Source organism: Georgenia sp. 311 (genome assembly GCF_006151955.1).
Lineage (GTDB): Bacteria > Actinomycetota > Actinomycetes > Actinomycetales > Actinomycetaceae > Oceanitalea > Oceanitalea wutianyii.
In genome coordinates this window covers 2,592-49,872 of the sequence record NZ_VDFS01000058.1, presented here as the reverse complement: position 1 = coordinate 49,872, position 47,281 = coordinate 2,592, and the positions used below count along the sequence as shown (strand labels likewise).

The following is a 47,281-nucleotide window of genomic DNA, read 5'->3' as shown; positions in this document are numbered from 1 at the left end:
CGTGCTGCGGGCGGGGGAGGCCCGCAGCACCGGGGTGGGCAGGGGCTGGGGCCGGGTGACGGGCGGGGAGGTCACCGTCCACGGCCGCTCCCGCAGCGGGGCGGCCGGCCGGGTCAGGGTGTCCCTCGGCCCCGCCGGGCTCGGTCCCGTGGCCGACCAGGAGCTCACGGTGGCCGCGCCGCAGCCCGTCGCGGGTGCTCGTCCCTCCCTGCAGGCGGTGTCCTGATGAGCGCCCCCGCCACCGTCCCGGCACCGGCCGGGCTCCCGGGGCTGCGGCGCGCGGTGCTGTGGGTGCCGGACTGGCCGGTGGCCGCGGCCGTCGCCGAGGGTGCGGTCGGCAGCCACGAGCCCGTCGCGGTGCACGACTCCCGCGGGGTCCTCGTGTGCTCCGCGGCCGCCCGCGCGGCGGGGGTGCGCCGGGGCATGCGCCGGCGCACCGCCCAGGGGCTGTGCCCCGAGCTCGTCCTGCTCGCCGCGGACGAGAACCGCGACGCCCGGGCCTTCGAACCGCTGGTCCAGGCGGTGGAGGACGTCGTCGTCGGGGTCGAGGTCGCCCGGCCGGGTGTCCTGCTCATGCCCGCCCGCGGGCCCAGCCGGCACGCTGGCGGTGAGGAGGAGCTCGCCGCGCTGCTCGTCGGGACGGTCGCCGAGGAGACCGGCGCCGAGTGCCAGGTGGGGGTGGCCGACGGACTGCTCGCCGCGCTGCTCGCGGCGCGGGCCGGGGTGCTCGTGCCGCCGGGCGAGGCTGCGGACTTCCTCGCCCCGCAGGATGTGCGGCTGCTCGACCTCGCCGCCACCACCCGGGAGCGGCGGGCCGAGCTCGGGGAGCTCACCGACCTCCTGCGGCGGCTCGGGCTGCGGACCCTCGGCGCGCTCGCGGCCCTGGAGCCGGGGGACGTCGCGGCACGGTTCGGCACCCTCGGTCTGCTCGCCCACCGGCTGGCCCGCGGCGGGGACGTCGCCGTCCCCGCGCCGCGGCGGCCCGAGCAGGACGTCACCGTCCGCACCGACCTCGACCCGCCCGCCGCCCGGTCCGACGTCGCGGCCTTCGCCGCGCGCGCCCTGGCCGAGGAGCTCGCCGAGCGGCTGCAGCGCCGCGGCGTCGTCTGCGGCCGGGTCGAGGTGCTCGCGCGCACGGAGGACGGCACCGAGCTCGCCCGCACCTGGCGGCTGGACGTCGCCCCGAGCGCCGCCGAGCTCACAGACCGGGTGCGCTGGCAGCTCGACGGCTGGCTGGCCGGGCGCAGCGCCCGCCCGCCGAGCGCCCCGCTCGTGCACCTGGAGCTGCTCGCCCAGGAGGTCAGCCCCGCAGCGGCGGTGAGCGAGGGCCTGTGGGGGCGGCGCGGGCGCGGGGAGGTCCAGGCGGAGCGGGCGGCGCTGCGCGTCCAGGGGCTGCTCGGCGCCGAGGGGGTGCTCGTCCCCGTCCTGCAGGGCGGCCGCGACCCGCGCACCCGGGTGCGCCTGGTCGCGTGGGGGGACGAGCCCGTCCCGGTCCTGCGGCCCGACGCGCCCTGGCCAGGGCAGCTGCCCTCCCCGGCCCCGGGCACCCTGCTCGAGGAGCGCCGCGCCGTCGACGTCCTCGACGTCGCCCGCCGCCCCGTCACGGTCGACGCCCGGGCCCGGCTGAGCGGGGAGCCCGCACGCGTCGTCGACGAGGGCGAGAGCCGGGAGGTGGTCGGCTGGGCGGGACCGTGGTCGATGTGGGAGCGCTGGTGGGCGCGCGGGCGGCGCCGGGCCTGGCTGCAGGTCGTCCTGTCCGACGGCGTGGCCCGGCTGCTCGCCCTCGAGTCCGGCACGTGGTGGCTCGAGGGGGTCTACGACTGAGCCGGGCGGCCGGCGGTGGGCGCTGGGTGGGCGGTGCCGGGGCGCGGCAGGACGGGGAGGTCAGGCCGGGACCGAGACGAGAGCCAGGGCGGCGGCCCCCAGCGGGCCGGCGTCCCCGCCCAGCTCCCACGTCGACGTCGGCGTTGAGGGGGAGCGCGGTGCGCGCCACCGCCTCGCGCACCGGCGCCGCGACCAGCTCACCGGCGCCGGCGAGCGGCCCGAGCACGGCGGGCACGCCCGCGTACACCTCCAGGCACCTCCGCCCGCCGCACCGGCACAGCGGCCCGTGCGGGACGACTGGCACGTGCCCGAGCTCCCCGGCACCGCCGCGGCGCCCCGGGTGCACCGCGCGGCCGATGACGACGGCCCCGCCGACGCCGGCGTGCAGCTTGAGCAGGACGAGGTCGCTGAGGCTGGGGCTCCGGCCTCCGCCGCGGTGGCCTCGCGAGCGACTCCGTCCTGGTCGGTGACGGGGACGGGCGCGACACCCTCACGGTGCGGCGCGGCGCGCAGTACCTGGTGGAGAACACCATCGCCCGCGGCAACGCCGACGTCGTCCTCACCTACGGCAAGCCCGTGACGTCGCCCTCGCCGGTGACTGGGACGGCGACGGCGCCGACACCCTCGGGGTGCGCCGCACCCCTGACGCCGCCGTGTCACGGCGGGCGGAGGGGGACGAAGCGGTAGCTGCCGTAGGAGTCGGTGCGCAGGCGCCCGCCGTCCAGGCGGGCGAGGACGAGCCGGCCGCGGACCGGCAGGACCATCCGGCCGCCGTCGCCCAGCTGGTCGACGAGCGCCTCGGGCAGGTGCCCGGCCTCGGCCGAGACGAGGATCCGGTCGTAGGGGGCGTGGGCGGGCAGGCCGAGCGCGCCGGGGACGGCCGGCTCGATCCGGGCAGGGGCGCCGCCGCCGCGCGTCGTGGTGAAGGCCGCGAGGTTCGCCCGGCCGACGTCGACGAGCGCCGGCTCGAGCTCGACCCCGACGACCTCGCCGGCCGGGGCGACGAGCCGGGCGAGGATCGCGGTGGTCCAGCCGGAGCCGGAGCCGACGTCGAGCACCCGGTGCCCCGGTGCGGCGCCGAGCAGGACGAGCATCTGGGCGACGGTGCTCGGCTGGGAGCAGGTGGCATGGTGCCCGATGGGCAGCGCCTGGTCGGCGTCGGCGAACCGGTGCTGGTCGGGCGGCAGGAACGTGCGCCGGTCGACCTCGGCCATCGCCTCGCCGACCCGGTCCCCGGCACCGGGACGCTCCATGCCCCCATCCTCACGCGGCCCGGGCACCGCCGCCAGGGAGCGTGGTCCGGCTCGGGTGAGTCCCGAGCCGGTCAGAACGGCGGGTCGCCGGGGTGGACGTGGGCGGTGAGGTGGGTGATCCGGCCGGTGTGGTCGCGGCGGTAGCGGTGCCCGGTGGCCGTGGTCCACACGAAGGTGCCGTCACCGAGGTGCTCGAGGCCGAACGCGCCGGTGCTCTTCACGCGGTGGTCGCGGGCGCACACCGTGGCGAGGTTGTCGGAGCTGGTGGCACCGCCCGCGTGCCAGGGCTCGACGTGGTCGAGCTCGCAGCCGCGCGCGGGGGAGGTACACGTCGGGCTGACGCACGTGCGGTCACGCAGCCGGACGAGCTCGGCCAGTGCGGCAGGCGGTCGGTAGCGGGTGCGCCCCACGTCGAGCAGCCGGCCGCTCAGCGGGTCGGTGACGAGCCGGCGCCACGTGCCACCCCTGAGCGCGAGCGCCCGCGCGACGTCCGGAGTGATCGGCCCGTACCCCTCGAGCACTGCGACCTCGGCCGGGGTCGGCCCGGGGTACCAGTCGGGTGGGAGGTCGTCGGGCGGGGGAGCGTCGGGTAGCTCCTGGGGCGAGCGGACGCCGGGTGGCGGGCTGGGGTCAGCGACGCCGGATGGTGGGCTGGGGTCAGCGAGACCGCGTGGCGGGCGCGAATCGGTGACCACGGGTGGCGCGCTCGGCGGCTGCACGGAGCCGCAGTGGGCACAGTTGTCCCCTCGGCTCTGGCATGCGGGTGTCCGCGGGACCTGGAGGACCTCCGGCGGGAGGAGCACGGACAGCGGCACGGTGACGTTGACCTGGGCGCGGCGCCCTCCGATCGTCCCGATCGGCAGGTGCGGCGTGCGCAGGAAGGTGTTGCCCACGTCGAAGGCAGGGACATTCGGGCCGTGCTCGCCGGGCGGACTGTCCGGAGCCGCGGACAACGACGGCTCCGGCGCCGGGGATGGCCGGCCATCCGTGGATCGGTCACGGCGGCTCCGGTCCTGGTCCGGCTCACCGGCCGGGCCCGAACCCGGCACCCCGACGAACCCCTGCTCCAGGGCGGCGTGGCCGAGGAGGGCGAGGGCGTCGGCCCGGAGCTGGTCGATCGTGCGGGAGTCGCCGGCGGCCCGGGCGGTGCGCGCCGCGGCCTCCAGGGCGAGGTCGAGGCCGACGGCGTCGGTGGCGGGCAGGACGGCGTAGAGCGAGGCCATGCCGTCGGGCAGCGCGCGCGGGTGGTCCACGCGCCGCCCGCGGCGGGCCGCGCGGGCCCGGGCGGTCGCGCGGTGCGGGTCGACGGCGATGACCGCCAGGCTCACCGCCCGCTCGAGCTGGGTGACGGTCTGGTGCGGGGCGTGCGGCAGCACGAGCTGCTGCACCTCCCAGGCGACGTCGTCGGGCTGGTCGGCGAGCAGCCGCAGGAGGACGCACGCCTTGGGGTAGTCGATCCGCCCTTCGTGGAGCGCGGCCGCGGTGTCCTCGAGCCGCAGGCGGAACGCCCGGCCGGCGTCGACCAGCCGCCGGGCCGCGAACCGAGAGACGCCCAGGCGTGGCGCGAGCTCCTCGGCGGTGACGTCGAGCGTCGTGTCGTCCCCCGGGAGCGGCGAGCGCGGGTTGAGCGCGGGCCGCCGGGACAGCCGCGCCGCGAGGTGCGCCATGCTCGACTGCGCCCACGCCGCGACCCGCTGGTAGCCGGCGATCATCTCGACGAGGTCGTACTCGTCGAGCGAGGCGGGGTCGATGCCCTCGAGCACCCGTGCCAGGTGCGGCCCCGGCGCCATCCCGGGCAGGCGTTCCGGCGCGAACGCCGCACCGTCCAGCGGATCCGGCGGCAGCGGCCCGGGCTCGGGAGCCTCGTCGTCCCAGGGCCAGGCGGCGTCGTCGTCGGTCCAGGCGGCCACGGGCAGGTCGGTGGACCAGCCCTGCTCTGCCTGTGCGACCGCCACGGTGACCACCTCCCTCGGTGCTGGTGCCACGCTATCGCCGGGCACCGACATCGGGCCGGGGGCCTCAGTCGCCCGGGACCTCCAGCAGCCGGTCGAGCGCGTACCGCTCCCCGACCGACAGGTCGTACTGCACGAGCCGGTAGTCCTCCAGCAGCTCCTGGGCCCGGGGGGAGAGGTCCTCCGGGTCGACCTGCCGCCCCTGCCCGTCGAGGACGATGCCCGCCTCCTCCGCCGCGACCTCGCCCGCCAGCTCGGTGAGCAGGGCGTCGAAGGGCGTGAGCGGGGCGCCGGTGGCGGTGAGCAGCTGGGTGACGAGGTGGTTGGGCCCGAGGACCGGCGGCACGTCGAGGCCGGTGAGCCCGGTGTTGGCCCACAGCAGCCACGGCGTCTCGCGCAGCGTCTGGTCGTCGTTCGCCGAGCGCACCTCGTCGGGGTACATCGCCGGGAGGTGGTCGCCGTAGAGCAGGACGACGGTCTCCTCCTCGCGCGAGGCGAGCTCGGCGAGGAAGTCGGCGAGGGCGTCGTCGGAGTGCCGCAGGCCGCGCAGGTACTGCCCGACCTCCTCGGCGGCGTCGTCGCCGAACGCCCCGCTCACCTCGACCGGGTCGAGGTGGTTGCCGAGGTAGGGGCTGTGGTTCTGCATCGTCACGACGTTGACGAGCAGCGGCGCCTGCGAGGCGTCGAGCTGGTCGAGCACCTCCGCGTACGTCGCGGCGTCGGAGATGTGCATGTCGGCGTCCACGCGGTCCTGGTGCGTCATCCCGTCCCGGAAGATCGACCGCTCGAACCCGAGCCGCGGGTAGACGGTCTCGCGGCGGTAGAACCCCGCGGCGTAGGGGTGGACGGTCAGCGTCCCGTGGTTGCCGCCCAGGCGGTGGACGACCGAGGGGAAGGACTCCTGGTGCGGGATGAGCATGGGGTAGGGGGCGTGCATCTGCGGCTCGAAGCCGGCGACCGCCATCCCGGTGAGCACCTCGAACTCCACGTTCGCCGTGCCGCCCCCGAAGCCGGAGCTGAGCATCGTGCCCGAGGGGGTGCGCTCCATGAGGGAGCGGGTGAAGGGGATCGGGTCCTCCGCCACCTCCAGGCCCGCGAGGCGGGTCGGGTCGGTGAAGCTCTCGGCGAGGACGAGGACGACGTTGACGTCGTCGAGCGCGCCCGGGTCGCGGTCGGCGTTGGCGGCGGCGGCCACCTGCTCGTAGGTGGCGACGACCTCGGCCATCCGCTCGGCGTCGTACCCCTCCGGCCGGGCCATCGCCTCGCCCGGCAGGTTGTACAGCGCGCCGGCCACGAAGCCGTTCTCCGCGTAGTTCTGCACCTGGTTCCACGACGCCCAGGTGATGGGGATGTCCTCGTAGGCCTCGCGCAGGGGGTTGTCGGACTCGTTGAAGCCGGAGACGACGACGATGCCGACGACGGCGGCCAGTCCGAGCGCGGTGCGGGTGGCCCAGCGCCACCGTCGCTCGGTGGGGGACCGGCGGTCCCGGCGGCGCCAGGAGAGCAGGGCGACGGCGGCCAGCGCACCGAGGAGGAGGACGACGGCGCCCACGGCGAGCGGGGTGCTGATCCCCGCGGAGTCGAGGAGCAGCCCCGGGTTGGCGAGGTAGGCGATGTCGCTCGGGAAGAGCGGCTCGCCGCGCATCGTCATCTTCTCGTGGTCGGCGACCGCGATGACGGCCCCGGCGGCGAGGGAGAGGAGCGCCGTGGCCCACAACGAGCCGGTGAGGGCGAGGAGGAGCGCGACGAACGGCCACACGGTGAGCGCGCCGAGCAGGTGCAGCCGGCCCGGCAGCGAGGCCCACCGCTCCGCGGGCTCCTGCCACGGCTCGGTCTGGACGTGGACGAGCTCGATGCCGCGCGCGAGGGCGACGGCGAGCAGCACGGTGAGCGCGAGCGGGAGCAGCACGGTGCGCGCGACGAGTAGCAGCCTGCGCGAGCCAGGGCTGGGCGGGTGGTCCTCGTCCGTCGTCGTCACCTCCTCGGCGGTGGGTGGGCAGGGGCTACGGTAACCCGGCCCGCCGACCGTCACTGTTCCCGGCGGATCGCTGAGATCCGGTCCATCCGGGACTCCCCTCTCCCCGAGGGGGAGTAGACCACCTGGGGCGGCACGACGTCGCCATGCTCGGTCTACTTCGCCGCGATGGCCTCCTTCCTCCACGCCGCCGCGATGACGACCGCCCAGGGTGTGTCCGCCCGGCGGTTCCTGCCCTACGCGGAGCAGATCGCCTCGCTCCTGCCGCAGACGTTCGCCGGTCTCGCCGCCGAGGTCGACGCCCGCAGCTACCCGGGTACGGAGGACCGGCTGGCGATGGAGCTCGCGGCGCTCGAGCACATCGTCGCGACGAGCGCGGAGCTCGGCCTCGACGGCGGCCTGCCGCAGGTGCTGCGCGACCTCGCAGCGCGGGGGTCCGTGCCGGGCACGGGGCGGACAGCTTCGCGAGCGTGGCGGAGGTGCTCCGTCAGCCGTCGGTGTCCGGCGCGTCGAACCACACCGGAGGGGGAGGGGGGTCGGTGACCTCCTCGTAGGTGTGCGTCGCCGGCTCGACCGGCCACCCGTCGCTACCTCCTCCGCCCGCGAGGCGGAGGTCGGGGCGGGGCGCCGGGGCCGGGTCGGCGGGTACTGGCTGGGTGACGTCGTCGTCCATGACGCGAGAGTAGACCTGCCGCACCGGGCGTACACTCGAACACATGTACGACGAGCGAGGTGGAGTGCGGACCCCGCGCTACGCCGAGCTGCACGCCCACTCCGCGTTCAGCTTCCTCGACGGCGCGAGCCAGCCGGAGGAGCTGGCCGTCGAGGCGCACCGTCTCGGCCTGGAGGCCCTGGCGCTCACCGATCACGACGGCCTGTACGGGGTGGTCCGCTTCGCCGAGGCAGCCCGCCGGCTCGGGCTGCCGGCCGTCGTCGGCGCCGAGCTCACCCTCGGGGCGACCGAGCGGGCCACCGGGCAGATGGACCCGCCCGGCACGCACCTGCTCGCCCTCGCGCGCGGGCCGCAGGGGTACCGCTCGCTGTCCCGGGCCATCGCCGAGGGGCACCTGGCCACGGGGGAGAAGGGGCGCAGCGACCACCGTCTGCCGGCGCTCGCGGAGGCCGCGGACGGGCAGTGGCTCGTCCTCACCGGCTGTCGCAAGGGCGCGGTGCGGCGGGCGCTCGCGGACGGTGGCCCCTCCGCCGCCCGTGCCGCCCTCGACGAGCTCACCGCCCTCTTCGGGCGCGGCAACGTCGCGGTCGAGATCACCGACACCGGCGACCCGCTCGACTCCGCGCGCAACGACGCGCTCGCCGAGCTCGCCGCCGCCGCGGGCCTCCCGCTCGTGGCGACCGGCGGCGTCCACTGCGCCCGGCCCGCCGACCAGCCGCTCGCCGACGTCCTCGCCGCGGTCCGCGCCCGCGCCACCCTCGAGGAGATCGACGGCTGGCGTCCGCCCACCGCCGCCCACCTGCGCTCCGCCGTCGAGATGGCCGCGATCCACGCCCGCCACCCGCAGGCGGTGACGACGGCGGCCGAGCTCGGCGCCGAGTGCGCCTTCGACCTCGCGCTCGTCGCCCCCAACCTGCCGCCGCACCCCGTCCCACCCGGGCACACCGAGGCCACCTGGCTGCGCGAGCTCACCTACCGCGGCGCCGCCGAGCGCTACGGGCCGCGCGGGGCCGAACGGATCACCGGCGCCTACGCGATGATCGAGCACGAGCTCGAGGTCATCATCGACCTCGACTTCCCCGGCTACTTCCTCATCGTCCACGAGATCGTCGACTTCTGCCGCGAGCAGGGGATCCTGTGCCAGGGACGCGGCTCGGCGGCGAACTCCGCGGTGTGCTTCGCGCTCGGCATCACCGCCGTCGACGCCGTCCAGCACCGGCTCCTGTTCGAGCGCTTCCTCTCCCCGGGACGCTCCGGCCCGCCGGACATCGACCTCGACATCGAGTCCGGCCGCCGCGAGGAGGTCATCCAGTTCGTCTACGAGCGCTACGGGCGCACCCACGCCGCGCAGGTGGCCAACGTCATCTCCTACCGGCCGCGCTCGGCGGTGCGGGACGCCGCCCGCGCGCTCGGCTACGACGTCGGGCAGCAGGACGCGTGGAGCAAGTCCATCGAGCGGTGGCGCAGCCTGCGCAGCCCCGACGACGGCGGCGACGCCCGCGGCGCCCGGGACGGTCGCGGCCCCGCGCCCGCCGACGACGTCGGCGCCATCCCCGAGGAGGTCGTCGACGTCGCCGAGCGGATGCTGCGCCTGCCCCGCCACCTCGGCATCCACTCCGGGGGGATGGTGCTGTGCGACCGGCCGGTCATCGAGGTGTGCCCCGTGGAGTGGGCGACCATGCCGGGACGCACCGTCCTGCAGTGGGACAAGGACGACTGCGCCGACGCCGGGCTGGTGAAGTTCGACCTCCTCGGCCTGGGGATGCTCACCGCGCTGCGCCTCGCCTTCGCGGAGGTCAACGCGCACGCGGCGCCGGGCACCCCGCCGGTGGGCCTGCACTCCCTGCCGCAGGAGGACCCGCGCGTCTACGACCTGCTGTGCGCGGCGGACACGGTCGGCATCTTCCAGGTCGAGTCCCGCGCCCAGATGGCCACCCTGCCGCGCCTGCGGCCGCGCACCTTCTACGACATCGTCGTCGAGGTCGCGCTCATCCGGCCCGGCCCCATCCAGGGCGACTCCGTCAACCCCTATATCAACCGCCGCCGGGGCCGGGAGCCGGTCACCTACCTCCACCCGCTGCTCGAGCCGGCCCTCGCCAAGACCCTCGGGGTGCCGCTGTTCCAGGAGCAGCTCATGCAGATCGCCATCGACGTCGCCGGCTTCAGTCCTGCCGAGGCGGACCAGCTGCGCAAGGCGATGGGCTCCAAGCGCTCCACCGAGCGGATGGAGGCGCTGCGCGCGCGGCTCATGGAGGGGATGGCACGCAACGGCGTCACCGAGGAGGTCGCGGGGAAGATCTACGACAAGCTCAAGGCCTTCGCGGACTTCGGCTTCCCCGAGTCCCACGCCTTCTCCTTCGCCTACCTCGTCTACGCCAGCGCGTGGCTCAAGGTGCACCACCCCGAGGCCTTCTACGCGGCGCTGCTCGCCGCCCAGCCGATGGGCTTCTACTCCCCGCAGACGCTCGCCGCCGACGCCCGCCGCCACGGGGTGCGCGTCCTGCGTGCCGACGTCCAGACCTCCGGGGCGCAGGCAGTGGTCGAGCGGCACGTGCCGCACGAGGCCGGGGGAGTGCCCGACGACGCGGACGTGCCGCGCGACCCGGCCGGCCGGCGGCTCGTGGACCCGGACCCGGCGCTCGCGGTGCGCCTGGGGCTGGCGCCCGTCCGCGGCATCGGGGAGCGGACCGCCGAGCGGCTCGTCGCCGAGCGGGAGACCGGCGGCCCGTTCGCCGACCTCGCCGACCTCGCCCGGCGGGTGCGGCTCACCGCCGCCCAGCTCGAGGCCCTCGCCACCGCCGGCGCGCTCGACTGCTTCGGCCTGGAGCGGCGCGAGGCGCTGTGGGCCGCCGGCGTGCTCGCCCAGGAGCACGCCACCCTGCCGCACACCGCCGTCGGGTACGAGGCCCCGATGCTCCCGGGGATGGACGAGGTCGAGACGGCGGTGGCCGACGTCTGGGCGACCGGCGTCTCCCCGGACAGCTTCCCCACCCAGTTCCTGCGCCCCGACCTCACCGCCCGCGGGATCCGCACGATCGCCTCCCTCGCGGGCTGCGCGTCCGGCACCCGCGTCGAGGCCGCCGGCGTCGTCACCCACCGGCAGCGGCCCGGGACGGCGGGCGGGGTGACGTTCCTGTCGCTGGAGGACGAGACCGGCCTGCTCAACGTCGTGTGCAGCCCCGGCCTGTGGGCCCGCTACCGGCAGGTCGCCCGGACGAGTGCGGCGCTCGTCGTGCGCGGGACGGTCGAGCGCGGGGACGGGGTGCTCAACCTCGTCGCCGACCACGTGCGCGCCCTGCCGCTGCGGGTCGCCTCCCGCTCGCGCGACTTCCGCTGACCCGCCCGGGCAAAGGCGTTGACGACACCCGACGGCGGGGAGAGGCTGGCCACGTGCTCATCCGCCGCGAGCTGCCCGCCGACGTCGCTGTCGTCAGCGCCCTGACGAGCGCGGCGTTCCGCAGCGCCCCACACAGTGCGCCGCCCGTCGAGCCGGGTGGGGACCCCGGCGAGGTCGCGCTCCTCGCGCGGCTGCGCGCGGACCCTGCGTGGATCCCCGAGCTGTCCATGGTGGCGGTGGAGGACGGTGACGTCGTCGGCCACGTCCTCGCCACCCGCGCCCGGGTCGGCGCGGAGCCGGTGCTCGCGCTCGGTCCGGTGAGCGTCCTGCCGGACCGGCAGCGCGCGGGCGTGGGGACGGCGCTCATGCACGCGGTCCTCGGTGCCGCCGACGCCCTCGGGGAGCCGCTCGTCGGCCTGCTCGGTGACCCCGCCTTCTACGGCCGGTTCGGCTTCGTCCCCGCGGACACGGTCGGCGTGGGCGCGCCGGACCCGTCGTGGGGCGCGGCGTTCCAGGTCCGCACGCTCACCGCGTACGCCGGGCTCACCGGCACGTTCGCCTTCGCGGAGCCGTTCACCGGGGCCTGAGCGTCAGGGCGGGGTCTGCGCCGGTGAACGAGGGCTCGTCCTCGGCGTTGCCGACCGCCCGCTCGTTGTACCGCCGGCGTCTGCGGTTGATGCCCTCGGCGACGAGCTTGGAGTCGGGCAGGTTGCCCTCGATGGGCGGGTCGGGCACGTGGAGGGCGGCGTAGACGGCCCAGACGACGGCGAGCATGGGGATCGCGACGATCGCGCCGAGCAGCCCCGCGAGGAAGGTCCCCGCCGTCACACCGAGGGCGACGACGACCGGGTGGAGGGAGACCTGCCTGCCCATGACGAGCGGCTGGAGCAGGTGCCCCTCGATCTGCCCGATGAGGGCCACGCCGATCGTCACGATGAGCGCGTCGACGATGCCCCCGGCCGCGAGCGCGACGACCGCCGCGATGATCATGGCGAGCGGGGCACCGATGAGCGGGATGAACGCGCCGATGAAGACGAGCACCGCGAGCGGCGCGGCGAGGGGCACCCCGACGATGAGGAGGAGGACGAAGGCCATGAGGCCGTCGGCGGTGGCGATGATGACGGTGCCGCGCGCGTAGCCGGCGAACGTGTACCAGCCGGCACTCGCCGCGCGGTGGACGTTCTCCCGCGAGCGGGCGGGCATCTGGTTGAGGAACCAGCGCCACATGTCCGCGCCGCGGGTGAGGAAGAAGACGGTGACGAAGATGCTCAGCGCGAGGACCGTGAAGATGAGCGCGACGGTGCCGGCGTTGCTCAGCACCTGACCGGCGAGGGTGCCGGCGTTCGCCGAGATGTACTGCTGCGCCTCGCCGATGAAGGTGTTGATCGAGTCGTAGATCTCCTGCTGGGTGAAGTGGACCGGCAGCGGGCCCGTCTCGAGGAAGGTGAAGATGTCGTCGATGCCCTGCCCGAACTGGTCGGCGAGGTCGGACCACTGCCCGGCGACCGAGGTGATGACGTAGGTGAAGATCCCGGCGACGACCGCGAGGGAGCCGAGCATCGCGATCACCGTCGCCAGCGGCCGGGGCATGACCCGCGCGAGGTAGCTCACCACCGGGTAGAGCACCGAGGTGACGACGAGGGCGAGGAAGACGGCGATGAACACCACCTGGATCCGGCTGGTGGCGAACACGACCGCGGCGACGACGATGACGATGCCGATGAACAGCCACGCCATGAGGCCGTATCGGCGCAGCCAGTGCGGCACGTCGAACGTCTCGCGGTCGGCGCGCGCCGCCCGCTCGGGCATCCGGCGGACGGTGAGCCGGCCGGACGCCGACGCCGCACGCGGCATCCGCGCGGCCCATCCGAGCGACCGCCCGGCCGGGGAGGGCGCCGGGCCCGAGGGCGCGTCGGGGGAGGCCGGGCGCAGACTACGCACCTTGCCGAAGAGCCTCATCCCGCATCCTCCTCCAGTCCGTGAACCGTGCCCAGTGTGACCTACCGGAGGCGTCGCGGCCCGGTGACACGGCGGTGTCCGGCGCCCTCCCGGTGGCGCTCGACACATTCGCCGGGAACGGGCCGTACGGGTTCGAAACGCACGGTCGCGCCGTGCTATGTTTACCCGCGTCGCCAACGGCCCCCGGGCTGATGGCGAACCACTCGTCCGGGTGGCGGAATAGGTAGACGCGCTAGCTTGAGGTGCTAGTGCCCGTATTAGGGCGTGGGGGTTCAAGTCCCCCCTCGGACACAGAGCAGGACCCGCAGGATCTCGGCGAGAGCCGGGGCCCGGCGGGTCCTTCGCCGTTCCGGGCGCATGTGCGCTGACGACCGGGCGCGATGAGGCGACGAGAGATCGGCGGGACGTGCCGGCGCGGTGCCCCTGTCCCCCGTCAGGCGGAGGACGCCGGGCCCTCGGGCGCGGCGTCGTCGGGCCGGGTCGCGGGTGGGCCGTGAGCGGGGTCGCGGCCCGGGTGGGCAGCGGCCGAGCCCGGTGGCGCGTCGAGCTCGGGGACGAGCTCGTAGCGCGTGCGGTAGAGGTCGAGCAGGGTGAGCAGCATGGCGATGACCGGGATGGCGAGCAGCGCGCCGGCGATCCCGAACAGGGAGGTCCCGAGGATGACGGAGCCGAAGCTCACCGCCGGGTGGACGTTGACGGCGCGGGCGCTGATCCGCGGCTCGATCGTGAGGTTCTCCACCTGCTGGTAGAGCACGGCCCAGCCCACGACGATGACGCCGAGCCACGGGTTGGGGCTGAGCAGCCCGACCAGCGTCGGCAGCACGATCGAGATGTACGTGCCGATCGCCGGGACGAACTGCGCGACGAGGCCGGTCCACAGGCCGAGCGCGAGCCACGACGGCAGGCCGATGACGAGGAAGACGATGGTGCTGGCGGTGGCGTTGACCGCCGCGAGGGTGAGGCGGGCCGTGACGTACCGTCCGGTCTTCTCCGCCGTCGTGTCCCACACGACGAGCGTCGTCTTCTGGATCGGGGGTGGGAAGAGCGAGGCGATCCAGCGGCGCAGGCGCGGACCGTCCGCCGACAGGTAGAACAGCAGGAGGGCGAACATGAAGAAGCTCGCCACCGCCCCCGCGATGGAGCCGAGGGCCGCGACCAGGCCGCCCGCGAGCTGGGTGGCCAGACCGGCGGCTCGGTCGGAGGTGAGGTCGAGGTTGCGGGTGAGGTCGTCGAAGGAGTAGCTCGTGCCCAGCCGCTGGTTCACCCAGTCCAGGGCGTCACGGGCGCGGTCGGGTGCGCTCTGCACGAGCGCGCTCACCTGCTCGACGATGAGCTGGCCGAACAGCCCGAAGAAGACGACGAGGAAGAGGACGATGGTGGCGAAGGTGAGGCCGGTCGCCGCGCCGCGGCGCATGTGTCGGGACAGCCAGGCGACCGCCGGCTCCATCGCGAGCGAGGCGAACCACGCCATCACGACGATGAAGATGAGCGAGCGTCCCTGGGCGAGGACGAAGCGGCCCACGACGACGAGGACGATGAGGCCGACGACGACGAGACCGGTGCGCCAGACGTTGCCGGGGTCGAGCAGCACCCGGGTCGTCCTGCCCGGGTCGTGGGCGGCGCCAGAGGAGGTCTCGTCCGGCGCTGCGACCGCGCCGACGTCGCGGTCGGGTGCCGGGCTCGTGGCGGCGTCCGAGCCGGCCCGTGCTGCCCTGCGCTGCTTCCTCATCGGCGCCTCCTCCGTGTGAGGTGATGCTCCCGCACGTCCGAGGTGCCCGCGACGCGGGGCGAACGGTGCGGGCGGCGCGGGCTCAGCGCGGGGGACAGGCGGCCCCGGTCAGCCGCGGCGTGAGGCCGAGGCCGCCGAGCGCGGCGACGGGCTGTCGGGCGCGTGCATGGGCGACGAGACCCCCAGGGTGTCGAGACCGCGCGGATGAGTGCGGTCGTTTTCCTCAGTTCGCGGGGGTTCGCCCGATATGGGTGAGCGACAGCACGGGGAGTCCTCAACTATGGTGCCATTGTGACGATTGGTGCCGGTGAGGCCCTTGTGGCGTCAGCGGTACCGCCACCCACTCCCATTGGACGTCGTGCTCCCATGTCTCTGCTCAGGTCCTTCGGCCCGGTCCTCCTCGTCTCGACACTGTCGGTCGGTGGGCTCCTCCCGGCGGCGGCGCAGACGGCGAGCGGCCCCGAGGAGCCGGTGAGCGTCATCGCGCTCACCGCCGAGGACGGCGCGCTCACGCCCCTGGCCGACGACGGTCTCGAGGCCCTCGCCGCCACGCCCGCCGCCGCAGCGGGCCGCTCGTCCGTCGGCACGGACGCCGCTGCAGCGCAGTCCGATGCCCCCGCGGGCGTCGCCGTGCTCACCGCCCCGATCGCCACGAGCGAGTTCTACGTCGCCGGCGTCACCTGGGACGGCGCGGACGCGATGCCGGCGGACGCCGCCGTGTTCATCCGGGTGATGGAGGACGGGCAGTGGCAGGAGTGGGCCGAGCTCGAGGTCGAGGGCGCGACGGACGAGCCGGGCGCCGTCGGAGGGACCGAGCCGTACATCGCGGCCGCCGCGGAGGCGGTCCAGGTGCAGATCACCGGGCAGGCCGAGTCGCTGCCCCCGAACATCCGCCTCAGCCTCACCCCGGAGTGGCCGGGGGACGAGGAGGTCGTCCTCGCCGAGGACGCCCCGGCGGCCGCGGTGGCGCCCACGACGGAGCCCGTCGCGCCCGCTGCCGCCGCGGCACTGTCCTACGAGCAGCCCGCTGCCCGGACGGCGGCCACGACCGCGAGCACGACGAGCGCTGACGTCGCCGAGGAGTCCGCGCTCATGACCTCCGCGGTGGCCACGGCGAGCCTGACGCCGAGCGTCGTCAGCCGCTCCGGGTGGGGCGCCGACGAGTCGAAGATGACGTGGACGCCCAAGCCCGTCGCGCTCAAGGCCGCGATCGTCCACCACACCGCCGGCACCAACAGCTACACCCAGAGCCAGAGCGCGAGCATCGTGCGCGGCATCTACAACTACCACGCGGTCAGCCGCGGCTGGGGCGACATCGGCTACAACTTCCTCGTCGACCGGTGGGGCCGGGTGTACGAGGGACGCAAGGGCAGCCTCACCGCCGCGACCGGGACGATGCCAGTCGGCGCCCACGCCGCCCCGTTCAACACCGGCAGCGTCGGCCTCAGCGTCATGGGTGACTACACGACGACCGGCGTGCCCGCGGCCGCGATGAACGCCCTCGCCGACGTCGTCGCCTGGCAGTTCGGCCCCGCCGGGCTCAGCGCGACGGAGGCGTCCGGGATGATCTCGCCCGGCACCTCTGCCCGCCCCCAGGGCCAGAACCTCGGCAGGGTCTTCGCCCACCGCGACGTCTCGGCCACCGCCTGCCCGGGCGACGACATCTACTCGCGCATGGGCTGGCTCGCCCGCGCCGCCGACGCCCGCATCGCGGCCGCCGGGCCGCAGCTGCCGAGCACCCCGACCACGCCGGCCCCCGAGCCCGTCCCGGCCGCGGGCCACGTCTACCTCAACAACGGGTGGGGCCCCGTCGCGGACGTCGAGTACCCGTTCGGCGTCGAGGGTGCCCGGGTGGTCGTCGGGGACTGGGACGGGGACGGCACCGACACCCTCGGGACGCGCAGCGGCAACGTCTTCAGCGTCTACAACGAGAACGCCCCCGACGCGCCCGCGTGGACGATCGCCTACGGGCGGGCGGACGACGAGGTCTTCATCGGGGACTGGGACGGTGACGGCAAGGACTCCATCGCGGTGCGCCGCGGGGCGACCTTCTACATCAAGAACAAGGTGCTCGGCGGGGCGGCCGACCACGAGTTCGTCTACGGCCGCCCGGGCGACGAGGTCTTCGTCGGGGACTGGAACGCCGACGGCAAGGACACCTTCGCGGTCCGTCGCGGCGCGATCCTCCACGTGAAGAACAACGTCGCCGGCGGGCCGGCCGACCATGTCATCGCGTACGGGAAGCCGGGCGACACCATGCTCGTCGGCGACTGGGACGGTGACGGCGTGGACTCCTTCGCGGTGCGCCGGGGCGCGGTCTACCACGTGAAGAACCGCATCGCGACGGGCCCGGCCGACCTCGTCATCCCCTACGGCCGGGAGAACGACGCCGTCCTCGTCGGCGACTGGAACGGCGACCGGACCGACACCCTCGGGGTCTACCGCCCGAGCCAGTAGGGTTCGCGACATGCCCCGGGTCGAGGTCGTCGAGTACTCCGCGCAGCGCCCGGCGCTGCCGGGCGACCCGGTCGGCGACGCGCTCGTCCTGCCCGGCCGCGGCTACGGCATCGACCACCCGCTCCTGTCGTGGACGCTGCGGATGCTCCACGAGCAGGGCTGGTGGTGCACGACCGTACGCTGGTCGGTCGACGACGTCGAGCCGGCAGTGGCGACGCCGTTCGTCGAGGGTGTCGCCGCGGACCTCTACGCGCGGCGGCGGGCCGCCGGCACCACGCTCGTCGTCGCCAAGTCCCTCGGCACTCTCGCCGCGGGCTGGGCAGCGCGCCACGCGCTCCCCGGCGTCTGGCTCACCCCTCTGCTCGGGCGCCCCGAGGTGGCGCAGTCGCTCGCCGGCTACCCCGCCCCCGCGCTGCTCGTCGGCGGCACCCGCGACCGGTTCTGGGACCCGGACGTGGCGGCCCGCTCGGCCGTCGACGTCCTCGAGCTGCCGGAGGCCGACCACAGCCTCCTCCTGCCCGGCCCCTGGGAGGAGTCCCACGACCTCGAGCGGACGGTCCTCGCCGTCGTCGCGGCCTTCGCCGAGCGCGTCCTGCGGCCCGACGCCTGAGCTCAGCGACGGGGCAGGGCGTCGTCGTCGTCCGCGAAGGCGTGCGGAGCGAAGGCGCGCACCTCCTCGGTCGTGGCCGTCAGCCTCGGGTCGTTGTCGAGGTACCGCTTGGTCTCGCGGGCGACGAGCCCGGAGAGGAGGAGCAGGCCGATGAGGTTGGGGATCGCCATGAGACCGTTCATGACGTCGGAGAAGTTCCACACCGCATCGAGGGAGACGGTGCACCCGAGGTAGACGACCACCGAGAAGATGATCCGGTAGGGCATGACGCCGCCGCGACCCACGAGCCGCTCGACGCACCGCTCGCCGTAGTAGGCCCAGCCGAGGATGGTCGAGGACGCGAACATCACCAGCGCGATCGTCACGACGTAGTGGCCCCACCCGCCGGGCAGGCCGCTGGCGAAGGCGGTGCCGGTCATCGTCGCGGCGTTGTCCTCGCCGAGGTCCCAGGCGCCCGTCGTGATGATGACCAGGCCGGTGCAGGACACGACGATGATCGTGTCGATGAAGGTCTGCGTCATCGACACGAGGCCCTGGCGCACCGGGTGGGAGGTCTTGGCGGCGGCGGCGGCGATGGCGGCCGAGCCCATGCCGGACTCGTTGGAGAACATGCCGCGGGCGGCGCCGAGCTGTACCGCGATGATGATCGTCGAGCCGATGAACCCGCCGGTCGCGGCCGTGCCCGTGAAGGCGTCGGTGAACACGAGCGCGAGAGCGGCAGGCAGCTCGGTGACGTTCGTCGCGAGGATGAACAGCGCGCCGGCGACGTAGAAGACGATCATGACCGGCACGAAGCCGGCCGTCACCCGCCCGATCGACTTGATGCCGCCGACGAGCACGAGGAGCGCGAAGAGGCTGAGCACGAGGCCGGTGACCCAGGGCTCGATCCCGAAGGAGCGGTCGAGGTTCGTGGCGATCGAGTTGCCCTGCGCTATGTTGCCGATGCCGAAGGAGGCGATGATCGCGGCGATCGTGAAGAACAGGGCGAGGATCGCGCCGAGCGGCCCGCGGATGCCGCGCCGGAGGTAGTACTGCGGGCCGCCGGACTTCTCCCCGGCGGCGTCGGTGCGCCGGTAGTAGACGCCGAGGAACGCCTCGGTGTACTTCGAGGCCATGCCGACCAGGCCGGTCACCCACATCCAGAACAGCGCGCCGGGACCGCCGATCGCGATGGCCGTCGCGACACCGACGATGTTGCCGGTGCCGACGGTCGCCGCCAGCGCCGTCGTCAGCGCCTGGAACTGGGAGACGTCGCCGTCCTCGGCGCCCTCGTCGCGCCGGGTGATCAGGCCCAGCCGCAGCGCCACCCCGAGCTTGCGGAACTGCAGCCCGCGCAGCCGCACGGTGAGGACGAGGCCGACGCCGAAGAGGAGCGGGATGAGGATGAACGGTCCCCACACCACTGCCGACACGTCCTCGAAGAAGTCGGCCACCGCCGTCATGATGTCGTCCATCGCTACCCCCAGGTCTGCATCCGCCGGTCGAGGGGACACTGTGCCACGGACGGTCCCGGACCCCGCGGGGTACGCGCCGGATGTCGCGGATCGGTGGCGGGGCTCTCTCAGAGGACGGCGAGCAGGCCGCGCACGAGCGTCGTCGTCGCCCCGACCGTCACGAGGGCGACGGCGGTGCGCCGGGCCGTCCGGGCGCTCACCCGGCGGGCCACCCACCCGCCGAGCACGACGCCGAGCGGCACGCTCGCGACGGCGGCGAGCACGAGCGGCCACCCCGGCAGCGCGTCCGGCCCGCTCGTCGCCCCGACCGCCCACTTCGTCAGCAGCGAGACGGCGCCCATCGTGAGGAAGATCGGCTGGAGGGTGGCGGCGAAGGCGCGCTGGGACCAGCTCGTCGCGTGGGCGTACAGGAGCACGGCCGGACCGCCCACCCCGACCGCAGTGTTGAGGAACCCCCCGGTCACCCCGGCGACCGGCGCCGCGAGGCGGCCCAGGTCCGGCAGTCGCCAGGAGAAGGCGATCGGGGCGAGGGCGAGGAGGAGGGCGCCGCCGATGACGACCTCGAGCCACCCGGCGTCCGTCGCCCGGACGACGAGCGCCGCGGGCACAGAGCCGACGACGATCGCCGGGGCGATCCGCACGAACCGGCGCCAGTCGATGTCGCGGCGCATGACGAGGGTGAGGGCGAGGGCCGAGGCCACGGTCGTGACGTTCGTGAGCATGACCCCCGCCACCGGCCCGACGAGCAGGACGAAGGTGGGGGAGACGACGAGCCCGGTGCCCATCCCGCTCGTGCGCTGGAGGACCCCGCCGAGCACGACGGCGCCGAGCACCGCCGCGAGCACACCGGGATCCACGCCGGCCATCCTGCGGCATCGGGGCCGCGCGGCGGGGAGGCGCGCCTAACCGGCGGCGCGCTCCTGGGCGCTGCGCACGCGCGCGGCGTCGATGCGCTCCTGGTCCCCGGCCGAGCGGCGCAGCGGCGGGATGATCTCGTCGTCGGGCGTGATGATGACGAGGTCGTTGTCCATGTGGTCGGCCATGGCGTGGACCGCGTCGATGAAGTCGCCGCGCCGCACGGCGTCGACGATGCGCTCGTGCTCGGCCTGCATGGTGCGGGCGTCGCTCGCGTGGGTGAGCCGCTCGACGTGGCCCGGGGTCGCGAGGCGCTCGTTGATCCCGGCGTACAGCGAGGCGAGCAGCCGGTTCCTCGCCGCGTCGAACAGCAGGTAGTGGAAGCGCGCGGCGAGCCGCGCCGTGCCCTCCGCGCTGCCGAAGGCGGGGCAGTGGGAGCGCGCGACGTGCTCGGCGACGGCGGCCTCGAGCGCCGCGACGTCCTCCGGGGTGCGGTGGAGCGCCGCCTGCTGGGCGGCCTCGACCTCCAGCGCCCGCCGGTAGCTGAGCAGCTCCTCCAGGGTGTAGGCGGTGAGGAACTCGGTGAGGACGGCGCTCGTCGGGGTGCTCGAGCGGACGAACGTGCCGCGTCCGGGCAGCGTCTCGAGCATGCCGATGCTCGCCAGGGAGCGCACCGCCTCGCGGATCGTCGAGCGGCCGACGCCGAGCGTCTCGGCGAGCTCGGGCTCGATGGGGATGCGGGCGCCCACCTCCCACTCCCCGGTGGTGATCTGCCGGCGCAGGTAGGCCAGCGTCGTGCGCGCCCGCTCGGTGCCGTTCGTCGTCGTCGCCATGGTTCTCCCGCGCTCGCCGGTCCGCGTCAGTGTAGGCCGCGCCCCGCTCAGCGGGTCAGCCACTCGGCGATCGCGGCGCGACCCTCGACCGTGCTCGTCAGCCCGAGCGCCTGGACCTGCTTGCCCTCGAGGAGCAGCGGCTCGTGCTCGGTGAGCGCCGCCAGCCGGGCGACGGCCGGGGTGTCGAGCAGCGGACGGAAGATCGCGTCGCCCGAGCCGTTCATGTCGATGAGGAGGATGCGGTCCGGCTCCGCGGCGATGACCTGCTCGGCGGTGATCGGCCCGGAGCGCACCATGCCGAGGTCCGCGCTGGCGTCCACCGCGCCGGCCAGGCGCAGCAGCTCGAGCGGGAACGCGCCACCGGCGGTGACGAAGGGCCGCCCGGCCTGGTTGCTGAGGACGAGGACGCGCGGACCGTCCGCGGAGGACTCGTCGACGAGCCCCGCCGCGAGCTCCTCGGTGAGCGCCGCGGCTGCGTCCTCGGTGCCCAGGGCCTGGCCGACGAGGTCGATGTTCGTCGTCATGTCCTCGACGCTCGCCCACGTGTTGGGCAGGACGAGGACGGGGATCCCGGCGCCCTCGAGCACCTGGCCGACCCCGGCCTCCAGGCCGTGCCGGTCGTTGAGCACGACGAGGTCGGGCTGGGCGGCGATGACCGCCTCGACGTCCACGCTGCTCTCGCTCGTGATGTGGTGCTCGACGGCGGCCATCTCGCCGGGGTGGTCGGACAGCACGGGGTTCGCCGCCGCCTCGGGCACCATGACGAGCCGGTCGGCGGCGCCGAGCTCGGCGACGACGGCGGCGGTCTCGTAGGTGAGCGCCGCGACCCGCTCGGGCCGACGCTCGAGGACGACCTCGTCCGCTGCCAGCTCGCGGCCGGCGGGGACCTCGACGGTGCGCGGGAACGCGGCGTCGTCGGTCGTCGCCGCCGGGGCGGGGGCCCCGGAGGTCGTGGGGGAGGAGCAGGCCGCGAGGGTGAGGACGGCGGCGACGGTGGTGAGGAGACGGGGGCGCATGGAGCGGCCTCTCAGGGACGTGCCGCGGCGGGGCCGGGGCGGGTGAGGGTGGCGGGCGTCGGGTCGGACGGCCGCACGAGGCTGAGGGTGGGGGAGCCGCCGGGGGAGTCGAAGACCTCGGCGGTGACCCCGTAGACGCGGTGGATGAGCTCGGGGGTGATGACCTCGGCCGGCGTCCCGAAGGTCACGGTGCCTCCCGCGACCACGGCCACCTGGTCCGCCCAGCGCAGTGCCTGGGTGAGGTCGTGCATGGTGACGACGACGATGTGGCCGTCCGTGGCGTGCCGGCGCAGCACGTGCATGACCGTGAGCTGGTGGCCCAGGTCGAGGGCCGAGGTGGGCTCGTCGAGGAGCATGACGGGGGCGTGCTGGGCGACGACACGCGCCACCTGGACGAGCTGGCGCTCACCGCCGGACAGACGCGCGTAGCTGCGGTCGGCGAGGTGGGCGACGTCGAGGCGCTCCAGGGCGGCCGCCGTGCGCACGTCGACCGGCCCGGCGGCCGGGGTGGCCCGCGCGCCGACGGCGACGACGTCGCGCACCCGCAGCTCGTTCGGGGCGTAGCTGTCCTGCGTCATGTAGGCGAGCACCTCGGCCAGCCGGCGTGGGCGCAGCCGGTGGAGGTCGGCCTCCCCGTAGCGCGCGGTGCCGCTGGACGTGACGCCGCTGCCGACGATGGCGGACAGCAGGCTCGACTTGCCCGCGCCGTTGGGGCCGACGAGCCCGAGCAGCGTCCCCGGCGGCAGGGCGGCGCTCACCGGCTCGAACAGGGGCCGGCCGCGGTGGGCGACGAGACGGTCGAGGACGAGGTCGGTCATGCGGTCCGCCGGGACAGGAGCAGGGCGAGGAACACCGGGGCGCCGACGACGGCGCTCACCGCACCGGTCTGGACGACCGCCGTCGTGGAGACCGCCCGGGCGGCGGTGTCGGCGAGGACGAGGAACAGCGAGCCGCAGACGACCGAGATGGGCAGCAGCAGGGAGTGCTTGGCGCCGATGACGAGCCGCACGGCGTGGGGCACGACGAGCCCGACGAAGCTGATGACCCCGGAGACCGCGACGGCCGCGCCGGTGACGAGCGAGGCGACCAGCAGGAGGACGAGGCGGGTGCGGTGGACGTCGTAGCCGGAGGTGGCCGCGACGTCGTCGCCGAGGAGCAGGGCGTCCAGTGCCCGGGTGCGGGTGAGGAGGAGCGCGAGGCCCAGCACGATGGGCACGACCGCCATCGCCGCGTGGTTCCACGTCCGCAGCTCGAGGTCACCGGCGAGCCAGAAGACCGCGCCGCGGGCGAGTGCGTCGTCCTTGGCGTTGGCGACGAGCACGGAGATCACCGCGCCGGCGAAGGCGTTGATCGAGACGCCGACGAGGATGAGGGTGTAGGTGCTCGCCCCGCGGTTCGCGTGGAGCACCGCCTGGAGGGCGAGCGCCACCGCCAGGCTCCCGGCGAACGCGGCGAGCGGTACACCCCACTGGAGCGACCCGCCCAGGCCGAGGGTGATCCCGGCGACGGCGCCCACGGCGGCGCCGGAGGACACGCCCGTGACGCCCGGGTCGGCGAGCGGGTTGCGGAACACCGCCTGCATGACGACGCCGACCCCGGCCAGCGCCCCGCCGACGAGGACGGCGACGACGATCCGGGGCAGCCGGATCGACCAGACGACCGTGCTCACCTGGGAGGAGTCGGGGGCCACGAGGGCGCGCACCGCCTCGAAGGGGTCCAGGCGCAGCGTGCCGAGGCCGACGCTGAGGAGGACGGCGAGGACGAGCGCGAGAGCGGCTGCGGCACCGAGCCACAGCGCCCTGCGCGAGCGTCGCCGGGGGAGGACCGGGTGCGCCGTCGTCGTCGTGTGTGACGGGCTGTCCAGCTGGGTCATCGAGGTCCTCGGGCGGGGGGAGGGAACGGTCCAACCTGGCACATCGACTTCATCAGATCAAGTTCTTCGTCAGATGTTACGGTGAGCGCATCCCCGTCCCCCGGTTCCTGGAGCCCACCGATGCCCGCGCCCTCCGTCACTCCCTACGACGCCCTCCTCGTGTGCTCCTTCGGAGGGCCGAACGCCACCGAGGACGTCGTGCCCTTCCTGCGCAACGTCGTGCGCGGCAAGGGGGTCCCGGAGGAGCGGCTGGAGCAGGTGGGCGAGCACTACTTCGCCTTCGGCGGGCGCAGCCCGATCAACGAGCAGAACCTCGCGCTGCGCGCCGCGCTCTCCGAGGAGCTGCAGCGGCGCGGGCTCGACCTCCCCGTGCTCTGGGGCAACCGCAACTGGCACCCCTACACGGTCGACACGCTGCGCGACGCGCACGCCTTCGGCGCGCGACGCATCCTCGTCCTCGTCACCAGCGCCTACGCCTCGTACTCCGGCAGCCGCCAGTACCGCGAGCACCTCGCCGCCGCCGTCGCCGAGCTCGACGCCGAGACGGGCGGCGCCGGCCTGGAGATCGACATCATCCGGCCCTTCTTCAACGACCCCGGCTTCGTCGACGCCAACACCGCCGCCGTCCTGCGCGCCGCCGAGGAGCTCCCCGCCGGTGAGGGCCTGCACATCGCCTACGTCACCCACTCCATCCCCGACACCATGCAGGACGCCTCGGCCGTCACCGGCCCGGGCTACCGCGAGCAGCACGAGGACGTCCGCAGCGTCATCGACGCCGCCCTGCGCGAGCGCGGGCTGGAGGTCACCTCCTCGCTGTCCTACTGCTCGCGCTCGGGCGACCCCCGCACGCCGTGGCTGGAGCCCGACGTCAACGACCACCTCGCCGAGCTCGCCAAGTCCGGCGTCCGCCGCGTCGTCATCGCGCCGATCGGGTTCATCTCCGACCACATGGAGGTGGCCTGGGACCTCGACACCGAGGCGATGGAGACCGCGCGCGAGCTCGGCCTGCACGCCGCCCGCGCGGCCACGGCCGGCGTCGCGCCGGAGTTCGTCGGCGGGATCGTCGACCTCGTGCTCGAGCGTGCGGCGCGTGAGCGTGGGGAGGACCCGGAGGTCGTCGTGCGCGGCGACCTGCCCGCCTTCCCCGACGTCGCCCCTCCCGGGAGCTGCCGCATGCGCCACGGCGAGGTCACCGGCATCCCCGTCCTCGCCGGCCCCGCCGACTGACCCCGCCCCCGCTCGACCCACCCAACCCCCAGCCCCAGCCCCCCCAGCCCCACCCCCCACCCCCCACCCCCTCTCCCGCGAGAGCCGACTTCCGCTCGACAGCCGACTTCTGTGCGGGACCGGACCTCACCACCACCCACCTGCCGAGGAGCGCCCTCCATGTCCGACCAGCCCACCAGCGCCTACGTGATGTACAGCGTCTTCCGTGCGGTCCTGCCGCTCCCGGAGGACGACGCCGCCCGCGGCGCGATGGTCAGCGAGGCGCTCGAGTCGGTGGAGTCGGTGCCCGGCCTCACCGTGCGCGGCTGGTACGACGTCGCGGGCTTCCGCGCCGACGCCGACGTCATGGTGTGGTGGTGGGCCGAGGACGTCGAGGCGGTGCAGGAGGCCTACCACCGGCTGCTCGCCAGCCGCCTCGGTGCGGTCCTCGAGCCGGTGTGGTCCCAGGTGGGCACCCACCGCGAGGCGGAGTTCAACCGCTCCCACCTGCCCTCGTTCATCATGGGCGAGGAGCCGCGCGGCTACCTGTGCGTCTACCCGTTCGTCCGCAGCTACGAGTGGTACCTCCTGCCGCCCGAGGAGCGCAGCACGATGCTGCGCGAGCACGGGCTGGCCGCCCGCGACTACGGGGACGTCCGCGCGAACACGATCTCCTCGTTCGCGCTCGGGGACTACGAGTGGCTGCTCGGCTTCGAGGCCGACGACCTCGGCCGGATCGTCGACCTCATGCGCGAGCTGCGCAACACCGAGGCGCGCCGCCACGTCCGTGAGGAGGTCCCGTTCTTCACCGGGCCGCGCCGCGAGCTCGGCGACCTCATCGACCGCCTCCCGCGGGGCTAGCACCGCACTCGTCGGTGGGTGGGGCGTGGGTGCTTGACCGACCGTCGAACGCGTGTTCGACTTGACGGGTGCGGTGGGACGGGCAGGACATCACGGAGGACGACGGCGCGGCGCTGCCCGGGCTGCGGCGGATGGCCGGGCTGCTGCGCACCGTGCGCACGCCGGAGTTCGCCGGCATCACCTTCCACGAGGTGGCCGCGCGCTCGGTCCTCAACCGCGTGCCCGAGGGCTCGCGGATGCCGTTCCGCTGGACGGTCAACCCGTTCCGCGGGTGCAGCCACGCCTGCGTCTACTGCTTCGCCCGCGCCACCCACCGGTACCTCGACCTCGACACCGGCGCGGACTTCGACTCCCAGATCATCGTCAAGGTCAACGCCGCGGAGGTGCTGCGCCGGGAGCTGGCCAAGCCGTCGTGGGCCCGCGAGCAGGTGGCGCTGGGCACGAACACCGACCCCTACCAGCGGGCCGAGGGCCGCTACCGCCTCATGCCCGGGATCATCCAGGCCCTCGCGGAGTCCGGGACACCGCTCTCGATCCTCACCAAGGGCACCCTCCTGCGCCGTGACCTCCCGCTCCTGCGCGAGGCCGCCGGCCAGGTGCCGGTGTCCCTCGGGGTCTCCCTCGCCTTCGCCGACGAGGAGCTCCAGCAGCTCGTCGAGCCCGGCACCCCGACCCCGCGCGCCCGCCTCGACCTCGTCCGCGCGATCCGCGACGCCGGCCTGGAGTGCCACGTCATGGTCGCGCCCGTCCTGCCCTGGCTCACCGACTCGCGCGAGCACCTCGACGCGCTCCTCGGCGCCGTCGCGGACGCCGGGGCGACGTCGGCCACCGTCTTCGCCGCGCACCTGCGCCCCGGGGTGCGGGACTGGTACCTCCAGTGGCTCCGGCAGCACCGGCCCGCGCTCGTCGCCGACTATCGGCGGCTGTACGGCCGCGGCTCCTACGTCCCCACCGAGTACCGCACCTGGCTCGCCGAACGGGCCCGGCCGCTCCTGCGCGCGCACGGGCTGGACCGACCCTCGGCCCTACGCCTGCCGGACGACAGCGCCCCCGCCGAGCCCGCAGCGCCGGCGCCCGCGCCGCCCGCCCAGGCGGCGCTCTTCTGACTCAGGCGTCGGCGGTGAGCGGGGGCAGGGTCTCCCCGCGCGCCTCGGCGAGCGACATCCGGTAGCGGCGCCCGCGGTCCCACGGCCGCGTCCAGCCGAGCTCGTCGAAGACTCCGTCGAGCAGGTTGCCGGTGAACCCCCAGACCCACCCGCCGCTCACGGCGAACCCCGCGCTGCCGTGACCGCGGATCGTCACGGTCGCGCGGCACGCGGGGTCGAGCAGCCCGCCGACGGGCAGGCGCAGGGTGTGGAGCACCTCCCCGGGCTCGACGTCGTCCTGCCCGGTCGCGTCGCCGCACCACCCGACGACGGGCGTGACGACGAACCGGCTGATCGGCACGGCGACCGGCGCCAGCAGCCCGAGGACCTCGACCCGGTCGGCGGCGAGGCCGATCTCCTCGTGCGCCTCGCGCAGCGCGGTCTGCGCGGGGCCGGCGTCCTGCGCGTCGGCGCGGCCGCCCGGGAGGGCGATCTGGCCGGGGTGGTGGCGCAGCAGCGGCGAGCGCTGGACGAGGAACAGGTCCAGACCCGGGAAGCCGGAGCCGGGCGCCGTCGTCGGGGTGAAGAGGAGGAGGACCGCGGCGGGCCGGTAGTCGCCCTGCGTCCGCGGGTCGAACCGGTGCACCTCGGCGGGGGGCCCGAGCCCACCCGCGGCGGCCCGTGCGACGAGCCGGTCGAGGTCCGCGCGCGCCGTCGCCTGATCCCGGTCCACGGCGTCACCATAGGTCACCGCGGCCGCCCGGTGAGCCACGCCTCGTCGACGGCGAGGACCTGGTCGTCCGCCGGGCCGGGGTTCCCGCGGAAGGTGTTGGAGGTGAGGATCCACAGCCGCCCGTCCGGGGCCACCGCGACGGTGCGCAGGCGGCCGTACTCGCCCTCGAGGAGCCGCGTCGGCTCCCCGCCGTCGAGCGGCACCCGCCACAGCGACTCCCCGCGCAGGGCGGCGACCCAGACGGCGTCGTCGGTCACCGCGAGCCCGCTCGGGGAGGCGTCGGCCGGGCGCCAGGTGACGAGCGGGTCGGTGAACCGCGCGTCGCCGCCGTCACCCTCGACCTGCGGCCACCCGTAGTTGGCGCCCGGCTCGACGGCGTTGAGCTCGTCCCACGTGTCCTGCCCGAACTCCGAGGCGAACATCCGACCGTCGGCGTCCCACCCCAGCCCCTGGACGTTGCGGTGCCCGAGCGACCACACGGGCGAGCCCTCCTGCGGGTTCCCGGGCGCGGGCGCGCCGTCCTCGTCGACCCGCAGGATCTTGCCCCCGAGCGAGTCCGGGTCCTGGGACGTCGAGGGCTGGGCGGCGTCGCCGGTCGCGACGTAGAGGTGACCGTCCGGCCCGAACTCGATCCGCCCACCGGAGTGGTAGGTCTCGCGCGGGATGCCCTCGAGGACGACGACGTCGGGCCGCAGCTCCTCACCCTCGAGCACCATGCGCAGCACCCGGTTGTCGGTGGCGGTCGTGAGGTAGACGAAGACGCGGCCGTTGCCGGCGAAGCCGGGGGAGACGGCGATGCCGAGGAGGCCCGACTCGTCGTCCGCGTCGACGCCGGCCACTGTGGCGAGCTCGCGCGGCTCCTCGCCGGGCACGAGGTGGAGCACCCGGGCGGTGCGCCGCTCGGTGACGAGCGCCGAGCCGTCGGGCAGGAAGGCCAGGCCCCAGGGGACGTCGAGGCCGGTGGCGACGACCTCCGGCTCCCGCGGCGCTGCGGTGCTCGGGCTCGCCGTGGGCGCGGCCGTCGGCTCGCGCGTCGCGGCCGTCCCCGTGGCGGGCGGTGTCGGCGCGGGTGTCTCGTCCGGCCCGGCGCCGCACGCGGCGAGGACGACGACGGCGAGGAGCCCTGCCGTCGTCGTCCTCGCCCTGCGGAACGCGTCAGAAGACGGGCTTGCCACCGGTGACACCGAGGACCGTGCCCGAGACGTAGCTCGCGTCGTCGCTGGCGAGGAAGACGAAGGCCGGGGCGACCTCGACCGGGTGCCCGGCCCGCCCGAGCGGGGTGTCCGCCCCGAAGGACTCCAGCGACTCGGCCGGCTTGGTGGACGGCTGCAGCGGGGTCCAGATCGGGCCCGGCGCCACCGCGTTGACGCGGATCCCCTTCGGGCCGAGGTCGGAGGCGAGGTTGACGGTGGCGTTGTTGATCGCCGCCTTGGTCGACGCGTAGTCCAGCAGGGTGTCGGAGGGCTGGAAGGCCTGGATCGAGGTGCAGTTGATGACGCTCGAGCCGGGCGCCAGGTCCTCGAGCAGCGCCCTGGTCAGCCAGAAGACGGGGAAGACGTTCGTCTCGAAGGTCTGGCGCAGCTGGGCGTCGCTGACGTCGGCGAGGGAGTCCTGCGCCATCTGGAAGCCCGAGTTGTTCACCAGGACGTCGATCCCGCCGAGGCCCTCGACGGCGGCCCGGGCGAGGGCGATGTTCGCCTCCTCGGTGCGCTGGTCGGTGGGGACGAGCACGCAGCGGCGCCCGGCGGCCTCGACGTGCCGGCGCGTCTCCTCGGCGTCGTCCTGCTCAACCTCGAGGTAGGAGATCGCGACGTCGGCGCCCTCCTTGGCGAAGGCGATCGCCGTCGCCCGGCCGATGCCGGAGTCGCCGCCGGTGATGAGGGCACGCTTGCCCTCGAGGCGGCCGCGGCCGACGTAGCTCGTCTCGCCGTGGTCGGGCACCGGGTCGAGCTGGTCCGTCCGGCCGGGCCACTGCTGGCTCTGCCTGGGGAAGTCCTTCATGGCGTCGGTGTCGATGTCCATGCGATCCATCCTTCGGGCGGGCGACGGATCGCGCATCCGGAGCGGTGCCGTACGCTGCCCGGCCATGGAGCCGTTCACCCTGCACGACGGGGACCTCACCCTCAGCGTCCCCACCCCCGAGGACGTCGACCGCGTGACCGAGGTCTGCCAGGACCCCGAGGTCCAGCGGTGGACCATCGTGCCCTCGCCCTACGGGCGCCAGGACGCGGTGGACTTCGTCGACGGGTTCGTCGCCGGCGGCTGGGCGCGGGGCGACAACTTCACGTGGGCGATGCGCCGCGGCGGGCGACTGGTCGGCATGGTGGGCGTCTCCCGCTCCGCGGGGAGCGGGGAGATCGGGTACTGGACCGCACCGGAGGCCCGCGGCGCCGGGCTGACCACCCGCGCCGTCGGGCTCGTGCTCGACGCCGCCTTCGGCCCGCTCGGGATGGAGCGCGTGGAGTGGCGCGCCCACGTGGGCAACTGGCCCTCCTGGCGGGTGGTGTGGCGCCACGGGTTCCGCCGCGAGGGGCAGGTCCGCGGGGACGGGGTGCACGGCGCAAAGCGCGTCGACCAGTGGATCGGCACGCTCCTGCGCGACGACCCGCGCGAGCCGGCGACCCCGTGGGACGGACCGGACCCGGTCACCGGCGTCGTGCCCGCAGACGTCACGGGCCGCGACCCCGACGCGCTCGTCCGGCAGTTCCACGAGCACTTCGGCGTGCCGGTCGCCCGCGACGCGCCCTCGGTGGACCGGGAGCGCGTCCACCTGCGCATGGCACTCGTGGCGGAGGAGCTCGCCGAGCTCGTCACGGCCGTGTACGGCGAGACGGCGGGGGAGGCGGTCGCCGCCGGCTTCACCCGCGCGGTGGCCGCCGACGACGGCGCGCGGGACACCGTCGCCGCCGCCGACGCGCTCGCCGACCTCGTTTACGTCCTGTACGGCATGGCCCAGGAGTGCGGAATCCCGCTGCCCGCCGTGCTCGCCGAGGTCCACGCGGCGAACCTCTCCAAGCTCGGCCCGGACGGCGCCGCGCTGCTCCGCGAGGACGGCAAGGTGCTCAAGGGCGAGGCGTACCGCGCCCCCGACGTCGCCGCCGTGCTCGCCCGCGCCCAGCGCTGAGCGCGCGCGGGCCGGCGCGCTGTCCGCGGGCGGCCGTCGCGCGAAAGCTGCCACCAACCGGGCGACACGCGGACGACACGCCGGGCGGAAGCGCTCTCCGGGCCCGCCCGGACGCACGTCGTGGCAGGTTCCGGCGCGCGGCCACCCTGACAAGGCGGAGGACGCACCGCGACGGGATCTGGGCCAGGGGAGGTCGGCGGCGGGTGAAGAATGGGCCCATGACTCCGGACGTCCCCACCCTGACCGCGGACAACCCCTTCGCGGCGCCCTCGACCCTGCCCTACGAGCTGCCCGACTTCGCCGCGATCCGGCACGAGCACCTGCGCCCGGCGATGCTCGCCGGCCTCGCCGAGCAGCGCGCCGAGTGGGAGGCCATCGCCACCGACCCGGCGGCACCGGACGTCGCCAACACCCTCGAGGCCCTCGAGCGCTCGGGTGGCCTGCTGCGCCGGGCGACCGCCGTCCTGGACACCTACACCTCCTCCCGCGCCGACGACGCGCTGCGTGCGCTCGAGGCCGAGCTCGCCCCGCTCCGCTCGGCCCACCGCGACGCGCTCTACCTCGACCGGCGCATCTTCGCCCGGCTCGAGGCCCTCGCCGAGCAGGACCTCGACGGGGAGACCGCCTGGCTGCTGCACACCTACCGCAAGGACTTCGTCCGCGCGGGCGTCCGGCTGGGCGACGAGAAGCAGGAGCAGCTGCGCTCGCTCAACTCCCGCCTCACCGTGCTGGAGACCGAGTTCGCCCAGCGCGTGGTCAAGGCGCTCGACGCCGGCGCCCTCCACCTGCGCGACGCGGAGCGCCTCACCGGGCTGAGCGAGGACACCGTCGCCGGGCTCGCCCAGGCGGCGACCGACCGCGGCACCGACGGCTACCTCATCACCCTCCAGCTGCCCTCCCAGCAGGCGCTGCTCGCCCAGCTCACCGACCGGGAGCTGCGCCGCGAGCTGTACACCGCCTCGGTCATGCGGGGCACCGGCGTCGACGCCGAGAGCGACACCCGCGCCACCCTGCTCGAGATCGCCCGGCTGCGCGCCGAGCGCGCCCGGCTGCTCGGCTACGAGCACCACGCCGCCTACGTCGCCGAGGACGGCACGGCCGGCACGACGGCGGCCGTCAACGAGATGCTCGGCCGCCTCGCGGCGCCCGCCGTCGCCAACGCGCAGGCCGAGGCCACCGACCTCGCCGAGGTCCACGGCGGCCCGATCGAGGCCTGGGACTGGTCCTACCTCGCGGAGAAGGTGCGCCAGGAGCGCTTCAGCATCGACGACTCCGTGCTGCGCCCCTACCTCGAGCTCGAGCGGGTGCTGCGCGACGGGGTCTTCCACGCCGCTCGCCGCCTCTACGGCATCACGCTCACCGAGCGGCCCGAGCTCGCCGGGTACGCCGACGGCGTGCGCGTGTGGGAGGTCGCGGAGGAGGACGGCACCCCGCTCGGGCTGTTCGTCGGCGACTACTACGCGCGCGAGGGCAAGCACGGCGGCGCTTGGATGCACAACCTCGTCGACCAGTCCCACCTCCTGGGGCAGCGGCCGGTCGTCGTCAACAACCTCAACCTCACCCGGCCCGCGCCGGGCGAGCCGACCCTGCTCACCTGGGACGAGGTCATCACGGCCTTCCACGAGTTCGGCCACGCCCTGCACGGCCTGTTCTCGAACGTGCGATACCCGTCCCTGTCTGGGGCGAACGTGCCGCGCGACTTCGTCGAGTACCCCTCGCAGGTCAACGAGATGTGGGCGCGTGACCCGGAGGTCCTGGCCCGCTACGCCCGTCACCACGAGACGGGCGAGCCGCTGCCCGAGGAGCTGCTCACCGCCCTGCTCGGCTCGGCCCAGTACGGCGAGGGCTTCGCGACCACCGAGTACCTCGGCGCCGCGCTGCTGGACCAGGCGTGGCACCAGGTCGGGCCGCACGACCTGCCCACCTCGGCCGAGGACGTCGAGGACTTCTCCGCCCGCGCGCTGGAGCAGGCCGGGATCGCCCACCCGCTCGTGCCGCCGCGCTACCGCTCGACGTACTTCAACCACACCTTCGGCGGCGGCTACGACGCTGGCTACTACTCCTACATCTGGAGCGAGGTGCTCGACGCCGACACGGTCGAGTGGTTCTCCACCGATGCTCCGAAGGAGGAGGACGGGCGCCCCGGCCGCGCCGCCGGGCAGCGCTTCCGTGAGGTGCTCCTCTCGCGCGGGCACAGCGCCGACCCGCTGGACTTCTACCGGGAGCTGCGCGGCCGCGACGCCGACATCCGTCCGCTCCTCGTGCGGCGCGGTCTCACCGGCTGAGGCGCGAGGCCGTGGTGGGGGTGCTGCCCGCGGGGTAGCGTGACGGCATGGCCGGGCAGCTCCAGCGGTATCGCCAGATCGCCCAGGTCCTCGCCCGCCACGGCTTGCACGCGGTCGGCGTGCGTGCCGGCCTGGGGCGCTGGCTCCCGCACGGCTCCGGCGCCCTCTCCGGTGACGACCTCCGTCCCGAGCTCCTCGTCGAGACCTTCGAGGAGCTCGGGACGACGTTCATCAAGCTCGGCCAGCTCATCTCCACCCGCCCCGACCTCTTCCCGCAGGCGTACTGCGACGCCTTCGCCCGGCTCACCGACGGCACGGCGCCCGTGCCCTTCGAGGAGATGGACGCTGCCGTGCGGGAGGACTTCGGCGCCTCGGTGGACGACCTCTACGCGTGGTTCGACCGCACCGCGCTCGCCAGCGCCTCGATCGGCCAGGCCCACCGGGCCCGGCTGTACGACGGGCGGCGGGTCGTGGTGAAGATCCGCAAGCCCGGGGTGGTCGAGGAGGTCCACAACGACCTCGAGATCATGCGCAACCTCGCCGGGCACCTGGCGCGCAGCAGCCAGGCCCTCGCCGACGTCGACGTCGTCGGCGTCGTGGACGAGTTCTCCCGGTCGCTGCGTGCCGAGCTCGACTACCTCGGTGAGGCGCGTGCCTGCGAGCAGTTCGCCCACAACCTCGCCGACACGCCCGGGGTCCACGTGCCGTGGGTCGAGTGGCCGCTCACCACCTCCCGGGTCCTCACCATGGAGGAGCTCTCGGGCCTGCGCATCGACGACGCCCCCGCCCTCGACGCGGCCGGTATCGACCGGCCCGAGCTCGCCCACCGGGCGGTCGCGGTGCTCATGCGGATGGTGTTCGAGGACGGCTTCTTCCACGCCGATCCGCACGCCGGCAACCTCTTCGTCGAGCCCGACGGGACCATCGGGATCATCGACTTCGGGATGGTCGGGCGGGTCGGCAAGCCCATGCGCCGCCAGCTCTCCCGGCTCATCCTCGCGCTCTACGCCCAGGACACCGAGGCGCTGACGACGGCGCTCATCGAGATCGCCCCGCCACGCGGCGGGCTGGACCGCGGCGTGCTGCGGACCGACGTCGGGCGTCTCACCGGGTGGTTCGACGGGCGGGCGCTGGCCGACATCCAGGTCGACGCCGTCGCCGACGAGCTGCTGGGGATCGTCCGCCGCCACCGGCTGGCACTGCCGCCCGAGGTGGTCCGGCTGCTGCGGATGCTCGTCATCGTCGACGGCCTCGGGCGCCGCATCGACCCCGGCCTGGACCTCACCGAGGTGCTCCACCGCTACGCCGGGCGCCTCGTCGCCGAGCAGCTGCGCCCCCGGGAGGTGGCCGGACGCGTGCGGGACGCCACGCTCATGGCCGCCGAGCTCGGGCTCGACCTGCCGGGGTACGCCCGGCGCCTGCTCCAGCGCCTGGACATGGGCGGGGTCGACGTCAACATCCGCGCGAGCGAGCTGGAGCCGCTCGTCGACCGCCTCGAGCGCACCGGGGACCGGGTCGTCGCCGCCCTCGTCGTGGCGGCGATGATCACCGGGGGCACGAACGTCCTCGTCGCCTACCGTGACCGCCTCGGACGGTTCGCCGGGCCGCTGGTCGCCGGGGGCGGCGCCGGCCTCACCCTCGGCAGCGCCTATCTCGCGTGGACGAGCCGCCCGCGCCGGCCGCGCACCCCGGGGGCCTAGCCCCGCGTTAGGGTCGGCACATGTCCGACTCCCCGTCCCAGCCCGTGCCCGCGCCCACCGACGAGGTCGTCGAGATCTGCCGCCGCCTCATCCGGATCGACACGTCGAACTACGGCGACGGCTCCGGGCCGGGGGAGCGGGCGGCCGCCGAGTACGTCGCCGAGCTCCTCACCGAGGTCGGCTGGGAGCCCGAGCTCGTCGAGTCCGAGCCCGGCCGCGCGTCGGTCGTCCTGCGCATCGAGGGCACCGACCGCTCGCGACCCGCGCTCGTGCTCCACGGCCACACCGACGTCGTCCCGGCGCAGGCCGAGGACTGGCAGGTCGACCCGTTCGGCGGCGAGGTCCGCGACGGCATGATCTGGGGCCGCGGGGCCGTGGACATGAAGGACATGGACGCGATGATCCTCGCGGTCGTGCGCGACATGGCCCGCACGGGCTGGCGGCCGGCGCGCGACGTCGTCGTCGCGTTCTTCGCCGACGAGGAGGCGGGCGGTGCGAAGGGCGCCGGGTGGCTCGTGGACCACCGGCCCGACCTCTTCGAGGGCGCGACCGAGGCGATCAGCGAGGTCGGCGGCTACTCGGTGGAGATCGACGGGCGGCGCGTCTACCTCCTGCAGACCGCGGAGAAGGGGCTCGCCTGGCTCCGGCTGCTCGCCGACGGCACGGCGGGGCACGGCTCGCAGGTGAACACCGACAACGCGGTGACCCGCCTCGCCGGCGCGGTCGCCCGGATCGGCGCGCACTCCTGGCCGCTCCACCTCACCGGCACCGTGCGCCAGCTGCTCTCCGGCGTCGCGGACCTCACCGGCACGAGGTTCGACCCGCAGGACCCGGAGGGCATCGACCGCCTCGTGCGCGCCCTCGGCCCGGCGTCGAAGTTCGTCGGCGCGACCCTGCGCACGGGTGCCAACCCCACCCAGCTGAGCGCCGGGTACAAGGCGAACGTCATCCCCGGCAGCGCCGAGGCGGCCGTGGACGTGCGCTACCTGCCGGGGGAGGAGGAGAGCGTGCGCGCCACGCTCACCGAGCTCGCCGGCCCGGGCGTGCGCATCGAGGCCATCCACGCCGACGTCGCGCTCGAGGTTCCCTTCGAGGGGGACCTCGTCGACCGCATGGTCGAGGCGATCGACGGCGAGGACCCGGGTGCCGTCGTCCTGCCCTACATGCTCTCCGGCGGCACCGACAACAAGTCGCTCTCGCGGCTCGGCATCACCGGATACGGCTTCGCGCCGCTCCAGCTGCCGCCCACGCTCGACTTCGCCGGCATGTTCCACGGCGTCGACGAGCGGGTGCCGGTCGAGGCGCTGCGCTTCGGGGTGCGTGTGCTGGAGCGCCTGTTGCGCACCGCCTGAGCGGTCACAGGGTGCTGCGCACCCGGATGATCTTGCGGCGCAGCCACACCTTGCGGGAGCCGCCGATGTACAGGCGGGTACGGGCGAGCTCCCAGCGGCCGTACTCGGCCTGCTCGGTGAGGAGCTGGCGGACGTCGGCGCGGCTCGTCGAGGACGGGATGCTCAGCACCCGGAACTCGTACTGGGAGGCTCCGCGGACGCCGGGACGGGGAGGGTTCTCGGTGTACCAGACCATGTCGTGACCCATTGTCTCCCACAAGCCGGGGCGGTACCGCGCGGACTGTGTCATTCCTACCAGTCGCGATACCTTCTTCCCATGTCCAACGACCCGCGCGCCGCACTCGATCGCTTCATCTCCGCCCTTGAGACCCACTTCGAGATCGCGAGCAGCGTGCAGGACGCGGAGGCCGTCGCTGTCGAGGACGCCGCCGCCGCCGTCGAGGACGCGTTCTTCAGCTACGACGACGCCCTGTACACGACCTACCAGGTCGAGGTGCCGCTCGAGGCGTACGGGGACGACGACGAGGACGACCTCGACGACGAGGAGCTCGAGGACTTCGACCTCGACGACGAGGACGACGACGAGGACGACGAGGACGACGACGAGGACGAGGACGACGACGACGAGGAGTGATCCTCAGCCGGCGCTGACGTCGTCGAGCGCCCGGCGGATGGCCGGAGGCAGCTCGAGGTCGGTGGCCGACAGCGCCCCGCGCAGCTGTGCGGCGGTGCGTGCGCCGACGATCGCCGACGTGACGCCGGGGGCGTCGCGCACCCACGCGAGGGCCACCTCGAGGGGCGCGCGGTCCAGCCCGGCGGCCGCCGTGGCGACCGACTCGACGATCCCGCGCGAGCGCTCGGTGAGGTAGGGCTCGACGAAGCCCCGCAGGTGCGGGGAGGCGGCGCGGGAGTCGGCCGGCACCGTGCTGCGGTACTTGCCGGTGAGCACGCCACGTCCCAGCGGGGACCAGGCGAGCAGCCCGGTGCCGAGCGCGTCCGAGGCCGGCACGACCTCGTGCTCGACGGACCGCTCGAGGAGCGAGTACTCCACCTCGACGGCCGCGAGGCCGGTCGCGTCCTGTGCGAGCTGCGCGGCGGCGTAGCCCTGGTACCAGGCGGGGTGGTTCGACAGGCCGACGTACCGGGTGCGCCCGGTCGCGACGGCGTGGCGCAGCGCGGACAGCGTCTCCTCGACCGGGACGTGGGGGTCGGGCGCCTGGACCAGCCACAGGTCGAGGTGGTCGGTGCCGAGCGCGGCGAGGGACTCGTCGAGCGTGTCGAGCAGCGTCGAGCGGGAGGCGTCGAGGCGGCTGCCCGAGCGCCCGTGGCGCACGCCGGCCTTGGAGCACAGGACGACGTCACGGCGGTCGACCTCGGCGAGCAGGCTGCCCAGGAGGCCCTCGGCCGCACCCTCGCCGTAGGAGGCGGCGGTGTCGATGAGGGTGCCGCCGGCGTCGAGGAACACCGAGAGCTGCTCGGCCGCCTCGTGCTCGTCGGTGTCCCGGCCCCACGTCATGGTGCCCAGGCCGACCGACGAGACGAGCAGCCCGCTGCGGCCCGCCCTGCGAAGTTCCATGGCCTCACGCTACCGGCGTGGGCGCGCCCCCGGGACAACGGGCCCGAACATAGAATGCTCGATCGTGACGTGGTGGGAAGCAATCGTGCTCGGCGTGGTCCAGGGACTCACGGAGTTCCTCCCGATCTCCTCCAGTGCGCACCTGCGCATCGTGGGGGAGCTGCTGCCTGGGGGAGGTGACCCCGGCGCGGCCTTCACCGCGATCACCCAGCTCGGCACGGAGACGGCCGTCCTGCTGTACTTCCGCAAGGACATCTGGCGGATCATCAAGGCATGGGTCGGCGCCCTGCCGGTGGGGCCCTGGCGCGGGACGGTGCCGCGCACCGACCCCGACGCGCGGATGGGCTGGTACATCATCATCGGCTCGGTGCCGATCGTCGTCCTCGGGCTCCTGTTCCAGGACGCGATCGAGACCTCGCTGCGCCACCTGTACATCACGGCGACGATGCTCGCGGTGTTCGCCGTGCTCCTCGGCCTGGCGGACCGCTTCGGGCGCAAGCGCAAGGAGCTGGGCGACCTCACGCTGCGCGACGGCCTGCTCTTCGGCCTCGCCCAGTCCCTTGCCCTGGTCCCGGGCGTCTCACGCTCTGGCGGGACGATCACCATGGGCCTGCTGCTCGGCTACACCCGGGAGGCGGCTGCCCGTTACTCCTTCCTCCTCGCGATCCCGGCGGTGTTCGGCTCCGGCTTCTACCAGCTCTTCACGGCCGACCCGACCCCGGACGCGCCAGGGGCGGGGGTGACGGCGATCGCCACGCTCGCCGCGTTCGGCGTCGGGTTCCTCGTCATCATCGCCTTCCTCAAGATCGTCTCGACGTACTCCTACATGCCGTTCGTCGTCTACCGGATCGTCCTGGCCGTCGTCGTCGTCGCGCTCGTCGTGTCGGGCGTGCTCGACCCGGTGAGTGGTGCCGCCGCGGCGTCGTCGTAGCCCGGGCGGGCGAGGGCCCCTCGCCAAAGGTTGAGGCTTCAAGTATGGTGGGGGCATGGAGCACCTCATCACCCAGCCCGGGACCGACGCCCGCGCCCTCGCCGACCGCGACCTCCTCACGGCGGGCACGCGGATGGGACCCGTGACGCTGCTCGTCGGCGACCTCGACCTGCTCACCACCTACTACGTCGAGGGCCTGGCGCTCACCGTGCTGTCCGCGCAGGGCGTCGAGACCGTCCTCGGGCGCGGGGACCAGCCGCTCGTCGTGCTCCGCCACGACCCGAGCCTGCCGCGCGGCTCGCGCCGCGACGCCGGCCTGTTCCACACCGCACTCCTCTTCGAGGACGCCGGCGCCCTGGCCGCGACCGTGGCCTCCCTCGCGCGTCTGGCCCCGCGCAGCTTCGTCGGCAGCGCCGACCACCTCGTCTCCGAGGCGTTCTACTTCACCGACCCCGAGGGCAACGGCATCGAGCTCTACCTCGACCGCCCCCGTGACCAGTGGCGCTGGGACGGCGGCCAGGTGGCGATGGACACGCTCGTCCTCGACCCCAACGAGTACCTCGGGACCCACCTCAGCGAGGAACGTCTCACCGGGGCGACGGGTGACGCGGCCGTCGTCGGGCACGTCCACCTGCAGGTCGGGGACACGGCGACGGCGCGCGACTTCTACGTCGCGACCCTCGGCTTCGAGGCCACCCTCGAGATCCCCGGCGCCCTGTTCGTCGCGGCGGGTGGCTACCACCACCACATGGCGATGAACACGTGGAACAGCGCGGGCGCCGGCCCGCGCGTGCCGGCCCTCGGCCTGGGCGTCGTCGACGTCGTCGCGCCCGAGGCCGACGATCTGGGCGCCCTCGCGGACCGCCTGCGCACGCGCGGCGTGGCCTTCGCCGACGACGGGCGCACGCTCGAGGTCGAGGACCCCTGGCGCAACAGGGTCCGCGTGCGCGTCGCTTGACGGTTAGGCTTCCGGACGTGCACTCCTGGTCTGCTCCCGACGTCCCAGTCCTCCCCGGCCGCGGCCAGGAGATCCGCCTCACCGAGTCGGGGACCGGTGAGCTCGTCGGGACGGCCGCCCAGGGCCTGGCGACGCTCTACGTCTGCGGCATCACGCCCTACGACTCCACCCACCTCGGGCACGCGAACACCTACCTCGGCTTCGACCTGCTCGTGCGGGCGTGGCGCGACGCCGGCCGCGAGGTGCGCTACGTGCAGAACGTCACCGACGTCGACGACCCGCTCCTCGAGCGCGCGGCGGACACCGGGGTCGACTGGCGCGACCTCGCCGCCGAGCAGACCCAGCTGTTCCGCGGTGACATGACCGCCCTGCGGGTGGTGCCCCCGGACCACTACGTCGGCGCCGTGGAGTCCATCCCGGTCGTCGTCGACGCCGTCGCGGCCCTCCTCGCCTCCGGCGCCGCGTACCGCATCACCGAGGCGGACGCCGGCGGGCACGGCGTCGGGGACGTCTACGCCGACGTCGCCGCCGACCACCTCTTCGCCACCGAGACCGGGCTGACCGCCGCACAGATGGCCGAGTTCTTCGCCGAGCGTGGCGGTGACCCGGACCGGCCGGGCAAGCGCCAGGCGCTCGACCCGCTGCTGTGGCGCACCGCCCGGCCGGGGGAGCCCTCGTGGGACGGCGGGACCCTGGGGCAGGGGCGGCCCGGCTGGCACATCGAGTGCGCGACGATCGCCTCGGAGTACCTCGGCCTGCCCGTCGAGGTCCAGGGCGGGGGCAGCGACCTCGTCTTCCCGCACCACGCGTGCAGCGAGTCCCACCTGCGCATGCTCACCGGACGCGAGCGTCCGGTCACCGTCCACGCGCACGGCGGCATGGTCGCCTACGCCGGGTCGAAGATGAGCAAGTCCCTGGGCAACCTCGTCCTCGTCTCCCAGCTCACCGCGTCCGGCGTCGACCCGATGGCGGTGCGCCTGGTCATGCTCGCCCACCACTACCGGGAGAACTGGGAGTACACCGGTGCCCAGCTGCGTACCGCGAGCGAGCGGCTGGCCCGCTGGCGGCGGGCGATGACGGCCGAGCACGGCCCGGACGCCACCGGGCTGCTCGAGGAGGTGCGCACCGCGCTCGCCCGCGACCTCGACGCCCCCGCCGCGCTCCACGCCGTCGACGCGTGGGTGGCCGCCGCCGAGCACGACGCCGGCACGGCGCGTGCCGACGCCGACCGCGGCCCTGCCCTCGCGGCCCGGACGGTCGACGCCCTCCTCGGGATCGCCGTCTGAGACGTGCTGCCGGTCGGCGTCGTCCTCGTCGGGCTGGGCTGCGCCCTGGCCGCTCGGCGGTGGCCACCCGTCCGTGACCGGCTGAGCCCGGCGGCCACCACCATCCTCGCCCTGCTCGGCGCGTGCCTTGCCGGGCTCGCGCTGCTCGACGCGGGGGCGGGGCCGTGGCTCACCCTCGCCGCCGCCGGTCTCGGGGCCGTGCTGCTCGTCGCCGGGGGCGCGGTGGTCAACGACCGGGTGCTGGGTCCGGTGCGTGCCCGCGCCGCGGAGCGGCCGGGCCTCGCCGACCGGGTGCAGGACTGGGCCGAGGGACGCGGGGACGTGGTCTCCGTCGCCGTCCGCGCAGCCCGCCGGGCGGCGGACGTGCGCGTCACCGGACTGGCCGCCGAGATGACCTACTACGCGATCATCTCCCTCGTCCCGCTGCTCACAGCGCTCGGCGCCGGCCTCGGCTTCCTCGAGCGGTTCGCCGGGCCGGCGGTGGTCGCTCGCCTCGAGGACTCGCTCGTCGGGGCGGTGTCCACCGTCTTCGCCGAGCAGGTTGCCACCGACGTGCTCGCCCCGCTCATCGAGGGGCTGCTGCGCGAGGAGCGCACGGGGGTCGCCGTCGGCGGCCTGCTGCTCGCGCTGTGGTTGGCGAGCAGGATGTTCCGCGCCGCGATCCGGGCACTGGACGACGCCTATCGGGTGCCCGAGCGGCGCACCCTCCTCGCGCAGTACGCGCTCGGCATCGCCCTCGCGCTCGGCGCGGTCCTCACCCTCCTCCTCCTGCTCGCGCTCGTCGTCGTCGGCCCGCTCCTCGGGGACGGCCGTGAGCTCGCCGATCGCCTCGGGCTCGGCGTCATGTTCGAGGTCGCGTGGTCCGTGGCCCGGTGGCCGGTGCTCGCGGCCGTGACGACGGCCTACCTCGTCGTGCTCTACCGCTACGGCCCCAACGTCAGCACGACGTGGACCCGCTGCCTGCCCGGCGCCGTCGCCGGGACGGTGGGCGTCGTCGTCGTCGCCGTCGGGTTCGCCGGCTACCTCGCGCTGGCGGGGCCGTCACCGCCCGGCGCGCAGGGAGGCCAGGACGACGCCGTCACCGCCGCGGCCCAGACGATCGGACTCGTCCTCGCCGGGGTCGTGTGGCTGTGGTCGAGCAGCATCGTCGTGCTCGCCGGCGGGGTTCTCAACGCCGAGCTCGCGCGGGCGCGGGAGGGCCGCGCCACGGTCCTCTCCTAGCGTGCGCCGGGAGGCTGGGCGCCCCCGCCGTTGTCCCGGCGGCGCAGGTAGCGCTCGAACTCGCGGGCGATCGCCTCACCCGTGGCCTCGGGAAGCTCGGCGGTGTCCTTGGCCTCCTCGAGCTGCTGGACGTACTCGGCGACCTCCGGGTCCTGCTCGGCGAGCTCGTCCACCCCGGCCTGCCAGGCCCGGGCCTCCTCGACGAGCTCCCCGAGGGGCAGCGGCTCACCGACGAGCTCCTCCAGGCCGCCCAGCAGCGCGAGGCTGGCCTTGGGGGAGGGCGGCTGCGCGACGTAGTGCGGGACCGCTGCCCAGAGCGACATCGCGTGCATGCCGCGCTCCTGGGCGAGCTGGGCGAGGACGCCGACGATCCCCGACGGGCCCTCGTACTCCGAGCCCTCCACCCCGAGGAGCGCCTGGACCCCGGGGTCGTCGCTCGTCACCTGGCAGGGCACCGGGCGGGTGTGGGGCACGTCGGCGAGGAGCGCGCCGATGCCCACGACGCTGCCGACGTCCCACTGCTGGGCGACGTCGAGGATCTCGTCGCAGAAGTCGAGCCACCGGAACGAGGGCTCGATGCCCTGGACGAGCAGCACGGTGCGCCCGGCGACGGGGGAGCGGGTGACCGAGATCGTCGTCGTCGGCCACTTGAGGACGCGGGCGCCGTCCTCGTCGCGCATCGTCACCGGCCGGTTGACCTGGAAGTCGTGGAAGTCCTGGGGGTCCAGCTCGTGCACGCTCTGCGCGCCCCACGCCTCGGCGACGAGCTCGAGTGCCTGGCTCGCGGCGGACCCGGCGTCGTTCCAGCCCTCGAAGGCGGCGAGGAGGATGGCGGGGGTGCGCTCTGCGCCCTCGTCTGGCGCCGTGCTGGGGTCCTGCGCGTCGGTCATCCCCTCAGCCTATGCGTGTCTCGGCGCGCGAGGCGCGCGGCCCGGGGCGGTGGTCACTCGCGCAGCGCGCCCGCGAGCTCGCGGCGGCTGCGCACGCCGAGCTTGGTGAACACCCGCGAGAGGTGGCTGTCGACCGTCCGCACCGAGAGGGTGAACCGCTCGGCGATCGCCTTGCTGCTGAGCCCGCCGGCGGCGAGGCTCGCGATCTCCCGCTCGCGGCGGGTGAGGACGACGCGCAGCGAGCCCGTCGGCAGCCAGAGCCCTGCCTCGCCGAGGCGCCGCAGGGCCACCTCGGCGAGGTCGCGGTCGCCGTCGGCGACGGCGCGGGCGTGCGCGACGAGGGCCGCGGGCCGCGGTCCGGTGACCGTGGCACCGAGCTCGACGACCCGGTCGAGGACCCCCGGGGGAGGAGGCGAGTCCGGCTCGGCGACGACGGCGCGGTGGAGCGCCTCGAGCTCGGTGCGTGCCAGGGCCCGCTCGGCGCACCACGTGGCCAGCTCGAGGGCGTCCGGGCGGACGGGACGGTCCCCGACCCACGCCTGCGCGTCGAGGAGCAGCAGGCGGATCTCGGGCTCCACCGATGCCGAGATGCGCAGCGGCACGGCCAGCGCCCGCGTCATCGCCGCCCGGGCCGCGCGGAGGTCACCGGCGGCAGCGGCAGCGACCGCGGCGGCCGCGACGATGTAGCCGCTCGTGCCCACCGTGTCGCGGATCGAGTACCGGGCCGCGGCCATCCCCAGGTCCCGGTGCGCGTCGCTCCACTGGCCCCGGCTGCTGGCGAGCACGCCGCGCCCGGTCTGGGCGAGCGCCTCGCGCATCCAGTAGTCGGCTGCCTGCTCCGGGCCCCCCACCACGCGGGCGAGGGCGTCGACGTCGCCGGTCCACGCGAGTGCCATTCCCAGCGCGACGACGATGTCCTCCGACAGCCACGGCCGCTCCGGGTCGGGGTAGGTGACCGCCCGCTGGGCGTAGACCGTGCCGAGCCGGACGGCCTCCTCCAGGCGCCCCGTCTGGGCAAGACCGAGGACCACCGGGTTGGCCAGACGCAGGACGGTGACGTCGGTCGCGTCGGTCGTGTCGAGCAGCTCGAGCGACGCGTCGAGGCACTCGGCGAAGCGCCCGGCGTGGCCGAGGTGGGCGAGGCGGTCGATCTCCAGGACGCGCACGTGCTCGGGTGCGACGTCGGTGAGGTGGCGGCGCGCGTCCTCGAGGTCGGCCAGGGCCTGGTCGACGTCGTCCTCGTGGAACTGGTGGAGGTAGGCGAGCTGCTGGGACAGCCGCAGCCGCACGATCGGGGGCAGCGGGGTGCGGGTCGGGCCGGCCAGGAGCGCGGCAACCGCCGCGAGGTCCTCGTTCGCCTCCCCCGGCCGGTCGAGGTGGCGCCACGCCTCCCCGCGCAGGAGGAGGACGTCCGCCCGCTGCGGGTCGTCGGCGGCGACGAACTCGAGGGCGGCGGTGCCCACCCACACCGCGCTCTGCCAGCGCTGGGTGTCCAACGCGACCCGCATCGCGGCGAGCACCCGCGCCGGGGTCTCGCGCACCCCGCTCTCCAGCGCCCAGGTGACCATGCGCAGCGTGCCGAGCGGGCTGCCGGTGGTCGCGGCGGACAGCGGCAGCGCCGCCCGCACCCGCGCGTAGAGGCGGCGGCGGCGTCCGGGCGGGACGAGCTCACGGATCGCCTCGGCGTACATCGGGTGGCTCACCCGCGCGAGCAGTCCGGTCGCGCTGTCGAGCCCGTCGGTGACGACGAGTCCCTCGCGGACGAGGTCGTCGAGCACGCGCTCGGGCAGGAGGACGGCGAGGTACCGCACCGGCAGCTCGTCGGCGAGCGCGACGAGCTCCAGGCCCTCGCGGACAACGGGGTCCAGCCGGTCGAGCTCGGCGCGCATGACGTCGAGCACCCGCGGCCCGGGCGGAACGCCGGCGACGCCCACCCACGTGCCCTGGCTCTCCACCAGGGTGCCGGCGGCGAGCTCGGAGCGGACGAGCTCACGCAGGTGGAAGGCGTTGCCCTGGGTGCGGGCGACGATGCGCAGACAGGTGTCGGTGGTGAGCGGTCCGCCCAGCGCCGTCTCGAGGAGACGCTCGACCTGGCGGGCCGAGAAGGCAGGCACGTCGATGCGTTCGGCTGCGCCGTCCTTCCACAGCTCGAGCCAGGGGGAGCGGCTGGCGGCCGCGGTGCGCAGGGTCGCGACCATGGTGGCCCGGCCGTGGTGGACGAGGGCGCACAGGGCGTGCGCGGTGCCGCGGTCGAGCAGGTGGGCGTCCTCGACCCGCAGGAGCAGGGGGGCGACGTCACCCCGCGGGGTGTGCACGTCGAGCAGGCTCGCCGCGAGCGCCGGGTGCACCTGGTCGAGCGTGAGCTCGGGGGCCCTGCCGGAGACGGTGACGACGGGACGGTCGAGGCCGGCGAGCACGCCCGAGACGAGCTCGCTCTTGCCGACACCGGCGTCCCCGACGACGACGACGCTGCGCCCCGCGTCCAGGGCGTCGCGCAGCTCGGCGGTCTCGGCGCGGGGCAGGACCGGCCACGGAGGAAGCGTGGGCACGAGGACTCCACCTTTCGTCGGCGGGCCGGCGCGCCCCCGTTGGCTGGCGTGTGCGCGCCCGTGCACCGGCTCGTGACGGATCGTAACGCCTGCCGAGAGGCACACGATCAGCCCGACGGCACTTCGGGACAGGTTCGGTAGCGATTACCGATGCTGCTGCGGACCGGCGATTCCTAGGCTCGGCTGCGACCCCACCCGTCCCTCGCCGCGGAACGCCCCGCGGAGCAGACCCGCAGGAGAGCCAGTGCCCACCTACACCGCACCCGGCGTCTACGTCGAGGAGGTTCCTTCCTCGCAGAAGGTGCTGGCCTCGGCCCCGACAGCCGTCGCCGCCTTCGTCGGCTTCACCGAGCGCGCGCCGCTCGACGACGCGAACGACCCGGAGGGCCTGACGCCCCGGCTCGTCACGAGCTGGAGCCAGTACGAGGAGCTGTACGGCGGCTTCGTCGACGGCGCCATGCTGCCGCTGTCGGTGTTCGGCTTCTTCGCCAACGGCGGCACGATGGCCTACGTCGTGCGGGTCCCCAACAGCGCACCCTCGGGCGAGCCCGCCCGCTCCGCGCTGCCCGCCGCGGACCGCGCGCTCGGCCTGCCGGTCGCCGTCGAGAGCCTCGAGCCGGACGCCGACATCGAGATCGTCGTGCGCAACGAGGAGCCCGCCCCCGACGACGAGGGTCCGGCCCCGTTCACCATCACGATCGTCGAGGGCGGCGAGGCGGTCGAGTCCTTCCCGAACCTCACCCTCGGGGGTCCCCGCGACGCCGCGACGGTCATCAACAAGACCTCGACGAAGGTCAAGGTCGAGGTCACGCTCGACTCCGCCGTCGACACCTCCACCCAGCTCGAGCTCCTCAAGGCGGGCACGTTCTCCCTGGAGAAGGCCCCCACCAAGCCGGTCGCCGTCACCGGGCGCCGCTTCGCCGGCTCGGAGTCCAGCCGCTCGGGCATCAACGGTCTGGCGATCGCCGAGGACGTGACGATGGTCGTCGTCCCCGACCTCGTCACCGCGGCCACCCGCGAGGACGGCACGCTCGACCTGGGCCTGTGGCAGGCCGTGCAGACCACGCTCATCTCCCACTGCGAGCAGCACCCCAACCGCATGGCGATCCTCGACGCCCCTCCCGGGATGACGCCCCAGCAGGTGCGCGAGTGGCGCTCGGAGACGGCGATGTACGACTCGCAGTTCGCCACCCTGTACTACCCGTGGATCAAGGTCGAGAACCCCGCCGGCACCCAGGGCAACGCCGAGGTGCTCGTCCCGCCGTCGGGCCACGTGGCCGGCGTGTGGGCCCGCACCGACGACACCCGCGGCGTGTGGAAGGCCCCGGCCAACGACACGATCCGCGGCGTGCTCGACGTCGAGCGGCCGATCACGCAGAACGAGCAGGGCCTGCTCAACCCGGTCGGCATCAACTGCATCCGGCCCTTCGGCACCCGTGGCATCCGGGTCTGGGGCGGGCGCACGCTCTCCTCGGACACCGACTGGCAGTACATCAACGTCCGGCGCCTGTTCAACATGGTCGAGTCCACGATCATGGAGGGCACCCAGTGGGCGGTGTTCGAGCCCAACGACGTCACCCTGTGGGAGGGCGTCACCCGCACGCTCAGCGGCTACCTCCACGGCCTGTGGCAGGCCGGAGCGCTCTTCGGCTCCTCGGCGAGCCAGGCGTACTACGTCAAGTGCGACGAGACGACCAACCCGCCGGAGTCCATCGCCGCGGGCA

The 47,281-nt window shown here is 74.6% G+C and carries 37 protein-coding genes, 1 tRNA gene and 2 pseudogenes; 21 read left to right on the top strand and 19 right to left on the bottom strand.

The annotated features are described in order from the left end of the window. The coding region (locus FHE66_RS15615; RefSeq protein WP_176554766.1) for a hypothetical protein at positions 1-226 on the top strand (226 nt) is incomplete at its 5' end. Next, positions 226-1,824: a DNA polymerase Y family protein gene (locus FHE66_RS12410; protein ID WP_139073272.1), complete on the top strand. Its 1,599-nt coding sequence runs from the start codon at positions 226-228 to the stop codon at positions 1,822-1,824. The genes FHE66_RS15615 and FHE66_RS12410, both read left to right, overlap by 1 nt. A gap of 235 nt (positions 1,825-2,059) precedes the next feature. Here the strand turns inward: FHE66_RS12410 and FHE66_RS12405 are convergent. The 4 genes and pseudogenes from FHE66_RS12405 to FHE66_RS12390 form a co-directional block, all read right to left on the bottom strand. Further along, a pseudogene (locus FHE66_RS12405) lies at positions 2,060-2,227 on the bottom strand (ROK family protein); the annotation flags it as partial. 253 nt (positions 2,228-2,480) lie between these two features. Then, positions 2,481-3,077 (bottom strand): protein-L-isoaspartate O-methyltransferase, encoded by a 597-nt coding sequence (locus tag FHE66_RS12400; protein WP_139073271.1) that lies wholly within the window; start codon positions 3,075-3,077, stop codon positions 2,481-2,483. Positions 3,078-3,148: 71 nt separating this feature from the next. Then, positions 3,149-5,032 carry an HNH endonuclease signature motif containing protein gene (locus FHE66_RS15765; protein ID WP_139073270.1) on the bottom strand — a complete coding sequence of 628 codons (1,884 nt, stop codon included), beginning with the start codon at positions 5,030-5,032 and terminating at the stop codon, positions 3,149-3,151. 64 nt (positions 5,033-5,096) lie between these two features. Then, on the bottom strand, positions 5,097-7,007 hold the full coding sequence (locus tag FHE66_RS12390; RefSeq protein ID WP_139073269.1) for an LTA synthase family protein: 1,911 nt from the start codon (positions 7,005-7,007) through the stop codon (positions 5,097-5,099). 162 nt (positions 7,008-7,169) lie between these two features. Here FHE66_RS12390 and FHE66_RS12385 point away from each other — a divergent pair. From FHE66_RS12385 to FHE66_RS12375, 3 genes and pseudogenes are all read left to right on the top strand, one after another. After that, positions 7,170-7,547, top strand: a pseudogene (locus FHE66_RS12385) (hypothetical protein); the annotation flags it as partial. A 173-nt stretch (positions 7,548-7,720) separates the two neighbouring features. Beyond that, positions 7,721-11,014 carry an error-prone DNA polymerase gene (locus FHE66_RS12380; RefSeq protein WP_139073267.1) on the top strand — a complete coding sequence of 1,098 codons (3,294 nt, stop codon included), beginning with the start codon at positions 7,721-7,723 and terminating at the stop codon, positions 11,012-11,014. A gap of 53 nt (positions 11,015-11,067) precedes the next feature. Further along, on the top strand, positions 11,068-11,601 hold the full coding sequence (locus tag FHE66_RS12375; protein WP_139073266.1) for a GNAT family N-acetyltransferase: 534 nt from the start codon (positions 11,068-11,070) through the stop codon (positions 11,599-11,601). On the opposite strand, the gene FHE66_RS12370 is transcribed toward FHE66_RS12375, so the two are convergent. Continuing rightward, positions 11,588-12,973: an AI-2E family transporter gene (locus FHE66_RS12370; protein WP_255303728.1), complete on the bottom strand. Its 1,386-nt coding sequence runs from the start codon at positions 12,971-12,973 to the stop codon at positions 11,588-11,590. The genes FHE66_RS12375 and FHE66_RS12370 overlap by 14 nt on opposite strands. Positions 12,974-13,178: 205 nt before the next feature. Here FHE66_RS12370 and FHE66_RS12365 point away from each other — a divergent pair. Then, positions 13,179-13,264 (top strand) — tRNA-Leu (locus tag FHE66_RS12365). A gap of 142 nt (positions 13,265-13,406) precedes the next feature. Here the strand turns inward: FHE66_RS12365 and FHE66_RS12360 are convergent. After that, positions 13,407-14,702: an AI-2E family transporter gene (locus tag FHE66_RS12360; RefSeq protein WP_139073264.1), complete on the bottom strand. Its 1,296-nt coding sequence runs from the start codon at positions 14,700-14,702 to the stop codon at positions 13,407-13,409. A 366-nt stretch (positions 14,703-15,068) separates the two neighbouring features. Between FHE66_RS12360 and FHE66_RS12355 the strand changes: the two genes are divergently transcribed. Then, positions 15,069-17,159, top strand: a complete 2,091-nt coding sequence (locus tag FHE66_RS12355; RefSeq protein ID WP_139073263.1) for a peptidoglycan recognition protein — start codon at positions 15,069-15,071, stop codon at positions 17,157-17,159. A 10-nt stretch (positions 17,160-17,169) separates the two neighbouring features. Next, entirely contained in the window at positions 17,170-17,769 is a 600-nt protein-coding gene (locus FHE66_RS12350) for a hypothetical protein (protein WP_139073262.1), read from the top strand. Positions 17,770-17,771: 2 nt separating this feature from the next. Here FHE66_RS12350 and FHE66_RS12345 read toward each other — a convergent pair whose 3' ends face one another. The 6 genes from FHE66_RS12345 to FHE66_RS12320 form a co-directional block, all read right to left on the bottom strand. Then, positions 17,772-19,223 (bottom strand): sodium:alanine symporter family protein, encoded by a 1,452-nt coding sequence (locus tag FHE66_RS12345; RefSeq protein ID WP_255303727.1) that lies wholly within the window; start codon positions 19,221-19,223, stop codon positions 17,772-17,774. A 107-nt stretch (positions 19,224-19,330) separates the two neighbouring features. Further along, positions 19,331-20,089 (bottom strand): sulfite exporter TauE/SafE family protein, encoded by a 759-nt coding sequence (locus FHE66_RS12340; RefSeq protein WP_139073261.1) that lies wholly within the window; start codon positions 20,087-20,089, stop codon positions 19,331-19,333. A 36-nt stretch (positions 20,090-20,125) separates the two neighbouring features. Then, a complete protein-coding gene (locus FHE66_RS12335) occupies positions 20,126-20,911 on the bottom strand; it encodes a FadR/GntR family transcriptional regulator (RefSeq protein WP_139073260.1) in 786 nt (261 codons plus the stop codon). 47 nt (positions 20,912-20,958) lie between these two features. Next, a complete protein-coding gene (locus FHE66_RS12330; protein ID WP_139073259.1) occupies positions 20,959-21,927 on the bottom strand; it encodes an ABC transporter substrate-binding protein in 969 nt (322 codons plus the stop codon). A gap of 11 nt (positions 21,928-21,938) precedes the next feature. Then, positions 21,939-22,745, bottom strand: a complete 807-nt coding sequence (locus tag FHE66_RS12325; protein WP_139073258.1) for an ABC transporter ATP-binding protein — start codon at positions 22,743-22,745, stop codon at positions 21,939-21,941. Next, entirely contained in the window at positions 22,742-23,800 is a 1,059-nt protein-coding gene (locus tag FHE66_RS12320; protein ID WP_139073257.1) for an iron ABC transporter permease, read from the bottom strand. Before FHE66_RS12320 ends, FHE66_RS12325 begins: the two co-directional genes overlap by 4 nt. 120 nt (positions 23,801-23,920) lie before the next feature. On the opposite strand from FHE66_RS12320, the gene FHE66_RS12315 reads away from it, so the two are divergent. From FHE66_RS12315 to FHE66_RS12305, 3 genes are all read left to right on the top strand, one after another. Beyond that, complete coding sequence (locus FHE66_RS12315) at positions 23,921-25,027, top strand: ferrochelatase (RefSeq protein WP_139073256.1); 1,107 nt, start codon at positions 23,921-23,923, stop codon at positions 25,025-25,027. 159 nt (positions 25,028-25,186) lie between these two features. Further along, positions 25,187-25,867, top strand: a complete 681-nt coding sequence (gene hemQ / locus FHE66_RS12310; RefSeq protein WP_139073255.1) for a hydrogen peroxide-dependent heme synthase — start codon at positions 25,187-25,189, stop codon at positions 25,865-25,867. Between the two features lie 68 nt (positions 25,868-25,935). Continuing rightward, positions 25,936-26,973, top strand: a complete 1,038-nt coding sequence (locus FHE66_RS12305) for an Rv2578c family radical SAM protein (RefSeq protein ID WP_139073254.1) — start codon at positions 25,936-25,938, stop codon at positions 26,971-26,973. Between the two features lies 1 nt (position 26,974). On the opposite strand, the gene FHE66_RS12300 is transcribed toward FHE66_RS12305, so the two are convergent. From FHE66_RS12300 to FHE66_RS12290, 3 genes are read right to left on the bottom strand one after another with little or no spacing between them, the layout of a single operon-like run. Further along, a complete protein-coding gene (locus FHE66_RS12300) occupies positions 26,975-27,685 on the bottom strand; it encodes a CoA pyrophosphatase (RefSeq protein WP_168202669.1) in 711 nt (236 codons plus the stop codon). Between the two features lie 14 nt (positions 27,686-27,699). Further along, entirely contained in the window at positions 27,700-28,860 is a 1,161-nt protein-coding gene (locus FHE66_RS12295; RefSeq protein ID WP_176554765.1) for a sorbosone dehydrogenase family protein, read from the bottom strand. Beyond that, complete coding sequence (locus FHE66_RS12290; protein ID WP_139073251.1) at positions 28,841-29,707, bottom strand: SDR family oxidoreductase; 867 nt, start codon at positions 29,705-29,707, stop codon at positions 28,841-28,843. Before FHE66_RS12290 ends, FHE66_RS12295 begins: the two co-directional genes overlap by 20 nt. Positions 29,708-29,771: 64 nt before the next feature. On the opposite strand from FHE66_RS12290, the gene FHE66_RS15905 reads away from it, so the two are divergent. The 4 genes from FHE66_RS15905 to FHE66_RS12270 all read left to right on the top strand — a co-directional run bounded on the left by FHE66_RS15905 (position 29,772) and on the right by FHE66_RS12270 (position 36,146). After that, the gene (locus tag FHE66_RS15905; protein ID WP_139073250.1) at positions 29,772-30,809 is read left to right on the top strand and encodes a bifunctional GNAT family N-acetyltransferase/nucleoside triphosphate pyrophosphohydrolase family protein; all 1,038 of its coding nucleotides are present in this window, start codon (positions 29,772-29,774) and stop codon (positions 30,807-30,809) included. Positions 30,810-31,027: 218 nt separating this feature from the next. Continuing rightward, entirely contained in the window at positions 31,028-33,094 is a 2,067-nt protein-coding gene (locus tag FHE66_RS12280) for a M3 family metallopeptidase (protein ID WP_139073249.1), read from the top strand. A gap of 47 nt (positions 33,095-33,141) precedes the next feature. After that, positions 33,142-34,794 (top strand): AarF/ABC1/UbiB kinase family protein, encoded by a 1,653-nt coding sequence (locus tag FHE66_RS12275; RefSeq protein ID WP_139073248.1) that lies wholly within the window; start codon positions 33,142-33,144, stop codon positions 34,792-34,794. A 20-nt stretch (positions 34,795-34,814) separates the two neighbouring features. Then, positions 34,815-36,146: a M20/M25/M40 family metallo-hydrolase gene (locus FHE66_RS12270; RefSeq protein WP_139073247.1), complete on the top strand. Its 1,332-nt coding sequence runs from the start codon at positions 34,815-34,817 to the stop codon at positions 36,144-36,146. 4 nt (positions 36,147-36,150) lie between these two features. On the opposite strand, the gene FHE66_RS12265 is transcribed toward FHE66_RS12270, so the two are convergent. After that, the gene (locus FHE66_RS12265; protein WP_139073246.1) at positions 36,151-36,381 is read right to left on the bottom strand and encodes a DUF5703 family protein; all 231 of its coding nucleotides are present in this window, start codon (positions 36,379-36,381) and stop codon (positions 36,151-36,153) included. A gap of 81 nt (positions 36,382-36,462) precedes the next feature. Between FHE66_RS12265 and FHE66_RS12260 the strand changes: the two genes are divergently transcribed. Continuing rightward, complete coding sequence (locus tag FHE66_RS12260; protein ID WP_139073245.1) at positions 36,463-36,780, top strand: DNA primase; 318 nt, start codon at positions 36,463-36,465, stop codon at positions 36,778-36,780. A 3-nt stretch (positions 36,781-36,783) separates the two neighbouring features. On the opposite strand, the gene FHE66_RS12255 is transcribed toward FHE66_RS12260, so the two are convergent. Further along, positions 36,784-37,722 carry an aldo/keto reductase gene (locus tag FHE66_RS12255; RefSeq protein ID WP_139073244.1) on the bottom strand — a complete coding sequence of 313 codons (939 nt, stop codon included), beginning with the start codon at positions 37,720-37,722 and terminating at the stop codon, positions 36,784-36,786. A 64-nt stretch (positions 37,723-37,786) separates the two neighbouring features. On the opposite strand from FHE66_RS12255, the gene FHE66_RS12250 reads away from it, so the two are divergent. The 4 genes from FHE66_RS12250 to FHE66_RS12235 are packed head-to-tail and all read left to right on the top strand — an operon-like array spanning position 37,787 to position 42,118. After that, positions 37,787-38,653, top strand: a complete 867-nt coding sequence (locus tag FHE66_RS12250; RefSeq protein WP_139073243.1) for an undecaprenyl-diphosphate phosphatase — start codon at positions 37,787-37,789, stop codon at positions 38,651-38,653. Between the two features lie 55 nt (positions 38,654-38,708). Beyond that, positions 38,709-39,611 (top strand): VOC family protein, encoded by a 903-nt coding sequence (locus FHE66_RS12245; RefSeq protein ID WP_230976574.1) that lies wholly within the window; start codon positions 38,709-38,711, stop codon positions 39,609-39,611. 17 nt (positions 39,612-39,628) lie between these two features. Further along, the gene (gene mshC / locus FHE66_RS12240; RefSeq protein WP_139073242.1) at positions 39,629-40,897 is read left to right on the top strand and encodes a cysteine--1-D-myo-inosityl 2-amino-2-deoxy-alpha-D-glucopyranoside ligase; all 1,269 of its coding nucleotides are present in this window, start codon (positions 39,629-39,631) and stop codon (positions 40,895-40,897) included. Positions 40,898-40,900: 3 nt separating this feature from the next. Next, positions 40,901-42,118 carry a YihY/virulence factor BrkB family protein gene (locus FHE66_RS12235; protein ID WP_139073241.1) on the top strand — a complete coding sequence of 406 codons (1,218 nt, stop codon included), beginning with the start codon at positions 40,901-40,903 and terminating at the stop codon, positions 42,116-42,118. Here FHE66_RS12235 and FHE66_RS12230 read toward each other — a convergent pair. Both FHE66_RS12230 and FHE66_RS12225 read right to left on the bottom strand, forming a co-directional pair. Beyond that, positions 42,115-43,008 (bottom strand): PAC2 family protein, encoded by an 894-nt coding sequence (locus FHE66_RS12230; RefSeq protein WP_139073240.1) that lies wholly within the window; start codon positions 43,006-43,008, stop codon positions 42,115-42,117. The two genes, FHE66_RS12235 and FHE66_RS12230, sit on opposite strands and share 4 nt — an antisense overlap. Before the next feature lie 53 nt (positions 43,009-43,061). Continuing rightward, positions 43,062-45,557, bottom strand: a complete 2,496-nt coding sequence (locus tag FHE66_RS12225) for a LuxR family transcriptional regulator (protein WP_139073239.1) — start codon at positions 45,555-45,557, stop codon at positions 43,062-43,064. 244 nt (positions 45,558-45,801) lie between these two features. On the opposite strand from FHE66_RS12225, the gene FHE66_RS12220 reads away from it, so the two are divergent. After that, a partial coding sequence (locus FHE66_RS12220; RefSeq protein WP_139073273.1) for a phage tail sheath subtilisin-like domain-containing protein occupies positions 45,802-47,281 on the top strand: 1,480 nt, incomplete at its 3' end.

Excerpts from the sequence above, each read along its gene's own strand:
- FHE66_RS12350 (WP_139073262.1), top strand. The coding sequence starts at position 17,170 with ATGCCCCGGGTCGAGGTCGTCGAGTACTCCGCGCAGCGCCCGGCGCTG.
- FHE66_RS12260 (WP_139073245.1), top strand. The coding sequence starts at position 36,463 with ATGTCCAACGACCCGCGCGCCGCACTCGATCGCTTCATCTCCGCCCTT.
- FHE66_RS12280 (WP_139073249.1), top strand. The coding sequence starts at position 31,028 with ATGACTCCGGACGTCCCCACCCTGACCGCGGACAACCCCTTCGCGGCG.
- FHE66_RS12335 (WP_139073260.1), bottom strand. The coding sequence starts at position 20,911 with ATGGCGACGACGACGAACGGCACCGAGCGGGCGCGCACGACGCTGGCC.
- FHE66_RS12315 (WP_139073256.1), top strand. The coding sequence starts at position 23,921 with ATGCCCGCGCCCTCCGTCACTCCCTACGACGCCCTCCTCGTGTGCTCC.
- FHE66_RS12370 (WP_255303728.1), bottom strand. The coding sequence starts at position 12,973 with ATGAGGCTCTTCGGCAAGGTGCGTAGTCTGCGCCCGGCCTCCCCCGAC.
- FHE66_RS12325 (WP_139073258.1), bottom strand. The coding sequence starts at position 22,745 with ATGACCGACCTCGTCCTCGACCGTCTCGTCGCCCACCGCGGCCGGCCC.
- FHE66_RS12320 (WP_139073257.1), bottom strand. The coding sequence starts at position 23,800 with ATGACCCAGCTGGACAGCCCGTCACACACGACGACGACGGCGCACCCG.
- FHE66_RS12400 (WP_139073271.1), bottom strand. The coding sequence starts at position 3,077 with ATGGAGCGTCCCGGTGCCGGGGACCGGGTCGGCGAGGCGATGGCCGAG.
- FHE66_RS12355 (WP_139073263.1), top strand. The coding sequence starts at position 15,069 with ATGTCTCTGCTCAGGTCCTTCGGCCCGGTCCTCCTCGTCTCGACACTG.
- FHE66_RS12245 (WP_230976574.1), top strand. The coding sequence starts at position 38,709 with ATGGAGCACCTCATCACCCAGCCCGGGACCGACGCCCGCGCCCTCGCC.
- FHE66_RS12265 (WP_139073246.1), bottom strand. The coding sequence starts at position 36,381 with ATGGTCTGGTACACCGAGAACCCTCCCCGTCCCGGCGTCCGCGGAGCC.
- FHE66_RS12255 (WP_139073244.1), bottom strand. The coding sequence starts at position 37,722 with ATGGAACTTCGCAGGGCGGGCCGCAGCGGGCTGCTCGTCTCGTCGGTC.
- FHE66_RS12290 (WP_139073251.1), bottom strand. The coding sequence starts at position 29,707 with ATGGACATCGACACCGACGCCATGAAGGACTTCCCCAGGCAGAGCCAG.
- FHE66_RS12380 (WP_139073267.1), top strand. The coding sequence starts at position 7,721 with ATGTACGACGAGCGAGGTGGAGTGCGGACCCCGCGCTACGCCGAGCTG.
- FHE66_RS12275 (WP_139073248.1), top strand. The coding sequence starts at position 33,142 with ATGGCCGGGCAGCTCCAGCGGTATCGCCAGATCGCCCAGGTCCTCGCC.
- FHE66_RS12345 (WP_255303727.1), bottom strand. The coding sequence starts at position 19,223 with ATGGACGACATCATGACGGCGGTGGCCGACTTCTTCGAGGACGTGTCG.
- FHE66_RS12340 (WP_139073261.1), bottom strand. The coding sequence starts at position 20,089 with ATGGCCGGCGTGGATCCCGGTGTGCTCGCGGCGGTGCTCGGCGCCGTC.
- FHE66_RS12410 (WP_139073272.1), top strand. The coding sequence starts at position 226 with ATGAGCGCCCCCGCCACCGTCCCGGCACCGGCCGGGCTCCCGGGGCTG.
- FHE66_RS12330 (WP_139073259.1), bottom strand. The coding sequence starts at position 21,927 with ATGCGCCCCCGTCTCCTCACCACCGTCGCCGCCGTCCTCACCCTCGCG.
- FHE66_RS12230 (WP_139073240.1), bottom strand. The coding sequence starts at position 43,008 with ATGACCGACGCGCAGGACCCCAGCACGGCGCCAGACGAGGGCGCAGAG.
- FHE66_RS12360 (WP_139073264.1), bottom strand. The coding sequence starts at position 14,702 with ATGAGGAAGCAGCGCAGGGCAGCACGGGCCGGCTCGGACGCCGCCACG.
- hemQ (WP_139073255.1), top strand. The coding sequence starts at position 25,187 with ATGTCCGACCAGCCCACCAGCGCCTACGTGATGTACAGCGTCTTCCGT.
- FHE66_RS12270 (WP_139073247.1), top strand. The coding sequence starts at position 34,815 with ATGTCCGACTCCCCGTCCCAGCCCGTGCCCGCGCCCACCGACGAGGTC.
- FHE66_RS15905 (WP_139073250.1), top strand. The coding sequence starts at position 29,772 with ATGGAGCCGTTCACCCTGCACGACGGGGACCTCACCCTCAGCGTCCCC.